Source organism: Streptomyces sp. NPDC026522 (assembly GCF_055567555.1).
In genome coordinates, this window is record NZ_JBVHQF010000014.1 from 179,304 (window position 1) to 223,533 (window position 44,230).

Here is a 44,230-nt window from a genome sequence, read left to right on the forward strand (position 1 = left end):
CGTCGTGAACGGCCCGGGCGAGGCCCGCGAGGCCGACCTCGGCGTCGCCTCCGGCAACGGCAAGGGCCAGATCTTCGTCAAGGGCGAGGTCATCAAGACCGTCCCCGAGTCGAAGATCGTGGAGACGCTGATCGAAGAGGCCATGAAGATCGCCGCGCAGATGGAGAAGGACGGCATCCCCTCCGGCGAACCCACGGTCGCCATCGGCGTCTAGAGTTTTTGGGCGCGGTTCGCTCCCCCAGCCTCTGGCCGGGAGGTGCCCCCACCGGCGCTCCCCTTCGGCCCACTCGCCCGTGCCGACCACGGCCGGCCCCGGTCCCGCTCCCGTTCCCGCAGTACGGGGGCGGGGGCGGGGCTTTTTCGTGACCTGTGGGGCCGGGCATCCCGGTGCGGCGCCGGGTACAGTGCGGAGATCAGCAGACTTGCATGGTGAGGCCCCAGTGTTGACGCAGACCACCACCCGGGTCCTTGAACCCAGTGATCTCGACTCCGCGCTCGAAGTCCTCGGGCGCGAGCCCGTCGAGAACGCCTTCGTCACCTCCCGGGTCCAGGTCGCCGGTCTCGACCCCTGGCGCCTGGGCGGCGAGATGTGGGGCTGGTACTCCGACGGCGAGCTGCGCTCCCTCTGCTACGCGGGCGCCAACCTCGTCCCCGTCTGCGCCGGCCCCGACGCCGTACGCGCCTTCGCCGACCGGGCCCGCCGCACCGGCCGCCGCTGCTCCTCCATCGTCGGCCCGGCCGAGGCCACCCGGCTGCTGTGGCGCCTCCTGGAGCCCAGCTGGGGACCCGCCCGGGACGTCCGCTCCCACCAGCCGCTGATGATCACCGAACAGTCGTCCGCCGAGGTCCGGCCGGACCCCCTGGTCCGCCGGGTCCGCAAGGGCGAGATGGACCTGATCATGCCCGCCTGCGTGGCCATGTTCACCGAAGAAGTCGGCATCTCCCCGCTCGCCGGGGACGGCGGCCTGCTCTACCAGGCCCGGGTCGCCGAACTCGTCGGCACCGGACGCTCGTTCGCCCGCATCGAGAACGGCAGGATCGTCTTCAAGGCCGAGATCGGCGCCGCCACCCCGCGCGCCTGCCAGATCCAAGGCGTGTGGGTCGACCCCGAGTTCCGCGGGCGCGGGCACTCCGAGGCGGGCATGGCCGCCGTCGTGGAGTACGCGCTGCGCGACGTGGCCCCCGTGGTCAGCCTCTACGTCAACGACTTCAACACCGCCGCGCGGGCGGCCTACCGGCGCGTGGGCTTCCGCGAGGTCGGCGCCTTCATGAGCGTGCTGTTCTGACCCTCCGGGCCCGGCGAAACCCGGCGCCGGCCCCGTACCCCTCGCCGCTACCGCCGAGTAAGGTCACCGCATGCTGCCTACCCCCGGAGGCGACGGCCCCCACCGGCCCGCCGGACTCCGCATCGGCCCCCTCGACCTCGCCGCCCGCGTGGACGAGGCCCTGCGCGTGCAGGCCGTCGCCTTCGGGCTCAGCGACGAGGAAGTCGCCATCCGGCGCTACATCGTCCAGCGCCACATGACCTGCCGGGGCGCCCGCGCGCTCGGCGCGTACACCGACGACGGCGCGCTCGCCGGGTTCGTCTACGGCATGCCGAACGACCGCGACCACTGGTGGTCCACCGTCGTCGAGCCCTACCTGCGCACCGGAGGCCACGAGGGCTGGCTCGACGGCTCCTTCGTCATCACCGAACTGCACGTCCACCCCGGGTTCCAGGGCCACGGCGTCGGCCGGGAGCTGATCACCCGGATCACCGATTCCGCCGCCGAACCGCGCTCCATCCTGTCCGCCATCGACACCGACAGCCCGGCCCGCGCCCTGTACCGCGCGCTCGGCTACACCGACCTGGCCCGCCGCGTGTACTTCCCGAGCGCGAGCCTGCCGTACGCCGTGATGGGCGCCCCGCTCCCGCTGCGCAGGCCCGGAATTCGATGAGCCATCCGCGGGGGCCTCGGTAGGCTCCCCGCATGTCAACGCAACACGTGCAGCGCATGTCCCGGCTCCTGGCCAAGACCCTCCGCGAGGACCCGGCCGACGCCGAGACCCTCAGCCACCGCCTCCTCGTCCGCGCGGGCTACGTCCGGCGCAGCTCCGCCGGGGTGTGGACCTGGCTGCCGCTCGGCAAGCGGGTCCTGGAGAACGTCTCCCGCATCGTGCGCGAGGAGATGGACGCGATCGGGGCGCAGGAGGTGCTGCTGCCGGCGCTGCTGCCGAGGGAGCCGTACGAGGTCAGCGGCCGCTGGTCGGAGTACGGGGACCTGCTCTTCCGGCTCAAGGACCGCAAGGGCGCGGACTACCTGCTCGGCCCCACCCACGAAGAGATCTTCACCCTGCTCGTGAAGGACCAGTGCACGTCCTACAAGGACCTGCCGGTCATGCTGTACCAGATCCAGACCAAGTACCGCGACGAGGCCCGGCCGCGCTCCGGCGTGCTGCGGGGCCGCGAGTTCCAGATGAAGGACTCGTACTCCTTCGACGTCAGCGACGAGGGGCTCGCGCACTCGTACGCCCTCCACCGCGCCGCCTACCAGCGGATCTTCGAGCGGCTCGGCCTGGACCACCGGATCGTCTCCGCCGTCTCCGGCGCGATGGGCGGCTCCGCGTCCGAGGAGTTCCTGGCACCGGCGCGGGCGGGTGAGGACACCTTCGCGGACTGCCCGTCCTGCGACTACGCGGCCAACACCGAGGCGGTCACCTTCCCCCTGACGCCCGTGCCGGCCGAACACGGTCCGCTGGAGGAGATCCCCACCCCCGACACCCCGACCATCGAGACGCTGGCGGCGCACCTCGGCGTGCCCGCCTCGGCCACGCTCAAGAACCTCCTCGTCAAGGTGGACGGCGAAATCGTCGCCGTCGGCGTGCCCGGCGACCGGGAGGTGGACCTGGGCAAGCTCGGCGAGCACCTCGCCCCCGCCGTCGTGGAGTTGGTGACGGCGGAGGACTTCGCCGACCGGCCCGACCTGGTACGTGGCTACGTGGGACCGCAGGGGCTGGGGAAGGTGCGCTACCTGGCCGACCCCCGGGTCGCGCCCGGGACTTCCTGGGTGACGGGCGCCAACAAGCCCGACACGCACGCCCGCAACGTGGTGTGCGGCCGTGACTTCGAGGTCGACCGGTACCTGGACGTCGTGGTGGTCGAGCCGGGTGACCCCTGCCCCGCCTGCGGCAGCGGACTCGCGCTGGACCGGGCGATCGAGATCGGGCACATCTTCCAGCTGGGCCGCAAGTACGCCGACGCCTTCGGGCTCGACGTGCTCGGCCGCGAGGGCAAGCCGGTCCGGGTCACCATGGGCTCCTACGGGATCGGCGTCTCCCGCGTGGTCGCCGCGCTGGCCGAGCAGACCGCCGACGAGCGGGGCCTGTGCTGGCCGGCTTCGGTCGCCCCCGCCGACGTCCACGTGGTGGCGGCCGGCAAGGCCGTGCCCCTGGCGCTTGCCGAATCGGCGGCCACCGCCCTGGCGGAGGCCGGCCGCCGGGTCCTGCTGGACGACCGGCCCGGCCTGTCGCCCGGCGTCAAGCTCACGGACGCGGAGCTGATCGGCGTGCCCTGGATCCTGGTGGCGGGCCGCCGCTCCGCCGACGGGGTGGTCGAACTCCAGGACCGCGCCGCCGGCACCCGCGAGGAACTCCCCCTCGCGCAGGCCCTGGCCCGCCTCGCGTAGGCCGGGACCCCGGCCGTCAGGCGTCCGGTTCGCCGGGCGCCGACGGCGGGGGCACGGGGTGGCCCGGGGGCAGGACCGGGTCCGGGTCGGGGTCATGGTCCGGCGAGCCGTTCACCCGGTCGACCGCGGGCCCGGCCGCCGGCGCCTGCGGCGGCTGCGCGCCTTCCACGGCCGGCTCGTGCGGGCGCGCGGACGGCGGGGCCGCGGCCGGCGGACCATGCGCGTCCGAGGGGGTCGGGGCGGCGCGTTCGAGGAAGCGCAGCAGCTCCACCGGGAAGGGAAGCACGAGGGTGGAGTTCTTCTCCGCCGCCACCGCCACCACCGTCTGGAGCAGCCGCAGCTGGAGCGCCGCCGGCTGTTCCGACATCACCGCCGCCGCCTCGGCCAGCTTCTTCGACGCCTGGAGCTCCGCGTCCGCGTTGATGACCCGGGCCCGGCGCTCGCGGTCCGCCTCCGCCTGGCGCGCCATCGACCGCTTCATCGTCTCGGGCAGGGAGACGTCCTTGATCTCCACCCGGTCGATCTGCACGCCCCACCCGACCGCCGGACTGTCGATCATCAGCTCCAGGCCCTGGTTGAGCTGCTCCCGGTTCGACAGCAGATCGTCCAGGTCCGACTTGCCGATGATCGACCGCAGCGACGTCTGCGCCATCTGCGAGACCGCGAAGCGGTAGTCCTCGACCTCGATGATCGCGCTGGCCGCGTCCACGACCTTGAAGTAGACGACCGCGTCCACCCGCACCGTGACGTTGTCCCGCGTGATGCCCTCCTGCGCGGGCACCGGCATCGTCACGATCTGCATGTTCACCTTGCGCAGCCGGTCCACGCCCGGGATGACCATGGTGAAGCCAGGGCCGCGGATTCCTGCCCGCAGCCGGCCGAAGCGGAAGACCACGCCCCGCTCGTACTGCCTCACCACCCGTGCGGCGACACCCGTGGCCGCCGCGGCACCCAAGCCCGCCGCGATGACCGCTGTCAGCAGTTCCTGGACCATGGCGGCCTCCTGCTGGACACGTCCTGATATCTACGGTATGCCCTACAGCCAGGAGGCGAATTCCAGCAACGACTCGGCATCGCGCCGCCGTCCGGCCACCAGCGCCCGGGCCCCCGACTCGACCGCGCGGAACACCGTCCAGCCCCGCAGCCGGTCCCGGTCCACGTCCAGCGCGTCCGCCAGCTTGTTCACCCGCCGCCGGGCGCCCGAGGCCCCAGCCGAGGAGGCGACCTGGTCCTCCAGCCGGTCCCGGACCAGCCGGGCCAGGTCGTACGCCCGCTCGCCGACCAGCGGATCCGGACCCACCGTCAGCCACGGCGCCCGCTCGCCCGCCAGCACCTTGCCCTGCCGGAAGTTCCCGTGCAGCAGCAGTTCCTCGGCCGGGGCGGCCGTCAGCTCCTCCTGGATCCCCAGGGCCGTCGCCGCCAGCGCCTCCGCCTCGGGCGGGGCCTTGCGCAGCGCCTCGGCCTGCCGGGCGGTGCGCTGCGCCACCGTCTCCCAGCTGTGGCCGGCGCCCGGCGCCACCCACAGCCGGCGCAGCGTGCCGCACGCCTCCAGCAGGGCCTTCGCCTCCGGGAGCGAGTGCAGCGACACCTCCGGGTGCAGCCGCTCCAGGAGCAGCCCGCCGTCGTCCTCGTGGTGGCGCGAGTCGAGGACCCGTACCGCCCCGAAGCCGCCCCAGTGCGCGAGCGCCGCGAGTTCGAGGTCCGGCCGAGCCGTCGGCGGGGCGAGCTTCAGCGCGGCCGGAGTCCCGTCGGAGTAGCGCACGAGGACGACGAGGCTGCTGCGCCCGCCGGGCGCCTGCACCCGCTGCGCCACCACCGCACGCCGGGCCATCGCCTCGTCGGCGAGCCGGGGCAGCCGGTCCAGCCAGTCCGCGTCCCGCGCTGGATCCGGCGTCTCGCCGAGCGCCCGTACAAGCCGCTGCGGCGGTTCGAAAGCCATGCGTGCGTAGTCCCTTTCAGCTGGTCTGGGCGCGATCCGTGCGTTCGGCGAGCCCAGGGAAGGCTACGCCGCCGCCGCGCCAGCGCGCCGCCCGCACGGCGGCGGCGCTCAGCGCGTCGGCCGCCTCCCGGCGCAGCGGGCCGGCCGCGGCCCGCACCAGATCGGAGTACGCGCCCGCGACGCGCTCCTCGATCTCGGCGGCCAGCCGCTCGGCGTCGGCCGGGCCGCGCACCTCGTACGGCAGCGCGTACGCCGCCTCCGCGGCCCGCGGCGCCCCGCCCATCTCGCGGACCGTACGGGCCAGGGAATCGCGGCGCGCGAGGTGGCTCCCGTACGCCTCGCGGGCCTCCGCCGCGCGCCCCGACGCCGTGCGCGCGCCGATCACCCCGTATCCGTACGCGGCGGCGTGCTCGGCGGCCAGCGCCGCCTGGGCGGCTTCCAGCGGCGGGCTCGCGGGGGAGGGGGAGGACTTCACGAGGCGGCTCCGGGGGTCGACGTGAGCAGGTACGCGTGGACGGCCCCGCAGGCCGCCACCGAGGCCAGCAGCCGGGCCAGTTCCCCGGGCGCGCCGGCCAGCGCGATGGTCCGGGCCTCGGCCAGGCTCCGCTCGGTGTCCGCGAGCTCGGTCAGCGCCTCGGCCGGGGTCGCCGGTACGGGCGCGGAGCGCGGCGCCGGGGTTCCGGCGGAGGGGGCGGATCCGGATGCGGAGGCGGCGGGGGCGGCTGCCCCGGCCGGGTGACCGGAGCCGGGCACGGCCAGCGCCGCGCCGTGCGCCGCGACGGCCGCGCGCAGCGGCGCGAGCCGCCCGGCCAGGTCCGGATGGGCGGCGGTGGTGGCGTCGTAACGTTCCAGCAGCCGCTCGGTGTCACGTACGGCGTTCTCCCGCATCCGCCGTTCGAGTGGAATCCCGCTGTCCTCTGCGGAGGCTCCGCCGCCGCCGGTGCAGCCGGTGAGCAGCGCGGCCCCGGCCGCGCCGGCGGCTCCGGCGAGCACGCTCCGACGTGAGGGCGCTTGGGCGGCGGCGGGCATCGAAGGCATGGTCCAGGGCACGGCGACGTCCTCCGGAGGTGCTGGCGGGGCAGGGTGTGATCACCGTACCCGGGGCCCCCGCCGGGCGCGCGGACGGCAACACCCTCCGCGACCGGATACCCTTTGACCTGACACGCGACGGAAAACCACAACAGCACACGCGGCCGAGGAGTCACCCGGATGAGCACGACCCAGAGCGACAGGCTGCGCGGACTGCTGGAGCCGCTCGTCGCCGCCAAGGGCCTGGACCTCGAGGAGATCGAGCTGTCGAAGGCGGGCAAGCGACGGATGCTGCGGGTCATCGTGGATTCCGACGAGGGCGTGGAGCTGGACGCGTGCGCCGAGCTGAGCCGTGAGGTCTCCGATCTGCTCGACGAGTCCGACGTGATGGGCGAGGACGAGTACGTCCTCGAAGTGAGCTCTCCGGGCGCCGACCGCCCGTTGACCGAGCACCGTCACTACGTCCGGGCGACCGGACGTCTCGTGAAGTTCCAGCTCGCGGAGGGCGGGGAACTGGTCGCCCGCATCCTCGGCGTCGACGACGAGGGCATGGACCTCGAAGTTCCGGGCGTGAAGGGCCGCAAGGCGACCGCCCGCCGCATCGCATTCACCGACATCGCCAAGGCGCGTGTCGAGATCGAGTTCAACCGCAAGGACAAGAAGGAAGAGGAGGCGTAGCCGTGGACATCGACATGAGTGCCCTGCGGGGTCTGGTCCGGGAGAAGGAGATCTCCTTCGACCTGCTCGTCGAGGCGATCGAGTCGGCCCTCCTCATCGCGTACCACCGCACCGAGGGCAGCTACCGCCGTGCCCGCGTCGTGCTCGACCGCAGCAACGGTCACGTGGTCGTGTGGGCGACGGAAGACCCGAGGGACCTCGAAGAGGGGCAGGAGCCCAAGGAGTTCGACGACACCCCGTCGGACTTCGGCCGGATCGCGGCGACGACCGCCAAGCAGGTGATCCTGCAGCGTCTGCGCGACGCCGAGGACGACCTGACGTTCGGCGAGTTCGCCGGCCGCGAGGGTGACGTCATCACCGGTGTGGTGCAGCAGGGCAAGGACCCGAAGAACGTCCTCGTCGACATCGGCAAGCTGGAAGCAATCCTGCCGGTGCAGGAGCAGGTCCCCGGCGAGGAGTACACGCACGGCCTGCGCCTCAAGGCGTACGTCGTCCGGGTGGCGAAGGGCGTCCGCGGTCCGTCGGTGACCCTGTCGCGCACCCACCCCAACCTGGTGAAGAAGCTGTTCGCGCTGGAGGTCCCGGAGATCGCCGACGGCAGCGTCGAGATCTCGGCGATCGCCCGCGAGGCCGGCCACCGCACCAAGATCGCCGTTCGCTCCACCCGCTCGGGCCTGAACCCCAAGGGCGCCTGCATCGGCCCGATGGGCAGCCGCGTGCGCAACGTGATGGCGGAGCTGCACGGCGAGAAGATCGACATCGTGGACTGGTCCGACGACCCGGCCGAGATGGTCGCGAACGCCCTGTCACCCGCCCGGGTGAGCAAGGTCGACGTCGTCGACTGGGACTCCCGCTCCGCACGGGTGACCGTGCCCGATTACCAGCTGTCGCTGGCCATCGGCAAGGAGGGCCAGAACGCCCGCCTCGCCGCGCGGCTCACCGGCTGGCGCATCGACATCCGCCCCGACACCGAGGAGCCCTCGGACCGGGACGCGGACCGGCACGCGGACCGGCACGCCCGTGACGGTGAGCACGCCGACCGGCGCGGGGAATAAAACCATTACCGGCCGGTGCTCACCGGCCGGTAGACAGGGACCCCGGCCGGACCGGGGTCCCGGCACACGGGAGCACCCGGGTCCGCCCGGAAGGTCCCGAATGGATCACGACAACGTCCGTTCGATTTTTCGCCTGAAGGGGTGAGGTCGGTACGGGGAGGTAGACTTAGGCGTGTCTGGCCGGACGCAAGCCCGCGCATGCCCCGAACGCACCTGTGTGGGGTGCCGGGAGCGAGCGGCCAAGAGCGATCTGCTGCGCATCGTGGCGAGCGGGGACGAATGCGTCCCCGATCCACGCGGTACGCTGCCCGGCCGGGGTGCCTACCTGCACCCCGCCGTGGTCTGTCTCGACCAGGCGGTCCGCCGCCGAGCGTTTCCCCGGGCCCTCAGGTCCGCCGGAGCGCTCGACACGACGGAACTGCGCAAAGCCCTGGCCGGTGAGGCCGGGGCGACACCGTAAGAAGTAGTACGGCACGGATACCCCGTGCGGTCAGGTACCTCGCGAGTTGGAAGTAGGTCGAGATTGCGATGAGCACTCGATGAGTACGCGATGAGTACGCCCATGAAGTAGCGACGGTCCGGCGTAACCCGGACCTAAAAGGAGCGAAGTGGCTAAGGTCCGGGTATACGAACTCGCCAAGGAGTTCGGAGTTGAGAGCAAGGTCGTCATGGCCAAGCTCCAGGAACTCGGTGAGTTCGTCCGTTCGGCGTCCTCGACGATCGAGGCGCCGGTTGTACGCAAGTTGACCGACGCACTGCAGGGGCCCGGCGGCAACGCCGGCAAGTCCGCTGCGAAGCCCGGCGCGCCCCGCAAGGCCGCGCCTTCCCCCGCAGCGGCAGGCCGCGCGGGTTCCCCTACGCCCGCAGCGCCGTCCCCGGCCGCCGCGGCACGTCCCGCCGCCCCCAAGCCCGGCGCGCCGGTGGCTCCCAAGCCCGCCGCCGCCGAGGCCCCCGCGGCGGGTGCGCCCGTGACTCCGGCCGCCCCCGGCCCGCGTCCCGGTCCCAAGGCTCCGGCCGCCCCGAAGCCCGCTCCGGCGGCGCCCGTGGCGACCGAGTTCTCCGCGCCCGCACCGGCTCCGGCCGCTGCCCCGGCGCGTACCGACCGTCCCGCCGGTCCCGGCGCCCCCGGTCCCCGTCCGGCGCAGCAGCGTCCGGCGGCCCAGGGTGGCCAGGCCCCCCAGGGCGGCGCCCGTCCCGGCGCCCCGCGTCCGGCCGGCACCGCTCCCGGTGGCCAGGGCCAGCGCCCCGCCGGCGGCACCGGTGCCCCGCGTCCGCAGGGCGCCCGTCCGGCCGGTCCCCGTCCGGGCAACAACCCCTTCACCTCTGGTGGCTCCACCGGCATGGCGCGCCCGCAGGCGCCCCGTCCGGCCGGCGCTCCCCGTCCCGGTGCCCCCGGCGCCGGCGGCGGCCAGGGTGCCCCGCGTCCGCAGGGCGGCCCGGCCGGCGCTCCGCGCCCCCAGGGTCCCGGCGGCGCCCGTCCCACCCCCGGTGGCATGCCCCGTCCGCAGGGCGGCGCCCCGCGTCCGGGTGGTGCTCCCGGCGGTAACCGTCCGAACCCGGGCATGATGCCGCAGCGTCCCGCTGCCGGTGGTCCCGGTCCGCGTCCCGGCGGCGGCCCCGGCGGCCGTGGTCCCGGTGCGGGTGGCCCGCGTCCCGGTGGCGGCGCAGGCCGTCCCGGTGGCGGCGGCTTCGCCGGCCGTCCGGCCGGTCCCGGCTCGCGTCCCGCGGGCGGCGGCGGCTTCGGCGGCCCGCGTCCCGGTGGCGGCGGCTTCGGCGGCGGTCCGGCCGGTGCCGGTGGCGGCGGTCGTCCCGGCTTCGGCGGGCGTCCCGGTGGTCCCGGTGCCCGTGGTGGCACGCAGGGTGCCTTCGGCCGTCCCGGCGGTCCGGCCCGTCGTGGCCGCAAGTCCAAGCGTCAGAGGCGCCAGGAGTACGAGGCCATGCAGGCCCCGTCCGTCGGCGGCGTGATGCTGCCCCGCGGCAACGGTGAGACCGTTCGCCTGTCGCGCGGTGCGTCCCTCACCGACTTCGCGGAGAAGATCAACGCCAACCCGGCGTCGCTCGTCGCCGTGATGATGAACCTCGGCGAGATGGTCACCGCGACGCAGTCCGTCTCCGACGAGACGCTCGAAATGCTGGCCGGCGAGATGAACTACCAGGTTCAGATCGTCAGCCCGGAGGAAGAGGACCGCGAGCTCCTCGAAGGCTTCGACATCGAGTTCGGCGAGGACGAGGGCGGCGAGGAATTCCTCATGCCGCGTCCCCCGGTCGTCACCGTCATGGGTCACGTCGACCACGGTAAGACCCGACTGCTCGACGCCATCCGCAAGACGAACGTCGTCGCGGGCGAGGCCGGCGGCATCACCCAGCACATCGGTGCCTACCAGGTCGGTACCGAGGTCAACGGTGAAGAGCGCAAGATCACCTTCATCGACACCCCGGGTCACGAGGCGTTCACCGCCATGCGTGCCCGTGGTGCCAAGTCGACCGACATCGCGATCCTCGTGGTCGCGGCCAACGACGGCGTCATGCCGCAGACGATCGAGGCGCTCAACCACGCCAAGGCCGCCGGCGTCCCGATCGTCGTCGCGGTCAACAAGATCGACGTCGAGGGTGCCGACCCGGTCAAGGTGCGCGGTCAGCTCACCGAGTTCGGTCTGGTCGCCGAGGAGTACGGCGGCGACACGATGTTCGTCGACATCTCCGCCAAGCAGGGTCTGCACATCGACTCCCTGCTGGAGGCCGTCGTCCTCACCGCCGACGCCTCGCTCGACCTGCGCGCCAACCCGGAGCAGGACGCTCAGGGTATTGCGATCGAGTCCCACCTCGACCGCGGCCGCGGTGCCGTCGCCACCGTCCTCGTCCAGCGCGGTACCCTCCGCGTCGGCGACACGATGGTCGTGGGCGACGCCTACGGCCGAGTGCGCGCCATGCTCGACGACAAGGGCAACAACGTCGAGGAAGCGGGTCCCTCGACCCCCGTCCTGGTCCTGGGTCTCACCAACGTCCCCGGCGCCGGCGACAACTTCCTCGTCGTCGACGAGGACCGTACGGCCCGTCAGATCGCCGAGAAGCGTGCTGCGCGAGAGCGCAACGCCAACTTCGCCAAGCGCGTCCGTCGCGTGTCCCTCGAGGACCTCGACTCCGTGCTCAAGGCCGGTCTGGTCCAGGAACTCAACCTCATCATCAAGGGCGACGCGTCCGGTGCGGTCGAGGCTCTCGAGTCCTCGCTGCTCCAGCTCGACGTCGGTGAAGAGGTCGACATCCGGGTCCTGCACCGCGGTGTGGGTGCGGTCACCGAGTCCGACATCGCCCTGGCGATGGGCTCCGACGCCATCGTCATCGGTTACAACGTCCGTGCGGCCGGCCGTGCCGCGCAGATGGCGGACCGCGAGGGTGTCGACGTCCGCTACTACTCGGTGATCTACCAGGCCATCGAGGAGATCGAGGCGGCTCTCAAGGGTCTGCTCAAGCCGGAGTACGAAGAGGTCGAGCTCGGTACGGCGGAGGTCCGCGAGATCTTCCGCTCGTCCAAGCTGGGCAACATCGCGGGTGTCCTCATCCGCTCCGGCGAGGTCAAGCGCAACACCAAGGCGCGGCTCCTGCGCGATGGCAAGGTCATCGCCGAGAACCTCACCATCTCCGGTCTGCGCCGCTTCAAGGACGACGTCACCGAGATCCGCGAAGGCTTCGAGGGCGGTATCAACCTCGGCTCCTTCAACGACATCAAGATCGACGACGTCATCGCGACGTACGAGATGCGCGAGAAGCCCCGCGCGTAAGCGCGCGGCGGTTCGCACCGTGTCGTAGGGCTCGTACGGCCGTTGGCCGTACGAGCAAGCACCGGGGCCGGTCGGCGGAATATCCGTCGATCGGCCCCGGCCGTTGCGTGTACGGTTCAGAGGACCCGGCCGGGCGACGGCCCCGGCAGGCCACCGAACCCGCACCGGCGGGATATCCGGAACTGCATGTACGTGGGGACTCTGTCCTTCGATCTGCTCCTCGGCGACGTCCACTCGTTGAAGGAGAAACGCTCCGTCGTCCGGCCCATCGTCGCCGAGCTCCAGCGCAAGTTCTCCGTGAGCGCGGCCGAAGTGGGCGACCAGGACCTGCACCGCAGGGCCCGGATCGGGGTCGCCCTGGTGAGCGGGGACGCGGGGTTCGTGTCGGACGTACTGGACCGCTGTGAGCGGCTGGTCGCGGCGCGTCCGGAAGTGGAGCTGCTGTCGGCGAGACGGCGGCTGCACGGTGATGAAGACTGATTGCTGTAAGAAAAGAAGGAGACGGACCAGTGGCCGACAATGCGCGGGCGAAGAAGCTGGCGGACCTCATCCGGGAGGTGGTGGCCGAGAAGCTGCAGCGTGGTGTCAAGGACCCGCGCCTGGGTACGCACGTGACCATCACGGACACCCGCGTCACCGGCGACCTGCGGGAGGCCACGGTCTTCTACACGGTCTACGGCGACGACGAGGACCGGGCCAGCGCGGCAGCGGGCCTGGAGAGCGCCAAGGGCGTACTGCGCTCCGCGGTCGGCCGGGCGGCGGGGACCAAGTTCACGCCCACCCTGACCTTCGTCGCGGACGCCCTCCCGGAGAACGCCAAGACCATCGAGGACCTCCTCGACAAGGTGCGCGCCTCCGACGCCGAGGTGCGCGAGGCCTCCTCCGGCGCCACCTACGCCGGTGACGCCGACCCGTACAAGAAGCCGGGCGAGGACGACGAGGACGCAGCCGCGGAATGAGCACCAACGCAGGGAAGACGCCTGTGGGCCCTTCCCCGGCCATCGCCGGGGGAGGTCTCGTGATCGTCGACAAGCCGTCCGGATTCACCTCGCACGACGTGGTCGCCAAGATGCGCGGGATCGCCAGGACCCGCCGCGTCGGCCACGCGGGCACGCTGGACCCGATGGCGACGGGCGTACTCGTGCTGGGCGTCGAGCGGGCGACCAAGCTCCTCGGTCACCTCGCGCTGACCGAGAAGGAGTACCTCGGGACCATCCGGCTCGGGCAGAACACCCTCACGGACGACGCCGAGGGCGAGATCACCTCCTCCACGGACGCCTCCCGGGTGACCCGTGAGGCCGTGGACTCGGCCATCGCCAAGCTGTCCGGCGAGATCATGCAGGTGCCGTCCAAGGTCAGCGCCATCAAGATCAAGGGCGTGCGCTCCTACAAGCGCGCGCGGGACGGCGAGGACTTCGAGATCCCGGCCCGGCCGGTGACGATCTCGTCGTTCCAGGTCTACGACATGCGCGACGCCGAGGCCGAGGACGGCACCAAGGTCATCGACCTCGTCGTCTCCGTCGTCTGCTCCAGCGGTACGTACATCCGCGCCCTCGCCCGTGACCTGGGCGCCGACCTCGGCGTCGGCGGCCACCTGACCGCGCTGCGGCGCACCCGGGTGGGCCCGTACAAGCTGGACCGGGCGCGGACGCTCGACCAGCTCCAGGAGGAGCTGACCGTCATGCCGATCGGCGAGGCGGCCGCGGCGGCGTTCCCGCGCTGGGACCTTGACGCCCGGCGGGCCGCGCTGCTCGCCAACGGCGTGCGGATCGAGATGCCGGACGAGTACGGCGAAGGCCGCACGGTCGCGGTCTTCGGCCCCCAGGAGCAGCTGCTCGGGCTGGTCGAGAACAAGGGCGGCAAGGCGAAGTCGCTCGCGGTCTTCGTCTGACCGGGCTCTGACCGGGCTCTGACCGGGCCGATCGCCTCCGTGCGTGTTGCTTTGACGTGGAGCGGTGAGCGCACATGGACCGCTGCTCACCGCTCCACGACCCCCCTCGGGTAGGTGTTTATCCACCCGAGGCCCGCTATTCACCCGTCCGAGCAGGCGCTCGGAGTGAATGGAGGGAGCACAAGGGGGCGCTTTCGCCTCGTGTGCTTTTCCCGCTGATCTTCACCTGCCTACCGTCATGAGCACGGAGCGGCGGGGAGTGGTGCGGCAATGGCGGAGCTCGTCAGGATCTGCGATCTCGCCGGGCGGGTGCGCGGCAGCGGCTTCGTCGCCGACGACCGCGGGACGGTGATCACCGGCCACGAGGCCGTCGTCGGAGCGGACCGGCTGGTCCTGTACGGGCCCGGGGAGCGCAGCTGGGTCGCCGGAGCCGCCGATGTCACCGCCCTGCCGGGGCTCGCGCTGGCCCTCGTACGCACCGACGGGCTCGGGGCGGCGCCGCTGCCGGTGGCCCGCCGCGAGGTGGTCGAGCCCGGTACGTACGTCCGGCTGCCCGCGCGGGGCTGGCGCCAGGCGCGGGTGCTCGCGGCCGGAGCGGAGGTCGCTCAGCTGCCGGGGGAGCGGTGCGAGGTACTGCCCGCCGCGATCGAGCTGGCCATCGGCACGGACGGACGGGACGCCCTGCTCGGCGGCGGGGAGGCCTGCGGGGCGCCGGTCCTGGACGCCGCGACCGGAGCGGTGCTCGCGGTCCTGGGCACCGCGCTGCGGGCGGAGCACCGCTCGGGGGCCTTCGCCGTGCCGCTGCGCGCCGCGGCCGCGGCCGACCCCGGGGGCCCGCTGTACGCGCTGCTGGAGCGCAACGCCGCCACCGTGCCCGGGTACGGGCCGGAACTGAACCTCGCGGGCGTCCTGGAACTCACCGGGACCACGCTCGGGCCGGTGCTCGGGCCGGAGCCGGACGGGCCGGATCCCGTTCCGCGGCCCCGCATCGCCGCCGAGCTCGACGCCTTCACCGCCGGGGACCGGCTCGTCCTCGGGGTGGTCGGCGACCCCGGTTCCGGCCGCACCACCGCGCTCGCCGTCCTGGCCGCCGCCCGGGCGCGCGGGGAGCACCCGGCGCCGACGCTGTGGCTGCGCGGGGCGGAGCTCCGGGACGGGGACGGCTCGCTGGCCGACGCGGTGGCGCGGGCGCTGGCCGCCGCCGGGCGGATCCTGGTGGCCGGCGAACCGCCCGCGGCGGCTCCGCCGGAGGCTTCCGGCAACCGGGACGCGGTGGGCGGGGCCGACTGCCCCGCGGGCCCGTCCGGACCGGATGCGGAGCCGCCCGGCGGCGGCACCGGCGTGGGTGTGGCGCGGCTGGCCGCCCGGGCCGGGCGGCCGCTGCTGGTGGTGCTCGACACCCCCGAGGAGATGCCGCCGGGGCTCGCCCGGCACCTCGGGCCGTGGACCGAAGCCACCGGCCGCTGGCTCGGCGGGACCGGGGCCCGGCTGGTCGTCGCCGCCCGGCCCGAGTACTGGGAGCGGGCCGGCGCCCTCTACCCGCCCGAGGTACTGCACCGCCCCGCGCGGCCCGCCCGGCGGCTGCCGCCCGCGTTGCCCGTCGGCGACCTGACCCCGGCCGAGGCGGCCGCCCTGCGGGCCCGTCTCGGGCTGCCCGACGACGCCGTCCGGGAGGCCGATGCCCGGCACCCGCTCACCCTGCGCCTGCTGGCCGGCGTACGGGCCGCCGGGGTCACCGGGGGCCGCCCGGGCCGGGACGAGGTGTTCGCCGCCCACCTGGACCTGCTCGCCCTGCGGGTGGCCGTGCGGATCGCCGCCTGCGCCGCCCACGCGCAGGGCGCCGGGGTGCACGGCCCGGGGGTGCGCCGGCTGGCCGCACGGGTGGCCGGGCGGGTGCACGAGGCCGCCCGGCGGTGCCTGGGGCCGGGTCAGGGCCGGCTGGACCGGGCCGCCTTCGAGGAGCTGTTCCCCTGGCGCACCGGCTGGGCGTCGGCCGCGCTGAGCGAGGGGCTGCTGGTGCCCGCCGGACCCGGCTACCGCTTCGCCCACGAGGAGCTGGCCGACTGGCTCCAGGCCGGTCACCTCGACGTGCCGACCGCGCTGGACGCCCTGGTGTTCCGCGGGCCGGCCGGCACCGGCCCGCCCGTGCCCCGCCACCGGATCGGCCCCGTCCTGGAGGCGCTGCGGCGGCTCCCGCCCGACCGGGCGCGCAAGGTGCTGACCGCCCTGGTGGTGGCCCTGGACGCGTTCGCCCGGACACCGGCCCCCGAGGGGACCCCGGAGGCGGACCGGGCGTGGTGGGCCGCCGCGCTGCTGCGGGAAGCCCTGCTGCGGGCCCCCGACGCCACGCCGCACCTGCCGGTCCTGCACGCCCTCGCGGAGCACCTGGCCGGCCGGGGGTGCGGCCTACCGGACCCCGGCGACTTCGGCGGCCGGTTCTGGAACCGGCTCCGGCTCCCCGAGTCCGACCGGCTGGACCTGCTGCGCCGGCTGCTGCCCTCGGACCACCGCTACCTCGAAGCCGCCGGGCGCCGCCTCGCCCGGGACCCGCGGTACGTCCAGCCCCTGCTCTGCGCCTGGTTCGGCGACGAACGCCGCCTGCGGGGCCGCCCCGGCGCGACCGTCGCCACCGCCGCCCAGGCCCTGCTGCACACCCACCGCGGCCTCGCCCCGGACGACCTCACCGAGGCCCTCGTCTCCGCCGCGCACCCGCGCGCCGACGAACTGCTCGCCGTACTCGCCGAAGACGAACCCTCCGCCCTGTGCCGGGCCGTCCACCGCTGGGCCCACGACGAGCGGCCCGGGCGCCGGGTCGCGGCCGCCGCCTACGGCCGGGCCACCGCCCCGCACGTACGCACCCCCGCCGATCGGGAACTGCTGCGCCACGCCGCGCAGGCGCTGCTCGCCCGCCCCGCCGACGTCGCCCTGCACGGCGGGGCCCTGGCGATGCTGCTCCGGGACCCCCAGGTGCGGGCCCGGTACCTGCCCGAGGCGCTGGCCTGCTTCCGGGACCCCGCATGCGGCGCCCGGCTGCCCGCCGAGGTGCTGGTGGCGGCCCTGCCGGTGCTGCCGGAGCCGGACGCGGTGTTCGACGCGCTGCGCGCCCGGGCCGACGGGGAGGTGGTCCGCGCCCTGGCCGCGCTCACCACGCCGGGGCTGGCCCGGCGCGCGGGGGACCTCGTACGGGAGCACCTGGCGCGGCACCCCGAGGACGCCCCGCACGCCGCCGCGTTCGTGGACCGGCGCCTGGAGCAGGGCGCGGCGGCCGAACCCGTCCTGCGCCCCCTCGTGCTGGAGTTGCTGCGCTCCGCGCCCGCAGCGGTCCGCGCCGCGCTCGCCGTGGTGCTCGCCGCGCCCGGCGGAGCGTCCTCGTACCCGCTGCGGGGCGAGCTGGCCGACGTACTGCTGCGCGAGGAGACCGACCCGGCGGTGCTCGACGCGTTCCTCGGCGCCGTCGCCGCCGGAGCCGCCGGAAGGCCGCAGCAACGCACCCGGGAACTGCTCAGGCGCACCGGCCGGCAACTGCTGCGGCTCCCCGGCGGCCCGGCGGTGTTCGAGCAGCGGACGGTGGAGCTGTCGCGGGCCGACCCGGCCTTCGGCGCGGTGACCGCCCGCTGGCTCGGGGAGGCGACGGCGGAGGCGGCCGCGCTGCTCGGGCCGGGTGCCCGGCGCACGGTCGAGACCCTGAGCCGGGGCGCCCCCGACATCACCTGAGGAGGCAGGGCGCCCAGCCCGACGCCGATGCGGGGCCGCGGCGGACGGCATGGCAGTCTTAGACCTGCAATCGGCAATCAGTACAGGGTCTACCCACGGGTTCGGGCGAGGAGCGGTCACAGTGCAGCGCTGGCGTGGCTTGGAGGACATCCCCGATGACTGGGGACGCAGCGTCGTCACCATCGGCTCCTACGACGGAGTGCACCGCGGCCATCAGCTGATCATCGGACGGGCCGTGGCCAGGGCCCGCGAACTCGGCGTGCCCTCGGTCGTCGTGACCTTCAGCCCGCACCCGAGCGAGGTCGTGCGCCCGGGCAGCCACCCGCCGATCCTGGCGTCCTACGAGCGCCGGGCCGAACTGATGGCGGCCCTGGGCGTCGACGCGCTGCTGATCCTGCCGTTCACGGCGGAGTTCTCGCAGCTGTCCCCGGCCGACTTCATCGTGAAGGTGCTCGTCGACAAGCTGCACGCGCGCGCCGTCATCGAGGGGCCGAACTTCCGCTTCGGCCACAAGGCCGCGGGGAACGTCGACTTTCTGCGCGAGCTGGGCACCACGTACGACTACGAGGTCGAGGTCGTGGACCTGGTCGTGCGCGGAGAGGCGGGCGGCGGCGTGCCGTTCTCGTCGACGCTCGCGCGCAGGCTGGTCGCCGAGGGCGACATGGAGGGCGTGGCGGAGATCCTCGGGCGCCCGCACCGGGTCGAAGGCGTCGTGGTGCGCGGGGCGCAGCGCGGACGCGAGCTGGGCTACCCGACGGCGAACGTCGAGACGCAGCCGCACACCGCGATCCCGGCGGACGGCGTGTACGCGGGCTGGCTGACGGCCGACGGCGAGCGGATGCCGGCGGCGATCTCGGTCGGCACGAACGTGCAGTTCGACGCCACCGAGCGGACCGTGGAGGCGTACGCGATCGACCGCGTCGGGCTGGACCTCTACGGCATGCACGTGGCGGTCGACTTCCTCGCCTACGTGCGGGGCATGGCGAAGTTCGAGTCGCTGGACGGGCTGTTGGAGGCCATCGCGGACGACGTGAAGCGGTCCCGGGTGCTCACGGAGGCGTACGACGCGCAGCGCTGAGCAGCTGCCGGGACGACGCGAAGGGTCCGTACCCCCCACGGGGCGGGTACGGACCCTTCGCGTTGCCGGTGGCGGCGGGGTCAGCCGAGCCGGGGGTCGCGCGGTGGCTGACCGGGCTGCTGCTGGGGCTGCCAGGGCTGGCCGGGCTGCGGGTACGGCTGGCCGTAGGGCTGGGGGGCCTGCGGCTGGTGGTAGGGGGACTGCGGCTGGGGCGCGCCGTGCTGGGGGTGCTGCGGCTGCTGGGGCTGCTGGGGTGCACCCCAATGGCCTTGCGGGGCCTGCTGTTGGGCGCGGACGAAGTCCTCGGCGACCAGCGCGGAGAGGTTGAAGTACGCCTCGCGGGTCTTGGGCCGCATCAGGTCGAGGTCCACTTCGGCGCCGGCCGCGAGGTGCTCGTCGAACGGCACCACGACGACGCCGCGGCAGCGGGTCTCGAAGTGCTGCACGATGTCCTCGATCTTGATCATCTTGCTGGTCTCGCGGACCCCCGAGATGACGGTGAGGGAACGGGAGACGAGATCGCCGTACCCGTGCGCGGACAGCCAGTCGAGGGTGGTGCTGGCGCTGCTCGCGCCGTCGACGGACGGGGTCGAAATGATGATCAGCTGATCGGCGAGGTCGAGGACGCCGCGCATGGCGGAGTAGAGCAGACCGGTGCCGGAGTCGGTGAGGATGATCGGGTACTGGCGGCCCAGCGTCTCGATGGCGCGCCGGTAGTCCTCGTCGTTGAACGTGGTGGAGACGGCCGGGTCCACGTCGTTGGCGATGATCTCCAGGCCCGAGGGCGCCTGCGAGGTGAACCGCCGGATGTCCATGTACGAGTTGAGGTACGGGATCGCCTGGACCAGGTCGCGGATGGTCGCCCCGGTCTCGCGCCGGACGCGGCGGCCGAGGGTGCCGGCGTCGGGGTTGGCGTCGATGGCCAGGATCTTGTCCTGGCGCTCGGAGGCGAGCGTCGCGCCGAGCGCGGTGGTCGTGGTGGTCTTGCCGACGCCGCCCTTGAGGCTGATCACGGCGATGCGGTAGCAGGACATGACCGGGGTGCGGATGAGTTCGAGCTTGCGCAGGCGCTCGGCTTCGGCGGCCTTGCCGCCGAAACGGAAGCCGGCGCGGGTGGGCTTCGGCTTCTGCTTGGCGCGCAGCAGGCGGTCGGAGGACAGCTCGACCGCGGCGGTGTAGCCGAGCGGCGCCCCGCCGGTGGCCGGGCCGGCCTGGTAGGGCGGCTGCGGCCACTGGCCGGCCGAGCGGGGGTCGTGCGGTGGCTGGGGCTGGGGCTGGGGCTGGGGCTGTGCGGGGGCCGGGGGCGGGAACCCGTAGCCCTGCGGGGCCTGGTACGCGGGCGGCAGCGGGGGCAGCTCACCCCCCGGTCCCCCGAACGGGGGCTCCGCGGCGGGCTCGACGGCCTCCGCGGGGGTGACGGGCGGCGCGTAGGGCCCGGGCGCGGGCGCCGGGTAGGGAGCGGGAGGTACGGGAGTGCCCGCGGGCGGCGTGGCGGTGCGGTACGGCTGGGCGGCCGGCGGCACGGCATCGGCCGGGGCCGCGTCCTGCGGAGCCGGGGCGGTCACCTGCGGGGCTGGCTCGACCGGGGCCGGGGCGGCCGGAGCGGCATCGGCGGGCGCCGCGTCCTGCGGAGCCGGGGTTGCGTACGGCGCTGGGGGCGCTGCCTGCGGCGGGGCGGCCTCGACCGGAGTCGGGGCGGCGTCTGCCGGGGCGGCCGCCGGTGCGGGGGGTGCTGCCTGTGGCGGGGCCGGAGGCGCCGGGGCCGCGTACGGGGCGGGCTGGACCGGGGCGGCGTCCGTCGGGGCGGCGTACGGGGCGGGCTGGACCGGGGTCGGGGCGCCGTCTGCCGGGGTCGGAGCAGCCGTCGGGGCCGGAGGCGCCGGGGCCGAGTACGAGGCGGGCTGGACCGGGGCGGCGTCCGTCGGGGCGGCGTACGGGGCGGGCTGGGCCGGGGTCGGGGCGGCGTCTGCGGGGGCCGGAGCAGCCGTCGGGGCGGGGGCCGGGGCCGCGTCGGCCGGGGCCTCGGCCGCCACCGGTACCGCCGGGGGAGCGGTGGTGAAGACCGCCGGCGGGACCACGGCGTCGGCCTGCGGCGTGCGCGGGACCGGGGGCGCGATCCGCATCGTCGGGGGCGAGGTCACGTCCGACGGGCGGTGCGGTTCGAAGCCGCTGCCCTCCGGCAGCCCCGGCACGGACGCGGCCGGAGCCTGCGCCGCGCCCTGGGTGTACCAGGCCGGAGGGGTGTAGTCGATGGTGAACTCGCCCGTCACCTCGGGCTCCGCATCGGACTGATCGTCCGTCGGGACGTCCCACGTCCCGCCGCGCCTCTCGTTCCGATCGCCGCTCACTGAGTCCTCCTGGTCTGTCGAACACCGGTCAGGCGCCCACCTCGACGCCGCGCCCACGCTCAGCCTAATCGCGCCCCGGCGCCCCGCCCGCCCCCGTGTCCCGGCGCACGCCCCCGGCGCGGCCCGTCAGTCGATCCGGCGCGCCGCGCCCAGCAGGCCCGTCTCCGTCTCCGTGCCCTGCGTCATGACGAACTTGCGGTCCCGCGGCGTGCACCACAACGTCACCCCGTCCCCCAGCGTCGGCAGCGACTCCACCGCCGTCCGCGGCAGGTGCATCAGCCGGCCGATCTGCCCCGCCTCGTCGGGGGACACCCGCTGCACCCCCACCAGCGACGCGTTGCGCATCAGCCGGGGCGCGGCCGGGCTCAGGTACGGCAGCAGGGTCAGCACCGACTGCCAGGGCCCCGCCACCACCCGCCCGCGCGGCGGCCGCATCCCGCAGTCCCGTACCACCAGCACCGGACTGCCCGCCGACGCGCCCTGCGGCGGCACCCGTCCGACGTCGTGCAGGGTCACGCACTGCTGGCCGCCGCCCGCGGCCTGGGCCAGCGCGGACCACACCTGCCCGCGCCCGGTCTCCACCGCGACCCGCGCCCCCGTGGCCGCCGCGCGCAGCGCCAGCACCTGCGCCGTCCACAGGCCGCCGATCAGCGTCACCTCGTACGGCGTCGGCCGGTTGACGCCCAGCACCGCCGGACGGCCCTCGGCGTCCACGCCGATGACGACCCCGTCGTCGGCGACGGGCACTGCCAGCGCGTCCAGATCGGCCGCCGGGACCACGTGCCGTTCGCGCCGCGGCCCGATCAGCCCGAAACCGCCGCCCTTCATCGCGCTCCTCCCAGCGGCAGCGAGGCCAGCAGCCCCGGTACCTGTTCGCGGTCGAGCCGGACCAGTCCCGTCTTCACGCCCCGCGCGATCCGCTCCAGCTCGCGGCGGGCCGCCACCAGCTCCTCGTCGCTGCGCCCCGTCACCCGCACGTGCCCCGTCAGCGTCACGCCCTGGCGCTCGGCCGGGGCCATCGTCAGGCTGAAGTTCGTGGCGAGCGCGGGCAGCGAGGTCAGCAGCGCCACGAACTGCGGCAGCGCCGCGCCCGCGCCGCCCAACTGCGGCCAGCGGCCTATCCAGTACGTCGTGTGCCGCCGGTCGTCGCAGCGCCAGGTCCGCGCCGTCTCCTCCGTGCGCCGGCCCGTGCCCGCCGACCGGCCGGCCTGGGTGATCGCCATCGGGTTCGCGCACGAGGACGTCGCCAGCGCGCCGGTCAGCTCCGGCTCGGTCAGCACCGCCGCCCGGAACCCCGCGCCCGCCAGCCGGCTCGCCAGCTGGTCGGCGATCCGCACCAGACACCGCTGCGCCCCGGCCAGGCCGCCGCCGCGCGCCGTGACCGCCTCCGGGCACAGCTCGGGGTCGAGCTTGAGCGCGATCCAGGTCAGCCGGACCGCCGGCGTGCCCGTACTGGCCTGGAGCGGGGCGTAGTTGCGGGTGGCCGTCGCCTGGGGCGGCAGGTGCGGCGCCGGAGCCGGCTGCGTGTGCTGCACCAACTGGGCCGACTCCAGCCGGATCCCGTCCACTTCGAGGACGTCCCGGACCAGCCCCAGCGGCAGTGGGCGCGCCCCCCGGTCCGGTCGCAGCGCGGTGGCGTCCATGTCGACCTGGACGACGGCCGTCAGGAACGTGCCGTCGCCGGCCATGCCGACGGGCCGCCGGTCGCGGTCGCTGAACGTCAGGGTCCGCAGCGCGGGTTCGGCCTCCACCAGCGGGGCCAGCCCCGGCTCGACGCCGGCCGGTACGGTGCGGCCCGCGGCCCGGCGCTGCCGGGCGCGCAGGGCGAGGGCGCCGCCGATCCACTCGGGCAGGGAGCGCTGGTGGCGGCGTACGACCGCGAGCGGCACCAGGACCAGGGCCAGCGCCCCGGCCGGCACCAGCAGCATCGGTTCCACCACCCAGGCCACCAGCAGGGCGGCGGCCGCGATCTGGAGGAGCACGAGCTGTTGCAGTCGAAACGGCCCGAACCGGCCCGGGGAGGACCGCGGATGCGGTGTCACCCCGGCGCGTACCGGTGTGGCCGAGGCCGTCCGTGGTTCCGTCGCGGTGGCCGTCACTCGCGCACCTCCCGATCCCGGGGGCGGGCCCCGTACGCTCCGGCGCGGCTGCCGCCGCCGCGCCCCGAACTCTGCTGGATCCGCCCGGACGAGCCCTGACCGCCCCGGTCCGGGGGCCGCCCGGCGGCCGACCGAGCCTACCCGGCCCGTGCATACCGTCCGTCAAGAGGCATAGTAGGTCCCCGGTCCGATCATCGAGGCCCGGGGACCGGTGTCCGCTACCGGGCCGTGCGGCGAGAATCAGGCGGTCATGGCATCACGACGCGATGAGCTCAACGCGTACACCTTCGCGAGGCGGCGCACGGTGGCGGCGTTCCTCCAGCCCTCCGCCACCGCCACCGAGGAAGGCGCGCCCCGCCCGCTGCGCGCCGTGGTCCCCGGTCTGGTGGTCGGCGCCCTCGTGGTCGCGGGCTTCGGTGCCTGGGGCATGTTCAAACCGCAGGCCCCCAAGGGCTGGGACGAGCCCGGCACCCAGGTCATCGTCGGCAAGCAGTCGACGACCCGGTACGTGGTCCTGACGACCAAGGTCAACGGCAAGGACCAGACCCGGCTGCACCCCGTCCTGAACCTGGCCTCGGCCCGACTGCTGCTGGATCCGGCGAAGTTCAAGGTCGTGCAGATCGACGACAAGATCCTGGACGCGGGCCGGCCGCCGCGCGGCCCGATCATAGGCATCCCCTACGCCCCCGACCGGCTGCCCGCCCCGGCCGACGCCGGCAAGGCCAAGCGCTGGGCCGTGTGCCAGCAGCCCGGCGGCAACGGCAAGGGCGTCCAGACCGCCGCCTTCGTCCTCGCCGACCGCGAGGCGAAACTGCTGGACGACGGCCGCAGGACCACCGACACGCAGCTGCTGTACGTGCAGAACACCGGCGGTGCCAAGGAGCGCTACCTGGTCGACGCGGCCGGTACCAAGTACCGGTTCCCCGAGGGCACCGCCGACGCCGGCACGCTCACCACGGCCCTGGTCGGCACCGGCGCCACCCCCCAGCCGGTCACCGAACAGTGGCTGGCCACCCTCACCCCCGGCGATGACCTGGTCTTCCCGCAACTGCCGGGCAGGGCGGGCGACCACGCCAACGTACCGGGCCTGGGCGCCGCGGACAGCAAGGTCGGCATGGTGCTGACCGCCCAGACCGGCTCCGGCACGCAGTACTACGCAGTCCTGCCCGACCGGGTCGCGCCCGTCTCGGAGTTCGTGGCCTGGCTGCTGATCTCCGCGCCGGCGACCGACGGTCTCAACATGCACGGCAAGGCCCGCGAGGTGGACCTACAGTCCCTCAACCCGGACGCCACCCCGTTCAAGAACGACGCCAAGTGGCCCCAGCACAAGGGTGTTCAGGTCAACCGCGTCACCCCGGCCCCCGGCTCCGCACCGGGCACCGCCCTGCGCGACACGGTCTGCGCGGTGCTGCGCTCCGTCGACGGCCAGGGCAACCCGACGCTGAGCACCTGGGCCGGTACCGGCTTCCCCGTCGACATCGCCGCGAGCGGCACCGGCGCGTACGTCACCCCGGGCTCGGGGCTGCTCTACACCCAGGTCCAGGGCCGCCAGACCACTGCCGGCGGCTCCACGTTCCTGGTCACCGACACCGGCCTGCGGTACGCCGTGCAGGCCAACGGCGACAGCGACTCAGCCCAGTCCAAGATCGGCGCGGGCGGCCAGAAGGAGCAGGGCGCGGGCGACGGCCGGCCCGAGGCGAGCCAGGCGCAGATCCGGCTCGGCTACGGTGCCGTCACCCCCGCCATGGTGCCCATCGCCTGGTCGGAGTTCCTCTCCAAGGGGCCCCGACTGGACACCAACTCCGCCCGCCAGCCACAGGGTTCGTGAGGAAGCCGCCGATGTCCAAGCCACCGGCCGGGCGCCGCGCCACGGTCGCCCCGGGCCTGCTCCTGAGCGCCGTCCTCGCCCTCGGCGCGGGCTGCGGTACGGCGGCCGCCGCCGGTCCCGCCGCGCCGGGATCCCCGTACGGCCTCGCCCTCGCCGGCGCGGGCGAGTGCACCTTCCCGATGAAGAAGCAGATCGCCGACCGGCCCTGGGCCCTGCAACGGCTGCTCCTGGACGCCCTGTGGGCCAAGACCCGCGGCAAGGGCGTCCGCGTCGCCGTCATCGACACCGGCGTGGACCGCGCCAACCCGCAGCTCGGCAGCGCCCTCGACACCGGCGCCGGCAAGGACTTCGTCGACCCCAAGGGCGGTGACGGCACCAACGACACCGTCGGCCACGGCACCAGGGTGGCCGGCCTGATCGCCGCCCGCCCCCAGAACGGCACCGGCTTCGTCGGCCTCGCCCCCGAGGCCACCGTCATCCCGATCCGGCAGAACGACGGGCAGGGCAACGGCAACGCCGCGACCCTCGCCCAGGCGATCGACCACGCGGTGTCCAAGGGCGCCCAGGTCATCAACATCTCCCAGGACACCGACGTCCCGCTGAGCGCGGACTCCGAACTCGGCAAGGCGGTCCAGCGGGCCATCGACGCGAAGGCCGTGGTCATCGCCTCGGCCGGCAACGACGGCCTCAGCGGGCAGAAGCACAAGACCTACCCGGCGGCCTTCCCCGGTGTCCTCGCCGTCGCCGCCTCCGACCGCAACAACGAGCGGGCCGCCTTCTCCCAGCCGGGCGACTTCATCGGCGTCGCGGCCCCCGGCGTCGACATGGTCTCCACCGTCCCCGGCTTCGGCCAGTGCGTCGACAACGGCACGAGCTTCTCCGCCCCCTACGTCGCGGGAGTCGCCGCCCTGCTGCGCGCCGCGCACCCGGACTGGAGCGTGCAGCAGATCGTCTGGCAGATCGAGAACACCGCCGAACGCTCCGTTAACGGCCACGACGACTACGTCGGCTGGGGTGTCGTCGACCCGGTACGGGCCCTCACCCAGGACCGCGAACCCCCCAAGGCCCCCGTCCCCGACCCGGGCCCGCCACCGGCGGCCGCGCCGCAAGCCGCGGAGCTGCACCTCGCCGAGACCGTGCAGGAGCGGGAGGAGCGGTTCGGTACGTACGCCCTGGGAACCGTCGTCCTACTCATCGCCGTCATCCTGGGCACCGCGACCGTCGTACGCGACGCCCGCGCGCGCCGACGCCCGTCGCGGTGACCACCCGCCGCTTCACCGGCGCTGCGCCGTACCGGTGTTGGGGCGGGCCGGGGTACTGGCTAGAGTGACGGCAGGCTTCACGACTGTGATCGGGGGATGGCGTGAAGCGGAGGGGGAGCCCCGGGAGCGCGTGGCCTGATTCCGCGCCGGGAACGCCTGCTCCGCCACGCGATCCGCCGGTTCTGCCGGCGAATTGAGAAGTGAGGAGCTTCGGATGACGAGCAATTTCGGACTTGCGGACGATCCGGTCGTCAAGGCGGCCAACAGGATCTCCGAGACGGCCGAGGCCGTGTCGCGGCAGTCCCGCGAGCTGGCGGACATCATCGCCACGGTGAGCGCGGGCTGGACCGGCGTGGGTGCCGGAGGCTTCGTCAAGGCCCAGGAGGACATCAACCTGGACCACGACAAGATCCGCCGGCTGCTCGGCGTCCTGCACCACGCCGTGTCGGAGACCAAGAACCTGAGCAACGCCCAGGACGAGGACGTGCGCCAGGCCTTCGCCGCCGCCAACAAGTCCGGCCTCAACAACCTCTGATCAACGCCACGTTGTCCACTACGCCCCAGCGCGAAGGAGAACACCATGTCCGGTAACGACGGCCACACGAGGGTCCGGTACGAGAGCGTCCAGCAGATGGCGGACCGCATCCGCGTGGTGTCGCAGAACATCCTCAAGGACCTGGACGAGATGGACACCGCCGTCAAGGTGGTCACCGACACCTGGGACGGTGAAGCGCACCGCGAGTACGTCACCCTCCAGAAGAAGTACAAGGCCGCCGCCGACCACATGCAGAAGCAGCTGGAGACCGTCGCCCAGCTCATCGAGCGCGGCAAGGGCGACTACCACGCCACGGACATCAAGGCCTCGCGCCTGTTCACCGAGGCCTACTGAGCCCACCGGCGCACGTCGAAGGGGCGCGCCCGCACCGGGCGCGCCCCTTCGACGTGCGGAGCCCGTCGGGCCCGCGGTCAGCGCAGGTCGAACTCCCCGTCGCGGGCACCGAGCACGAAGGCCTCCCACTCGGCCGCCGTGTAGCGCAGCACGGTGTCCCGGTCCAGCGAGGACCGCATGGCCACCGCCCCGTCGGGCAGCTTCGCGATCTCCACCCGCTCCTCGTCGGGACTGGTCCCGGGCGGCCCCTCCCACTCGACGCCGCTGATGTCGAGCGCGTACAGCTCGTCCTTCTCCTGCTGGGACCCCATGGCGCGGCCTTCCCTTCGTGCGACTGCGGTGCAGCGTTCTGCCCCGATTATCGGTGCCCGGACGGGGCCGCGGGGAGCGTTCGCGCTTCTCACGCCCCCGAGACCGGCAGCCGCCCGGTCTGGACCAGCGACGTACCGCGCCTGCGCGAGGAGAAGTACCCCCGGCCCGGGGGCAGCGGACGCGGCCTGACGTTGCCCAGCAGGTCCCCCTCGGACGGGTCGCCGGAGAGCACCACGCCCTGCGCGCCCAGCTCCTTGATCCGCTGCATGAACGGCTCGTACAGTGCCCGCGAGGCACCGGCGGAGTTGCGCGCGATGATAAAGCGGACGCCCGTGTCCCGGGCGAAGGGCAGGAACTCCACCAGTTGCGTCAGCGGATTGCCCTGGCTGCCGGCCACGAGGTCGTAGTCGTCGATGATGATGAAGACGTCCGGGCCCGTCCACCAGCTGCGGTCCCGCAGCTGCTGCGGGGTGACGTCGTCCGGCGGCTGGCGGCGCGAGAACACCCCGCCCAGCGCCTCCATGTGCATCTGCAGGGAGTTCGCCATCGGCGCGTACTCCAGCAGGTGCTCCTCCGGCAGGGCCCCGAGCAGGCCGCGCCGGTAGTCGCCGACGACGAGCTTGGCCTGGTCGGGGCCGTACCGCTCGGCGATCCGCTGCGCGATGAGCCGCAGCAGGTTCGTCTTGCCCGACTCGCTCTCGCCGAAGACCAGGAAGAACGGGTCCGTCTCGAAGTCGACGAACACCGGCTCCAGGTCCGTCTCCCCGACCCCGATCGAGATGCCGTGCGCGGGGAACTCGCCGCCCTTGGGCAGCTGGTCCGCGTGCAGCAGCCGCGGCAGCAGCCGCACGCCCGGAGCCGAGGGCCCCGCCCAGTTCTCCCTGACCGCCGCCACGAACGCGGCCGTGCCCTCCGACAGGTCCGCCGCGCTGTGCGAACCGTCGATGCGCGGCAGCGCGCCCAGGAAGTGCAGCTTCTCCGGCACCTGACCACGGCCCGGCATCCCGGTCGGGACGTTCGCGGCGACCCTGCGGTCGAACTCGGAGTCCATGACGTCACCGAGCCGCAGCTCCAGCCGGCTCAGGATCTGGTCCTTGAGCGCGGCCCGGACCTCCATGTACCGGGCCGCCGTGACCACCACGTGGATGCCGTATCCCAGGCCCCGGGACGCGATGTCCGTGACGACCGGCTCCAGGCCCTCGTACTCGTTGCGGAAACCGCCCCAGCCGTCGACGACGAGGAACACGTCGCCCCAGGCCTCGCCGGGCAGCTCCCCGGCCGCGCGCCGGCGCCGGTAGGTACCGATCGAGTCGATCCCGTTCGCCCGGAAGAACTCCTCGCGGCGGTTCAGCACGCCCGCCACCTCGGCGACCGTACGCCGCACCCGCTCCGGGTCCAGCCGCGAGGCGATCCCGCCCACGTGCGGCAGGTCGGCGACCGACGACAGCGAGCCGCCGCCGAAGTCCAGCCCGTAGAACTGCACCTCGTGCGGGGTGTGCGTGAGCGCGAACGAGGAGATCAGCGTCCGCATCAGCGTCGACTTGCCCGACTGCGGGCCGCCGACCACCATCATGTGGCCCGCCGCCCCCGAGAAGTCCCGGTACAGCACCTCCCGCCGCTGCTCGAACGGCTTGTCGATCAGGCCGAGCGGAACGACGAGCCCGCCGGGCCGGGTGTACCCCTGCGCGTGCAGCCCCCGCGCCCCGCTAGGCGCCAGCGCCGGCAGCAGCTGGTCCAGCGGCGGCGCCTGGTCGAGCGGCGGCAGCCACACCTGGTGCGCGGGCACGCCCTGCCCCTCCAGCCGGCCCACGATCACGTCCAGCACCGTGTCCGCGAGCGCGTCGTCCCCCCGCGTCGCCTGCGCCGCCAGGTACGCCGGGTCCGGCGCGGCGTACACCACCGGCACGGGCGCGGCCGTGAACAGCGCGGGCCGCCGCTCCACCGGGAACGGCCCGACGGAGAGGTCCGGGCCGCCCGAGCGGTAGGTGCCCGAGACGTACGCCGCCTTGAAGCGGGTCATCTCGTCGGTGCCGAACTTCAAGTACCCCGAACCCGGGACCGAGGGCAGGTGGTACGCGTCCGGCACGCCGATCGCCGTCCGCGACTCCGCCGCCGAGAAGGTCCGCAGACCGATCCGGTACGACAGGTACGTGTCCAGACCGCGCAGCTTGCCCTCTTCCAGGCGTTGCGAGGCCAGCAGCAGGTGCACGCCCAGCGACCGGCCGATCCGGCCGATCTGGATGAACATGTCGATGAAGTCCGGCTTGGCCGTCAGCAGTTCGGAGAACTCGTCGATGACCAGCACCAGCGAGGCCAGCGGCTCCAGCGGGGCGCCCGCCGCGCGCGCCTTCTCGTAGTCGTGGATGTTCGCGTAGTTGCCCGCCGACCGCAGCAGCTCCTGGCGGCGCTGCAGCTCGCCGCGGATCGAGTCGCCCATGCGGTCCACGAGGGTCAGGTCGTCCGCCAGGTTGGTGATCACCGCCGCCACGTGCGGGAGCTGCCCCATGCCCGTGAACGTCGCACCGCCCTTGAAGTCCGCGAGGACGAAGTTCAGCGTCTCCGAGGTGTGCGTGACCGCCAGTCCCAGCACCAGCGTGCGCAGCAGCTCCGACTTGCCCGAGCCCGTCGCGCCCACGCACAGCCCGTGCGGACCCATGCCCTCCTGCGCGGCCTCCTTGAGGTCCAGCATCACCGGCGCGCCGTCCTCGCCCACCCCGATCGGCACCCGCAGCCGCTCACCCGCCGAGCGCGGCCGCCAGGTGCGCGAGACGTCGACCTGGGCCGCGTCGCCCAGGTTCAGCAGGTCCGTGAAGTCCAGGTTCGCCAGCAGCGGCTCGTCGTCGTCACCGCCACCGGTACGCAACGGCGCCAGCTGCCGCGCCAGCGCCTCCGCCGCCGGCAGCGACAGCGCGTCCGGAACGCCCTCGTACGCCACGCCCGAGCCCGACTCCAGCCGCAGTCGGCCCGGCCGCACCACGACCGACAGCCCGCCCCGCGGCTCGTCCAGCTCGCCCGCCACCACCTCCACGATGGTCACGCCCTGCAAGCCCTCGACCGCCGCGAACACCGAGTCCGGCGGAACCAGCCCGCCGCGCGGCGAGTTCGCGTCGAGCACGACCACCAGGTGGGGCTGGTCCAGCACCGGCGAGACGTCCCGGCTGAACCGCGGCCGCCCCTCCAGCCGGGACCCCAGCAGCCCCTCCAGCTCACCCAGGTCGTCCCCGAACAGCCGCTTGGTGCCCGCCCCGTCGACCTGCCCCGGAAGCTGGGTGTGCGGCAGCCACTTCGTCCAGTCCCACGACGGCACCGCACCCGGCGCCGCCACCACCGCCACCATCAGGTCCTCGGGAGAGTGCAGCGTCGCCAGCTGCGCCACCAGCGCCCGCGCCGTACCGCGCGCCGACTCCGGCTCCCCGGACACCGTCACGTGGTAGAACGCGCGGATCGACACCGCCACCGGCAGCCCGTCCAGCGAGGAGTGCACCTTCAGGAAGCGCTGCATCGCCCCGGCCGTCAACGGCTCCAGCTCGTCCACGGGCGCCGTGTCCGGAGCCACCAGCGGTGTCGCCAGCCGCTGCGCGCCCAGCCCCAGCCGGGCCTGCCCGAAGTCCTCGTCGCCGACCCGCCGCTCCCACAGCCGCGAGCCCTCCGCCACCACCGACCACAGCTGGTCCGGCGCGGGGTGCAGGTACAGCTGCGCGTCCCGCTGCGCCCGTGCGGTGCGGCGGACCTGACGCCGCGTCTGCGCCAGGTACTTCAGGTAATCCCGGCGCGCATCCGCCATGTGCCCCTGCGTACCGCGCCGGTAGCGCAGCAGCTGGGCGATCACCATGCCCACCGTGGACACCAGCATCAGCACGCCCATGATGCGCATGAAGGGCGCCGCACCCGGCATGAAGAAGAAGACGACCGAGGAGCCCATGCCCAGCATCGGCAGGAGCTGCATCAGCATGCCCTCCTGCTGCCCCCGCGGAAGTTCCGGCGGAGCCTCCAGCCGCACCTCGTCCACCGGCACCTCCGGCGGCAGTGACCTGGGCGGGCGTTTCACGACGATCTGGCTCACCGGAGCATCAATCCCTCGAAAACGGACGGACGTCACGACCGGCGCCCTCAACTCCCGGGCCTGGCCGGGGGTGGTGATCCTACTTGCCTACAGTCCGTCATAGGCCCGGTAGTGTGACCCACGCGGCATGCGCAGCAGTGAATCCGGCCCCGCACGCACGCGGCGCCGAAACGGCAACCAGGGGGGCACACAGGTGAGTACGGCCGAGGCGACCGGCTTCTGCAGGGTCACCGTCGTGGCACCGGACAGCCGGATCGACGTCGCCCTCCCCGAGGACATCGCCGTCGCCGACGTCTACCCGGAGCTCCTGCGGCTCACCGGCCAGACCCAGCCCGTCGGCGCCCCCACCGGCTTCCACCTCGTACGCCGCTCCGGCGCCGTCCTCGACGGCGCCCGCACCCTCGCCGCCCAGCAGGTGCTCGACGGCGAGGTGCTCAGCCTGCGCCCCTTCGCCGAATCCCTGCCGCCGGCCGTCTTCGACGACGTCTCCGACGCCGTCGCGTCCGCCGTCGTACGCGACCGGCACCGCTGGAGCGACGACATACTGCGCGGCGCGGGCCTGGCCGGCGCCGCCGTCCTGCTCGTCCTGCTCGGCTTCGTCCTCTGGTACGCCGACCCCGTCCGCCACGACACCCACGGCCTGCCCGGCATCATCGCCGCCGCCGTCGGAGTCCTGCTCACCGCCGCCGCCGGAGTGCGCGCCCGGGTCTACCGCGACGGCGGCTCCGCCGTCGCCCTCGGCCTCGCCGCCCTCCCGCACCTGCTGATCGCCGGCTCCGCCATCGTCGCCCCCGCCGCCGGCCACGGACCCGGCCGCCTGCAGTTCCTGCTCGGCTGCGGCTGCGCCCTCGTCGCGTCCGTCGCGCTGGTCGCCCTCACTCCGCACGGCGACGCCCCCTTCGTCGCGGCCACCTTCCTCGCCGCCACCGGCACCCTCGCCACCTTCGCGGCCATCGCCACCGAAGCCTCCGCGACCGCGACCGCCGCCGTCTGCGGGCCCGTCGCGATCGGCCTCGTCGCCTTCCTGCCCGGCCTCTCCGCCCGCTTCGCCCGGCTGCCCATCGGCTACGCCGCCCCGCAGAGCTCGGCCGGCGACTACGAGATGCCCGACGGTCACGACACCGCCCCGTACGGTGACCCGGCCGAACCGGGCGGCGCCGACCGGCGCGACCCGGGCGCCTCCCTCGACGCGGAGGCCATCGCCGCCCAGGCCCGCCGCGGCCACGAGATGCTGCTGGGCCTGGCGGCCGGCTGCGCCGCCGTCGTCGTCGGCTCCGCCGCCGTACTCGGCTTCTCCGACAACACCTGGGGCCGGCTGCTGGCCCTCGCCACCGGCCTCGCGATGCTGCTGCGCGCCCGGCTCTTCCGCTACACCTCCCAGGTGGTGTGCGCCCTCGCGGCCGGGTTCGCCGCCGTTGCCCTGCTCGTCCTGGGCCTGGCCCTGCACCCGCCGGCCGACCTGCTCGCGGAACTCGTCGAGCACCACGACCGCGGCGGCCTCGACCTGCGCACCATCTGGCTCTCCGCCGCCGTCGCCGCCGGCGCGGCGCTGCTCGCCGGAATTGCGCTTGTCATCCCCCGCAAGGGCCTGTCACCCTTCTGGGGACGGCTGCTCGACCTCACCGAGGCGGCGGTACTGCTCAGCCTGGTCCCGCTGACCCTGGCCGTGCTCGACGTCTACGCCCGGGCCCGCGCCCTCACCAGCTGAGCCGGGTCCGGCCCGGCAGCCTGGTACGCTGTGTGACGGCCGTTTGTGTACGCGCCCCCGGAGCATCTCTGGAGGCTGCGCTCAGCGGACCCCGCCTCCCGAGTTACGGAAGATCCCCAGAGAATTCGACCTGGGGCACTCGGTGGCTACGAAGACCTAAACGAGGAGTACGCGTGCCGCTTGACGCCGCTACGAAGAAGCAGATCATCGCAGAGTTTGGTGCCAAGGAGGGCGACACCGGCTCCCCCGAGGTCCAGGTCGCGATGCTCTCGAAGCGCATCTCGGACCTGACCGAGCACCTCAAGACCCACAAGCACGACCACCACTCCCGTCGTGGTCTGCTGATCCTGGTCGGCCAGCGTCGCCGCCTGCTGCAGTACCTGGCCAAGAAGGACATCCAGCGCTTCCGTACGCTGGTCGAGCGCCTCGGCATCCGCCGCGGTGCGGCCGGCGCCAAGTAAAGACGCTGTGAAGGGAGCGGTTCCCACACCGATGGGGCCGCTCCCTTTGCTGTACGTGCGAGACGTACCGGACGCTTTGTAGTCTGGTCGCAGGTGCACAACTGAAGAGGAGGAGCGCCCTCCCTACGCCGCCGGTCCTCGGTAGTGGCATCCGGAAAGCCCCGGAAGGCTACGAACCGGGTGCTTCGATCGAAGACCGGCCCGCACGCCAGGAGCGCTTCTCCGCAACCGTCCACCACCACACGGGTGGCGGACGGAGACGACGAAAATGGAGAAAACGCTAGTGGAGAACGAGACCCACTACGCCGAGGCCGTCATTGACAACGGCTCCTTCGGCACCCGCACCATCCGCTTCGAAACGGGCCGTCTGGCCCGCCAGGCCGCCGGCTCCGCCGTTGCCTACCTGGACGACGACACGATGGTGCTTTCCGCGACCACCGCGTCGAAGAAGCCCAAGGACCAGCTCGACTTCTTCCCCCTCACGGTGGACGTCGAGGAGCGGCAGTACGCCGCCGGCAAGATCCCCGGCTCCTTCTTCCGCCGCGAGGGCCGCCCCTCCGAGGACGCGATCCTCACCTGCCGCCTGATCGACCGCCCGCTGCGCCCGTCCTTCAAGAAGGGCCTGCGCAACGAGATCCAGGTCGTCGCCACGGTCATGGCGCTCAACCCCGACCACCTGTACGACGTCGTGGCGATCAACGCCGCCTCCGCGTCCACCCAGCTGGCCGGCCTGCCCTTCTCCGGCCCGATCGGCGGCGTCCGCGTCGCGCTGATCCGCGGCCAGTGGGTGGCGTTCCCGACGCACACCGAGCTCGAGGACGCCGTCTTCGACATGGTCGTCGCCGGTCGCACCCTCGAGGACGGCGACGTCGCGATCATGATGGTCGAGGCCGAGGCCACCGAGAAGACCATCGCCCTCGTCAAGGGCGGCGCCGAGGCGCCGACCGAAGAGGTCGTCGCCGCGGGCCTCGAGGCCGCGAAGCCGTTCATCAAGGTCCTGTGCAAGGCCCAGGCCGACCTCGCCGCCAAGGCCGCCAAGCCCGAGGGCGAGTTCCCGGTCTTCCTGGACTACCAGGACGACGTGTACGAGGCCCTCGCGGCCGCGGTCAAGGGCGACCTCGCCCAGGCGCTGACCATCGCGGGCAAGCAGGACCGCGAGGCCGAGCTGGACCGCGTCAAGGACATCGCCGCCGAGAAGCTCCTCCCGGCCTTCGAGGGCCGCGAGAAGGAGATCTCCGCCGCCTACCGCAGCCTGACCAAGGCCCTGGTGCGCGAGCGCGTCATCAAGGACAAGGTCCGCATCGACGGCCGCGGGATCACGGACATCCGTACCCTCGCCGCCGAGGTCGAGGCCATCCCGCGCGTGCACGGCTCGGCGCTGTTCGAGCGTGGCGAGACCCAGATCCTGGGCGTCACCACCCTCAACATGCTCCGCATGGAGCAGCAGCTGGACACCCTCTCCCCGGTGACCCGCAAGCGCTACATGCACAACTACAACTTCCCGCCGTACTCCGTCGGCGAGACCGGCCGCGTCGGTTCGCCGAAGCGCCGCGAGATCGGCCACGGCGCGCTCGCCGAGCGCGCCATCGTGCCGGTCCTGCCGACGCGCGAGGAGTTCCCCTACGCGATCCGCCAGGTGTCCGAGGCCCTCGGCTCCAACGGTTCGACGTCCATGGGCTCGGTCTGCGCCTCCACCATGTCGCTGCTGAACGCCGGTGTGCCGCTCAAGGCCCCCGTCGCCGGCATCGCCATGGGCCTGATCTCCCAGGAGATCGACGGCAAGACCCACTACGTCGCCCTCACCGACATCCTCGGTGCGGAGGACGCCTTCGGCGACATGGACTTCAAGGTCGCCGGCACCAAGGAGTTCGTCACCGCGCTCCAGCTGGACACCAAGCTCGACGGCATCCCGGCCTCCGTCCTGGCCGCCGCCCTCAAGCAGGCCCGCGACGCCCGCCTCCACATCCTCGACGTGATGATGGAAGCGATCGACACGCCGGACGAGATGTCCCCCAACGCCCCGCGGATCATCACCGTCAAGATCCCCGTGGACAAGATCGGCGAGGTCATCGGCCCCAAGGGCAAGATGATCAACCAGATCCAGGAGGACACCGGCGCCGAGATCACGATCGAGGACGACGGCACCATCTACATCGGTGCCGCCGACGGCCCGGCCGCCGAGGCCGCCCGCGCCACGATCAACCAGATCGCCAACCCGACCATGCCGGAGGTCGGCGAGCGCTACCTGGGTACGGTCGTCAAGACCACCACCTTCGGTGCCTTCGTCTCCCTCATGCCCGGCAAGGACGGTCTGCTGCACATCTCGCAGATCCGCAAGCTCGCCGGTGGCAAGCGCGTGGAGAACGTCGAGGACGTGCTCGCGGTCGGCACCAAGGTGCAGGTCGAGATCGCCGAGATCGACTCCCGCGGCAAGCTCTCCCTCGTCCCCGTGATCGAGGGCGAAGACGCTGCCGACGCCGAGAAGGACGATTCCGACAAGTGACGTCGCGTAGTCCCCGTGTGACGGCCCGCCCCTCTTCCGAGGGGCGGGCCGTCGCCCGTACCCAAACCCTCCTCCAGGGGCAGAACGGCATCGGCACCGTGCGCCGCACCGTCCTGCCCGGCGGCCTGCGCATCGTCACCGAGACGCTGCCCTCCGTCCGCTCCGCCACCTTCGGCATCTGGGCGAACGTCGGCTCCCGTGACGAGACGCCCACGCTGGGCGGCACCACGCACTACCTGGAGCACCTCCTCTTCAAGGGCACCGACAAGCGCAGCGCCCTCGACATCTCCTCCGCGATCGACGCGGTCGGCGGCGAGATGAACGCCTTCACGGCGAAGGAGTACACCTGCTACTACGCGCGGGTGCTCGACACCGACCTGCCGCTGGCCATCGACGTGGTCTGCGACATGCTCACCGGCTCGCTGATCCGCGAGGAGGACGTGGACGCCGAGCGCGGCGTCATCCTCGAAGAGATCGCGATGACCGAGGACGACCCCGGCGACTGCGTCCACGACCTGTTCGCGCAGACCATGTACGGGGACACCCCCCTCGGCCGCCCGGTCCTGGGCACCGTGGACACCATCAACGCCCTGGGCGCCGAGCGGATCCGCCGCTTCTACAAGAAGCACTACGACCCGACCCGCCTGGTCGTGGCGGCCGCCGGCAACGTCGACCACAACAAGGTCGTACGCCAGGTCCGCGCCGCCTTCGAGAAGGCCGGGGCGCTCACCCGCACCGACGCCGAGCCGGTCGGCCCGCGCGGCGGCAGCAAGCGCATCCGCACCGCCGGCCGGGTCGACCTGGTCAGCCGCAAGACCGAACAGGCCCACGTGGTCCTCGGCATGCCCGGCCTGGCCCGCACCGACGAGCGCCGCTGGGCGCTCGGCGTGCTGAACACCGCCCTCGGCGGCGGCATGTCCTCGCGGCTCTTCCAGGAGGTCCGCGAGAAGCGCGGCCTGGCCTACAGCGTGTACTCGTACACCTCCGGCTTCGCCGACACCGGCCTCTTCGGGGTCTACGCGGGCTGCCGCCCCAGCCAGGTCCACGACGTCCTGCGCATCTGCCGCGACGAGCTCGACAAGGTCGCCTCGGACGGGCTGACGGACGAGGAGATCAGGCGGGCCGTCGGCCAGCTCTCGGGCTCCACCGTCCTCGGCCTGGAAGACACCGGTGCGATCATGAACCGCATCGGCAAGAGCGAGCTGTGCTGGGGCGACCAGATGTCGGTCGACGACATGCTGGCCCGCATCGCCGCCGTCACCCCGGACGAGGTCCGCGCCGTCGCCGGGGACGTACTGGCCCAGCGGCCGTCCCTCGCGGTGATCGGCCCGCTCAAGGAGAAGCAGGCCGCCCGCCTCGACGAAGCGGTCGCCTAGCTGGTCCCCCTGAGCACGTACTCACGTGAGCACGTACGCACCTAAGGAAGCGAACATGAGCAAGCTGCGCGTGGCAGTCCTCGGCGCCCAGGGCCGCATCGGCTCCGAGGCGGTCAAGGCCGTGGAGGCCGCCGACGACATGGAGCTGGTGGCCGCCCTCGGCCGCGGCGACAAGCTGGAGACGCTGGTCGACGCCGGCGCCCAGGTGGCCGTCGAACTGACCACCCCGGACTCGGTGATGGGGAACCTCAAATTCCTCGTCGGCCACGGCATCCACGCGGTCGTCGGCACCACCGGCTGGACCGAGGACCGCCTCGCCCGGCTGGACACCTGGCTGGCCGGCTCCCCGGGGACCGGGGTGCTCATCGCCCCGAACTTCTCCATCGGCGCCGTCCTCACCATGAAGTTCGCCGCCCAGGCCGCCCGCTACTTCGAGTCCGTCGAGGTCATCGAGCTGCACCACCCCAACAAGGCCGACGCCCCCTCCGGGACCGCGACCCGTACGGCGCAGCTCATCGCCGCCGCCCGGGCCGAGGCCGGCCTCGGCGCCCAGCCCGACGCCACCGCCACCGCCCTCGACGGGGCCCGCGGGGCCGACGTCGACGGCGTCCCGGTGCACGCCATCCGGCTGCGCGGCCTGCTGGCCCACCAGGAGGTGCTGCTCGGCGGGGAGGGCGAGACCCTCACCATCCGGCACGACTCCCTGCACCACCGCAGCTTCATGCCGGGCATCCTGCTCGGCGCACGCCGCGTGACGCAGACCCCGGGCCGCACCTTCGGCCTGGAACACTTCCTCGACCTCGGCTGATGAGCAGGCAGTAGTACCCATGCGCGCGAAGATCACGTACTTCCTCACGGCCGCGGTCCTGGTCGTCTACTTCGTCCTGGTCGGCAGCCGGGGCCTGCTGCTGATCCAGCAGGGCACCTGGCTGACCGTGACCTTCGGGGTGGCCGTCCTGGTCCTGCCCGTCATCGGGATCTGGTTCCTCTGGATGAACACCCGGTTCGTCACCAAGGCCAACCAGCTCGCCGCCGAGCTGGAGGCCGAGGGCGCCCTGCCCGTGGACGAGCTGGAGCGGGACCAGTACGGCCGGATCCTGCGGGACTCCGCCGACGAGGTCTTCGCGCGCCGCAAGGCCGAGACGGAGGACGCGCCGGGCGACTGGCGCAGCTGGTTCCGCCTCGCCGTCGCCTACCACGACGCCCGCGACACCCCGCGGGCCCGCAAGGCCATGCAGCGGGCGATCGCCCTGCACGACGCGGAGCCCGTACAGGCCTGAACCGCTCCTGTACGGGCTCCGGTCCTGGACGGGCTCCGGCCGCTGCCCGGCCTGCCTCAGGCGGGCACGGCCCGGTACTCGTCCACCCAGGCCCCCACCACGTCGGCGGCCCGCTCGAAGGCCTCGCCGCGCGCCAGGAAGTCGGCGTTGTGGTCGGTCAGCAGCACCGGCAGCGCCGCACCGCCCTGCCCGGAAACGGTCAGCGCCTGGCCCTGCACCGTCCTCGGCAGTCCGAGCCAGCGCACCGGCTGCTGCACCGTGCGGATCCCGTCGATGGTGTCCCACGGGATCGAGCGCGTCCGGAAGAACGCCACGTGGCGCAGGCCCGTACGGCTCACCCAGACGCCGGTGCGCAGCAGGCGCAGCGTCGCGCCCAGCACCGCGAGCGCGGCGGCCAGGCAGCCGACGGCGCCGCCCCACGCCCCGGCGAAGGCGATGATCATCGTGGCCAGCAGCATGAAGGCGGTCAGCAGGAGCAGCAGCGCCGCGATCGCCACCCGGCAGGGGCCGGGCCGGTAGGGCCGCCGCCATCGGTCGTGGTCGTCGTGGGGGAGGGCTTCGTCTTCGTGCTCGTCGGCTACGCCGTCGGCCGTCAAGAAGGGCAGGGGCACGGCTGGACCTCACTCACATGCACGTTCGGTTGGGCTGTGCCCGTGAGGCTACCGCCCCTCGGAGGCCTCCGACTGCTGTGACTTCTCGGGCGCCTGGTGCGGCTGCAGTGCCGGCATGCCGAAGAGCAGCGAGCCGACGAGCCCGGCCACCACGGTCAGTCCGACCAGCGTACGGGCGGCGAGCTGAGTCTTGCTCAGACTCTCGTGCGGCGGCGGAGTGACGTTACTGCGGAAACGCTCGGCCTCGGCGACGAAGGTGAAGGGGACGGGTTCGCGCCGGAGGAACATGGAAGCGGTTCTCCTTGTGGTCGGGGCCCCGGGGGCCGTGGGCGGTGCTTCTCCCAGTAGGACGCGTGAACGCCCCGTTAGGTGCCCGGTTTCGGGACATCGGTCCCGTTCTTTCGCCGGGCCGTCAGCTGCCCGGACGCGGTCCGCCGACGCCCGGGCCTGCGAGGGGACCCCCGCCGGGCGCCGTAGAGTGGGCGCGCCCCAGGTGCGACACGTTTGGAAGGACCCCAGTGAGCGATACCGCCGCTTCAGCCCTGAAACCCGGCTTCCGCAGTGATGTGACGGTGGAGCTGGTCAAGCACTCCGCCGCCGACTCGGACGTCCTGTGGGCCGCCCGTGTCTCCACGGCCGGCGAGCAGTCGCTGGAGGAGCTGCAGAAGGATCCGGAGCGCTCCAAGGGCCTGATCAACTACCTGATGCGCGACCGCCACGGCAGCCCCTTCGAGCACAACTCGATGACGTTCTTCATCAGCGCCCCGATCTTCGTGTTCCGCGAGTTCATGCGCCACCGCGTCGGCTGGTCCTACAACGAGGAATCGGGCCGCTACCGGGAGCTCCAGCCGGTCTTCTACGTCCCCGACGGCGAGCGCAAGCTCGTCCAGCAGGGCCGGCCCGGCAAGTACGTGTTCGTCGAGGGCACCGAGGCGCAGCAGGAGCTCACCGGCCGCGTCATGGAGGACTCGTACCGCCAGGCCTACGAGGCGTACCAGGAGATGCTGGCGGCCGGCGTGGCCCGCGAGGTTGCCCGTTCGGTCCTGCCGGTCGGTCTTTTCTCCTCGATGTACGCCACCTGCAACGCGCGCTCGCTCATGCACTTCCTCGGCCTGCGCACGCAGCACGAGCTGGCGGCCACGCCGTCCTTCCCGCAGCGGGAGATCGAGATGGTCGGCGAGAAGATGGAGCGGCACTGGGCCGGCCTGATGCCGCTCACGTACGCCGCCTTCAACGCCAACGGCCGCGTGGCGCCGTAAGGCCGGAAACAGCCGGTCGCGCACGGATGTCCGAAGCCAAGTCCCAAGTGTCCGTATTGCGGCGTTTCGGAAAGTTCATCTAGGCTGATCAAACGGACCCGGCACTGCTTGAACCCCCGAGCAGGCAGTGCCGGGCTCCAACAACCCGGCGGTCACCCTCCGCAGTCATATGGGGGAGCCACACCTCGTTGACGTCCCCCGAGGGGATACCGTGAGCGTGGCAGCGAGTAGCGTGTTACCCATGGCTCCGATCTCGACTCCGCAGACCCCCTTCGGGCGGGTCCTCACCGCCATGATCACGCCGTTCACGGCGGATGGCGCACTCGACCTCGACGGCGCGCAGCGGCTCGCCGTCCACCTGGTGGACGCAGGCAACGACGGCCTGATCATCAACGGCACCACCGGTGAGTCGCCGACCACCACCGACGCGGAGAAAAACGACCTCGTACGAGCCGTACTCGAAGCGGTCGGGGACCGCGCCCACGTGGTCGCCGGCATCGGCACCAACGACACCCGGCACACCCTGGAGCTGGCCCGCCAGGCCGAGCGCACCGGCGCCCACGGCCTGCTCGCGGTCACCCCGTACTACAGCAAGCCGCCGCAGGAAGGGCTCTACCGGCACTTCACGGCGATCGCGGACGCCACCGAGCTGCCGGTCATGCTCTACGACATCCCCGGCCGCAGCGGCGTCCCGATCAACACCGAAACCCTCGTACGGCTGGCCGAGCACCCCCGTATCGTTGCCAACAAGGACGCCAAGGGCGACCTCGGCCGCGCCAGCTGGGCCATCGCGCAGAGCGGCCTGGCCTGGTACTCCGGTGACGACATGCTGAACCTGCCGCTCCTGTCGGTCGGCGCGGTCGGCTTCGTCTCCGTGGTCGGCCACGTGGTCACCCCCGAGCTGCGCGCGCTGCTCGAAGCCCACCTGGGCGGCGACGTCCAGAAGGCCGCCGAGATCCACCAGAAGCTGCTCCCGGTGTTCACCGGCATGTTCCGCACCCAGGGTGTGATCACCACCAAGGGCGCGCTGAACCTCCAGGGCCTGCCCGCGGGCCCGCTGCGGCTCCCGCTGGTCGAGTTGACCGCCGAAGAGACGGCGCAGCTCAAGATCGATCTTGCCGCCGGCGGGGTACAGCTCTGACAACAGACTTCACAACTGAACAAGCACAACTGAACAAGCAAGACCACAACAGACAAAAGCAAGTGCACGAATGACATGCGCGCCACGTGCCTTCCGAGGTACGTGGCGTGCGTGGTGAGGAGAGACTTTTGAGCCATCCGCATCCTGAACTCGGCCCGCCCCCGAAGCTTCCCAAGGGCGGCCTCCGGGTCACCCCCCTGGGCGGTCTCGGTGAGATCGGCCGCAACATGACCGTCTTCGAGTTCGACGGCCGCCTGCTGATCGTCGACTGCGGCGTTCTCTTCCCCGAGGAGGAGCAGCCGGGCATCGACCTGATCCTTCCGGACTTCTCGTCCATCCGGGACCGCCTCGACGACATCGAGGGCATCGTCCTCACGCACGGCCACGAGGACCACATCGGCGCCGTCCCCTACCTCCTCCGGGAGAAGCCGGACATCCCGCTGATCGGCTCCAAGCTGACGCTGGCCCTCATCGAGGCGAAGCTCCAGGAGCACCGGATCCGCCCCTACACCCTTGAGGTGAAGGAAGGCGAGCGGGAGGCCCTCGGCCCCTTCGACTGCGAGTTCATCGCCGTCAACCACTCCATCCCGGACGCCCTGGCCGTGGCCATCCGGACCCCCGCCGGCCTGGTCGTGGCCACCGGCGACTTCAAGATGGACCAGCTCCCGCTGGACAACCGCCTCACCGACCTGCACGCGTTCGCGCGGCTGAGCGAAGAGGGCATCGACCTGCTGCTCTCCGACTCGACGAACGCCGAGGTCCCGGGCTTCGTGCCGCCGGAGCGGGAGATCTCCAACGTCCTGCGCACGGTGTTCGCCAACGCCCACAACCGGATCATCGTGGCCAGCTTCGCCAGCCACGTGCACCGCATCCAGCAGATCCTCGACGCCGCCCACGAGTACGGCCGCAGGGTCGCCTTCGTCGGCCGCTCGATGGTCCGCAACATGGGCATCGCCCGTGACCTGGGCTACCTGCGGGTCCCGGCCGGCCTCGTCGTGGACGTGAAGACCCTCGACGACCTGCCGGCCCACGAGGTCGTCCTGGTCTGCACCGGCTCCCAGGGCGAGCCGATGGCCGCCCTGTCCCGGATGGCCAACCGCGACCACCAGATCCGGATCGTCCCCGGCGACACCGTGATCCTGGCGTCGTCCCTGATCCCGGGCAACGAGAACGCGGTCTACCGCGTGATCAACGGCCTGACCCGGTGGGGCGCCAACGTCGTGCACAAGGGCAACGCCAAGGTGCACGTCTCCGGCCACGCCTCCGCCGGCGAGCTGCTGTACTTCTACAACATCTGCAAGCCGCGGAACCTGATGCCGGTCCACGGCGAATGGCGCCACCTGCGCGCCAACGCCGAGCTGGGCGCCCTCACGGGCGTCCCGAAGGACCGCATCGTGATCGCCGAGGACGGTGTGGTCGTCGACCTGATCGACGGCAAGGCCCGGATCTCCGGCAAGGTCCAGGCCGGCTACGTGTACGTCGACGGCCTGTCGGTCGGCGATGTCACGGAGGCGTCCCTCAAGGACCGCCGCATCCTCGGTGACGAGGGCATCATCTCGGTCTACGTCGTGGTCGACAGCACCACGGGCAAGGTCGTGAGCGGGCCGAACATCCAGGCCCGCGGCTCGGGCATCGACGACGGCGCGTTCGGCTCGGTCAGCCTCAAGATCGAGGAAGCCATCGCCCGCGCCGCCGCCGACGGCGTGGCCGAACCGCACCAGATCCAGCAGCTCATCCGCCGCACGATGGGCAAGTGGGTCTCGGACGGCTACCGCCGCCGCCCGATGATCCTCCCCGTCGTCGTAGAGGTCTGAGCCTCGCGGTAGCGACCCGAACTGGAGCGGGCTCCCCTCGATTTGCACCGAGGGGGCCCGCTCCAGTACGTTTACGTCTCCACCTCGCACGGCCCCCGACACACACGTGTGCCCGGACCGCGCCCGCGGGGAGGATGGGAACCGGACCCGGGGAGACCTGATAAAGTCTGGATCCACCCGAAAGGGAATGGCCCGCCAACGGCCACAGAATTCAAATCCGGTGCTGGAAACGGCGCGGAAATGGTCTGGTAAGGTTGGACTCGCCGGAAAGGGAAACGCGAAAAGCGAAGAACTGGAAAGCGAACCCCGCTTCGACCGGGAATCGGACGCGAAAGAGTCTGATAGAGTCGGAAACGCAAGAACGAAAAGAAGAACAAAGGAAGCGCCCGGAGGAAAACCCGCGAGGGTGAGTACAAAGGAAGCGTCCGTTCCTTGAGAACTCAACAGC

The 44,230-nt window shown here is 72.9% G+C and carries 37 protein-coding genes (1 of these 37 running past the window's edge); 26 read left to right on the forward strand and 11 right to left on the reverse strand.

The window, feature by feature from the left end; genetic code table 11:
- From ispG to ACZ4M3_RS31105, 4 genes are all read left to right on the forward strand, one after another.
- A protein-coding gene (gene ispG / locus ACZ4M3_RS31090) for a flavodoxin-dependent (E)-4-hydroxy-3-methylbut-2-enyl-diphosphate synthase (RefSeq protein WP_467738256.1) crosses the window boundary here: on the forward strand, nt 1-214 show its 3' end. Its footprint begins 944 nt before the window's first position; only the last 214 of its 1,158 coding nucleotides appear in the window; its start codon lies off the left edge, out of view; the stop codon is at nt 212-214.
- A 226-nt stretch (nt 215-440) separates the two neighbouring features.
- A complete protein-coding gene (locus ACZ4M3_RS31095; RefSeq protein WP_467738258.1) occupies nt 441-1,286 on the forward strand; it encodes a GNAT family N-acetyltransferase in 846 nt (281 codons plus the stop codon).
- Nucleotides 1,287-1,356: 70 nt separating this feature from the next.
- On the forward strand, nt 1,357-1,938 hold the full coding sequence (locus tag ACZ4M3_RS31100) for a GNAT family N-acetyltransferase (protein ID WP_467738260.1): 582 nt from the start codon (nt 1,357-1,359) through the stop codon (nt 1,936-1,938).
- A 32-nt stretch (nt 1,939-1,970) separates the two neighbouring features.
- Nucleotides 1,971-3,665: a proline--tRNA ligase gene (locus tag ACZ4M3_RS31105; RefSeq protein WP_467738262.1), complete on the forward strand. Its 1,695-nt coding sequence runs from the start codon at nt 1,971-1,973 to the stop codon at nt 3,663-3,665.
- A gap of 16 nt (nt 3,666-3,681) precedes the next feature.
- Here ACZ4M3_RS31105 and ACZ4M3_RS31110 read toward each other — a convergent pair whose 3' ends face one another.
- The 4 genes from ACZ4M3_RS31110 to ACZ4M3_RS31125 are packed head-to-tail and all read right to left on the reverse strand — an operon-like array spanning nt 3,682 to nt 6,633.
- Nucleotides 3,682-4,659, reverse strand: a complete 978-nt coding sequence (locus tag ACZ4M3_RS31110; RefSeq protein ID WP_467738264.1) for a slipin family protein — start codon at nt 4,657-4,659, stop codon at nt 3,682-3,684.
- Nucleotides 4,660-4,701: 42 nt separating this feature from the next.
- Nucleotides 4,702-5,604, reverse strand: a complete 903-nt coding sequence (locus tag ACZ4M3_RS31115) for an aminoglycoside phosphotransferase family protein (protein WP_467738266.1) — start codon at nt 5,602-5,604, stop codon at nt 4,702-4,704.
- A gap of 16 nt (nt 5,605-5,620) precedes the next feature.
- Complete coding sequence (locus ACZ4M3_RS31120; RefSeq protein ID WP_467738268.1) at nt 5,621-6,079, reverse strand: DUF4439 domain-containing protein; 459 nt, start codon at nt 6,077-6,079, stop codon at nt 5,621-5,623.
- Entirely contained in the window at nt 6,076-6,633 is a 558-nt protein-coding gene (locus tag ACZ4M3_RS31125; protein WP_467738270.1) for a hypothetical protein, read from the reverse strand. The genes ACZ4M3_RS31120 and ACZ4M3_RS31125 overlap by 4 nt, the downstream gene beginning before the upstream one ends.
- 180 nt (nt 6,634-6,813) lie before the next feature.
- Between ACZ4M3_RS31125 and rimP the strand changes: the two genes are divergently transcribed.
- The 9 genes from rimP (at nt 6,814) to ACZ4M3_RS31170 (ending at nt 18,828) form a co-directional block, all read left to right on the forward strand.
- On the forward strand, nt 6,814-7,311 hold the full coding sequence (rimP, locus tag ACZ4M3_RS31130; protein WP_467738272.1) for a ribosome maturation factor RimP: 498 nt from the start codon (nt 6,814-6,816) through the stop codon (nt 7,309-7,311).
- 2 nt (nt 7,312-7,313) lie between these two features.
- On the forward strand, nt 7,314-8,366 hold the full coding sequence (gene nusA, locus ACZ4M3_RS31135; protein ID WP_467738274.1) for a transcription termination factor NusA: 1,053 nt from the start codon (nt 7,314-7,316) through the stop codon (nt 8,364-8,366).
- Between the two features lie 172 nt (nt 8,367-8,538).
- Nucleotides 8,539-8,826: a YlxR family protein gene (locus tag ACZ4M3_RS31140; RefSeq protein ID WP_467738276.1), complete on the forward strand. Its 288-nt coding sequence runs from the start codon at nt 8,539-8,541 to the stop codon at nt 8,824-8,826.
- A 148-nt stretch (nt 8,827-8,974) separates the two neighbouring features.
- Nucleotides 8,975-12,145, forward strand: a complete 3,171-nt coding sequence (infB, locus tag ACZ4M3_RS31145) for a translation initiation factor IF-2 (RefSeq protein WP_467738278.1) — start codon at nt 8,975-8,977, stop codon at nt 12,143-12,145.
- A gap of 186 nt (nt 12,146-12,331) precedes the next feature.
- Nucleotides 12,332-12,625 (forward strand): DUF503 domain-containing protein, encoded by a 294-nt coding sequence (locus ACZ4M3_RS31150; protein ID WP_136213480.1) that lies wholly within the window; start codon nt 12,332-12,334, stop codon nt 12,623-12,625.
- Between the two features lie 29 nt (nt 12,626-12,654).
- On the forward strand, nt 12,655-13,104 hold the full coding sequence (rbfA, locus tag ACZ4M3_RS31155; protein ID WP_136213481.1) for a 30S ribosome-binding factor RbfA: 450 nt from the start codon (nt 12,655-12,657) through the stop codon (nt 13,102-13,104).
- A complete protein-coding gene (gene truB / locus ACZ4M3_RS31160; protein ID WP_467738280.1) occupies nt 13,101-14,036 on the forward strand; it encodes a tRNA pseudouridine(55) synthase TruB in 936 nt (311 codons plus the stop codon). Before rbfA ends, truB begins: the two co-directional genes overlap by 4 nt.
- Before the next feature lie 270 nt (nt 14,037-14,306).
- Nucleotides 14,307-17,750 carry a serine protease gene (locus ACZ4M3_RS31165; protein WP_467738282.1) on the forward strand — a complete coding sequence of 1,148 codons (3,444 nt, stop codon included), beginning with the start codon at nt 14,307-14,309 and terminating at the stop codon, nt 17,748-17,750.
- 121 nt (nt 17,751-17,871) lie between these two features.
- Nucleotides 17,872-18,828: a bifunctional riboflavin kinase/FAD synthetase gene (locus tag ACZ4M3_RS31170; RefSeq protein WP_467738284.1), complete on the forward strand. Its 957-nt coding sequence runs from the start codon at nt 17,872-17,874 to the stop codon at nt 18,826-18,828.
- Between the two features lie 80 nt (nt 18,829-18,908).
- Here ACZ4M3_RS31170 and ACZ4M3_RS31175 read toward each other — a convergent pair whose 3' ends face one another.
- The 3 genes from ACZ4M3_RS31175 to eccE all read right to left on the reverse strand — a co-directional run bounded on the left by ACZ4M3_RS31175 (nt 18,909) and on the right by eccE (nt 23,275).
- Entirely contained in the window at nt 18,909-21,176 is a 2,268-nt protein-coding gene (locus ACZ4M3_RS31175) for an SCO5717 family growth-regulating ATPase (RefSeq protein WP_467738286.1), read from the reverse strand.
- A gap of 126 nt (nt 21,177-21,302) precedes the next feature.
- A complete protein-coding gene (locus ACZ4M3_RS31180; protein WP_467738288.1) occupies nt 21,303-22,004 on the reverse strand; it encodes a hypothetical protein in 702 nt (233 codons plus the stop codon).
- Complete coding sequence (eccE, locus tag ACZ4M3_RS31185) at nt 22,001-23,275, reverse strand: type VII secretion protein EccE (RefSeq protein ID WP_467738290.1); 1,275 nt, start codon at nt 23,273-23,275, stop codon at nt 22,001-22,003. The genes ACZ4M3_RS31180 and eccE overlap by 4 nt, the downstream gene beginning before the upstream one ends.
- 250 nt (nt 23,276-23,525) lie before the next feature.
- Between eccE and eccB the strand changes: the two genes are divergently transcribed.
- From eccB to ACZ4M3_RS31205, 4 genes are all read left to right on the forward strand, one after another.
- Complete coding sequence (gene eccB / locus ACZ4M3_RS31190) at nt 23,526-25,103, forward strand: type VII secretion protein EccB (protein ID WP_467738292.1); 1,578 nt, start codon at nt 23,526-23,528, stop codon at nt 25,101-25,103.
- 11 nt (nt 25,104-25,114) lie between these two features.
- Nucleotides 25,115-26,365 carry a type VII secretion-associated serine protease mycosin gene (mycP, locus tag ACZ4M3_RS31195; protein ID WP_467738294.1) on the forward strand — a complete coding sequence of 417 codons (1,251 nt, stop codon included), beginning with the start codon at nt 25,115-25,117 and terminating at the stop codon, nt 26,363-26,365.
- A 214-nt stretch (nt 26,366-26,579) separates the two neighbouring features.
- A complete protein-coding gene (locus ACZ4M3_RS31200; RefSeq protein ID WP_467738296.1) occupies nt 26,580-26,900 on the forward strand; it encodes a hypothetical protein in 321 nt (106 codons plus the stop codon).
- A gap of 45 nt (nt 26,901-26,945) precedes the next feature.
- Complete coding sequence (locus tag ACZ4M3_RS31205) at nt 26,946-27,254, forward strand: WXG100 family type VII secretion target (RefSeq protein ID WP_467738297.1); 309 nt, start codon at nt 26,946-26,948, stop codon at nt 27,252-27,254.
- Nucleotides 27,255-27,331: 77 nt separating this feature from the next.
- Here ACZ4M3_RS31205 and ACZ4M3_RS31210 read toward each other — a convergent pair whose 3' ends face one another.
- Nucleotides 27,332-27,565 (reverse strand): DUF397 domain-containing protein, encoded by a 234-nt coding sequence (locus tag ACZ4M3_RS31210; RefSeq protein WP_136213490.1) that lies wholly within the window; start codon nt 27,563-27,565, stop codon nt 27,332-27,334.
- 89 nt (nt 27,566-27,654) lie between these two features.
- Nucleotides 27,655-31,629, reverse strand: a complete 3,975-nt coding sequence (gene eccCa, locus ACZ4M3_RS31215; RefSeq protein ID WP_467738300.1) for a type VII secretion protein EccCa — start codon at nt 31,627-31,629, stop codon at nt 27,655-27,657.
- A gap of 193 nt (nt 31,630-31,822) precedes the next feature.
- On the opposite strand from eccCa, the gene eccD reads away from it, so the two are divergent.
- The 6 genes from eccD (at nt 31,823) to ACZ4M3_RS31245 (ending at nt 38,957) form a co-directional block, all read left to right on the forward strand.
- Nucleotides 31,823-33,337 (forward strand): type VII secretion integral membrane protein EccD, encoded by a 1,515-nt coding sequence (gene eccD / locus ACZ4M3_RS31220; protein WP_467738302.1) that lies wholly within the window; start codon nt 31,823-31,825, stop codon nt 33,335-33,337.
- Nucleotides 33,338-33,510: 173 nt separating this feature from the next.
- The gene (gene rpsO / locus ACZ4M3_RS31225) at nt 33,511-33,798 is read left to right on the forward strand and encodes a 30S ribosomal protein S15 (RefSeq protein ID WP_136213493.1); all 288 of its coding nucleotides are present in this window, start codon (nt 33,511-33,513) and stop codon (nt 33,796-33,798) included.
- A gap of 283 nt (nt 33,799-34,081) precedes the next feature.
- On the forward strand, nt 34,082-36,301 hold the full coding sequence (locus ACZ4M3_RS31230) for a polyribonucleotide nucleotidyltransferase (protein WP_467738332.1): 2,220 nt from the start codon (nt 34,082-34,084) through the stop codon (nt 36,299-36,301).
- Complete coding sequence (locus tag ACZ4M3_RS31235; RefSeq protein WP_467738304.1) at nt 36,298-37,677, forward strand: M16 family metallopeptidase; 1,380 nt, start codon at nt 36,298-36,300, stop codon at nt 37,675-37,677. Before ACZ4M3_RS31230 ends, ACZ4M3_RS31235 begins: the two co-directional genes overlap by 4 nt.
- Nucleotides 37,678-37,732: 55 nt before the next feature.
- Complete coding sequence (dapB, locus tag ACZ4M3_RS31240; RefSeq protein WP_467738306.1) at nt 37,733-38,485, forward strand: 4-hydroxy-tetrahydrodipicolinate reductase; 753 nt, start codon at nt 37,733-37,735, stop codon at nt 38,483-38,485.
- A 19-nt stretch (nt 38,486-38,504) separates the two neighbouring features.
- Nucleotides 38,505-38,957: a hypothetical protein gene (locus tag ACZ4M3_RS31245; protein ID WP_467738308.1), complete on the forward strand. Its 453-nt coding sequence runs from the start codon at nt 38,505-38,507 to the stop codon at nt 38,955-38,957.
- A 56-nt stretch (nt 38,958-39,013) separates the two neighbouring features.
- Here ACZ4M3_RS31245 and ACZ4M3_RS31250 read toward each other — a convergent pair whose 3' ends face one another.
- On the reverse strand, nt 39,014-39,568 hold the full coding sequence (locus ACZ4M3_RS31250; RefSeq protein WP_467738310.1) for a PH domain-containing protein: 555 nt from the start codon (nt 39,566-39,568) through the stop codon (nt 39,014-39,016).
- Between the two features lie 48 nt (nt 39,569-39,616).
- The gene (locus tag ACZ4M3_RS31255; protein WP_467738311.1) at nt 39,617-39,856 is read right to left on the reverse strand and encodes a hypothetical protein; all 240 of its coding nucleotides are present in this window, start codon (nt 39,854-39,856) and stop codon (nt 39,617-39,619) included.
- A gap of 230 nt (nt 39,857-40,086) precedes the next feature.
- Here ACZ4M3_RS31255 and thyX point away from each other — a divergent pair, with 230 nt between their 5' ends.
- From thyX to ACZ4M3_RS31270, 3 genes are all read left to right on the forward strand, one after another.
- Nucleotides 40,087-40,827 (forward strand): FAD-dependent thymidylate synthase, encoded by a 741-nt coding sequence (gene thyX, locus ACZ4M3_RS31260; RefSeq protein WP_467738313.1) that lies wholly within the window; start codon nt 40,087-40,089, stop codon nt 40,825-40,827.
- A gap of 241 nt (nt 40,828-41,068) precedes the next feature.
- Complete coding sequence (dapA, locus tag ACZ4M3_RS31265) at nt 41,069-41,968, forward strand: 4-hydroxy-tetrahydrodipicolinate synthase (RefSeq protein ID WP_467738315.1); 900 nt, start codon at nt 41,069-41,071, stop codon at nt 41,966-41,968.
- Between the two features lie 128 nt (nt 41,969-42,096).
- Nucleotides 42,097-43,782: a ribonuclease J gene (locus ACZ4M3_RS31270; RefSeq protein ID WP_467738316.1), complete on the forward strand. Its 1,686-nt coding sequence runs from the start codon at nt 42,097-42,099 to the stop codon at nt 43,780-43,782.
- The last annotated feature ends 448 nt before the right edge of the window (nt 43,783-44,230 follow it).

Excerpts from the sequence above, each read along its gene's own strand:
- rimP (WP_467738272.1), top strand. The coding sequence starts at position 6,814 with ATGAGCACGACCCAGAGCGACAGGCTGCGCGGACTGCTGGAGCCGCTC.
- mycP (WP_467738294.1), top strand. The coding sequence starts at position 25,115 with ATGTCCAAGCCACCGGCCGGGCGCCGCGCCACGGTCGCCCCGGGCCTG.
- ACZ4M3_RS31180 (WP_467738288.1), bottom strand. The coding sequence starts at position 22,004 with ATGAAGGGCGGCGGTTTCGGGCTGATCGGGCCGCGGCGCGAACGGCAC.
- ACZ4M3_RS31210 (WP_136213490.1), bottom strand. The coding sequence starts at position 27,565 with ATGGGGTCCCAGCAGGAGAAGGACGAGCTGTACGCGCTCGACATCAGC.
- ACZ4M3_RS31100 (WP_467738260.1), top strand. The coding sequence starts at position 1,357 with ATGCTGCCTACCCCCGGAGGCGACGGCCCCCACCGGCCCGCCGGACTC.
- ACZ4M3_RS31150 (WP_136213480.1), top strand. The coding sequence starts at position 12,332 with ATGTACGTGGGGACTCTGTCCTTCGATCTGCTCCTCGGCGACGTCCAC.
- dapA (WP_467738315.1), top strand. The coding sequence starts at position 41,069 with ATGGCTCCGATCTCGACTCCGCAGACCCCCTTCGGGCGGGTCCTCACC.
- dapB (WP_467738306.1), top strand. The coding sequence starts at position 37,733 with ATGAGCAAGCTGCGCGTGGCAGTCCTCGGCGCCCAGGGCCGCATCGGC.
- ACZ4M3_RS31165 (WP_467738282.1), top strand. The coding sequence starts at position 14,307 with ATGGCGGAGCTCGTCAGGATCTGCGATCTCGCCGGGCGGGTGCGCGGC.
- ACZ4M3_RS31110 (WP_467738264.1), bottom strand. The coding sequence starts at position 4,659 with ATGGTCCAGGAACTGCTGACAGCGGTCATCGCGGCGGGCTTGGGTGCC.
- eccB (WP_467738292.1), top strand. The coding sequence starts at position 23,526 with ATGGCATCACGACGCGATGAGCTCAACGCGTACACCTTCGCGAGGCGG.
- ACZ4M3_RS31245 (WP_467738308.1), top strand. The coding sequence starts at position 38,505 with ATGCGCGCGAAGATCACGTACTTCCTCACGGCCGCGGTCCTGGTCGTC.
- ACZ4M3_RS31200 (WP_467738296.1), top strand. The coding sequence starts at position 26,580 with ATGACGAGCAATTTCGGACTTGCGGACGATCCGGTCGTCAAGGCGGCC.
- truB (WP_467738280.1), top strand. The coding sequence starts at position 13,101 with ATGAGCACCAACGCAGGGAAGACGCCTGTGGGCCCTTCCCCGGCCATC.
- ACZ4M3_RS31255 (WP_467738311.1), bottom strand. The coding sequence starts at position 39,856 with ATGTTCCTCCGGCGCGAACCCGTCCCCTTCACCTTCGTCGCCGAGGCC.
- ACZ4M3_RS31115 (WP_467738266.1), bottom strand. The coding sequence starts at position 5,604 with ATGGCTTTCGAACCGCCGCAGCGGCTTGTACGGGCGCTCGGCGAGACG.
- ACZ4M3_RS31205 (WP_467738297.1), top strand. The coding sequence starts at position 26,946 with ATGTCCGGTAACGACGGCCACACGAGGGTCCGGTACGAGAGCGTCCAG.
- ACZ4M3_RS31105 (WP_467738262.1), top strand. The coding sequence starts at position 1,971 with ATGTCAACGCAACACGTGCAGCGCATGTCCCGGCTCCTGGCCAAGACC.
- ACZ4M3_RS31125 (WP_467738270.1), bottom strand. The coding sequence starts at position 6,633 with ATGCCCGCCGCCGCCCAAGCGCCCTCACGTCGGAGCGTGCTCGCCGGA.